The sequence below is a fragment of the Mycobacteroides sp. LB1 genome (assembly GCF_013449725.1).
Classification (GTDB): Bacteria; Actinomycetota; Actinomycetes; order Mycobacteriales; family Mycobacteriaceae; genus Mycobacterium.
In genome coordinates this window covers 287,622-344,848 of sequence record NZ_JACCFF010000005.1, presented here as the reverse complement: position 1 = coordinate 344,848, position 57,227 = coordinate 287,622, and the positions used below count along the sequence as shown (strand labels likewise).

55 protein-coding genes and 1 pseudogene (1 of these 56 only partly in view) are annotated in these 57,227 nt (G+C 61.8%); 30 read left to right on the top strand and 26 right to left on the bottom strand.

Translation table 11 applies throughout. The annotated features are described in order from the left end of the window. From MLB1_RS19905 to MLB1_RS19895, 3 genes are all read right to left on the bottom strand, one after another. Window positions 1-673 carry the 5' portion of an SDR family oxidoreductase gene (locus MLB1_RS19905; protein ID WP_180751550.1) on the bottom strand. Its footprint begins 137 nt before the window's first position, so only the first 673 of its 810 coding nucleotides appear in the window; its start codon is at window positions 671-673; the stop codon falls past the left edge of the window. Between the two features lie 35 nt (window positions 674-708). After that, window positions 709-1,572, bottom strand: a complete 864-nt coding sequence (locus MLB1_RS19900; protein ID WP_180751621.1) for an LLM class F420-dependent oxidoreductase — start codon at window positions 1,570-1,572, stop codon at window positions 709-711. Window positions 1,573-1,683: 111 nt separating this feature from the next. After that, window positions 1,684-2,610, bottom strand: coding sequence for an alpha/beta hydrolase (locus tag MLB1_RS19895; protein ID WP_180751549.1), 927 nt, complete (start codon window positions 2,608-2,610; stop codon window positions 1,684-1,686). A 134-nt stretch (window positions 2,611-2,744) separates the two neighbouring features. Here MLB1_RS19895 and MLB1_RS19890 point away from each other — a divergent pair, with 134 nt between their 5' ends. Beyond that, window positions 2,745-3,641 carry a LysR family transcriptional regulator gene (locus MLB1_RS19890; protein WP_180751548.1) on the top strand — a complete coding sequence of 299 codons (897 nt, stop codon included), beginning with the start codon at window positions 2,745-2,747 and terminating at the stop codon, window positions 3,639-3,641. A gap of 56 nt (window positions 3,642-3,697) precedes the next feature. Here the strand turns inward: MLB1_RS19890 and MLB1_RS19885 are convergent, their stop codons facing one another. From MLB1_RS19885 to MLB1_RS19855, 6 genes and pseudogenes are all read right to left on the bottom strand, one after another. Further along, complete coding sequence (locus MLB1_RS19885; protein WP_371750664.1) at window positions 3,698-4,645, bottom strand: helix-turn-helix transcriptional regulator; 948 nt, start codon at window positions 4,643-4,645, stop codon at window positions 3,698-3,700. Window positions 4,646-4,770: 125 nt separating this feature from the next. Further along, a pseudogene (locus MLB1_RS23945) lies at window positions 4,771-5,008 on the bottom strand (histone-like nucleoid-structuring protein Lsr2); the annotation flags it as partial. Between the two features lie 236 nt (window positions 5,009-5,244). Then, the gene (locus MLB1_RS19870; RefSeq protein ID WP_358147568.1) at window positions 5,245-6,024 is read right to left on the bottom strand and encodes an AraC family transcriptional regulator; all 780 of its coding nucleotides are present in this window, start codon (window positions 6,022-6,024) and stop codon (window positions 5,245-5,247) included. A 35-nt stretch (window positions 6,025-6,059) separates the two neighbouring features. Further along, window positions 6,060-7,649 carry an amidohydrolase gene (locus MLB1_RS19865; protein WP_180751546.1) on the bottom strand — a complete coding sequence of 530 codons (1,590 nt, stop codon included), beginning with the start codon at window positions 7,647-7,649 and terminating at the stop codon, window positions 6,060-6,062. A 63-nt stretch (window positions 7,650-7,712) separates the two neighbouring features. Beyond that, on the bottom strand, window positions 7,713-9,137 hold the full coding sequence (locus tag MLB1_RS19860; protein WP_180751545.1) for an FAD-dependent oxidoreductase: 1,425 nt from the start codon (window positions 9,135-9,137) through the stop codon (window positions 7,713-7,715). 9 nt (window positions 9,138-9,146) lie between these two features. Continuing rightward, window positions 9,147-10,688, bottom strand: coding sequence for an APC family permease (locus MLB1_RS19855; RefSeq protein WP_219603326.1), 1,542 nt, complete (start codon window positions 10,686-10,688; stop codon window positions 9,147-9,149). 153 nt (window positions 10,689-10,841) lie between these two features. Between MLB1_RS19855 and MLB1_RS19850 the strand changes: the two genes are divergently transcribed. Further along, window positions 10,842-11,072, top strand: coding sequence for a hypothetical protein (locus MLB1_RS19850; protein WP_134147418.1), 231 nt, complete (start codon window positions 10,842-10,844; stop codon window positions 11,070-11,072). Window positions 11,073-11,172: 100 nt separating this feature from the next. Here MLB1_RS19850 and MLB1_RS19845 read toward each other — a convergent pair whose 3' ends face one another. Next, window positions 11,173-12,786, bottom strand: a complete 1,614-nt coding sequence (locus MLB1_RS19845) for a PucR family transcriptional regulator (protein WP_180751544.1) — start codon at window positions 12,784-12,786, stop codon at window positions 11,173-11,175. Between the two features lie 105 nt (window positions 12,787-12,891). On the opposite strand from MLB1_RS19845, the gene MLB1_RS19840 reads away from it, so the two are divergent. The 6 genes from MLB1_RS19840 (at window position 12,892) to MLB1_RS19815 (ending at window position 19,564) form a co-directional block, all read left to right on the top strand. Continuing rightward, the gene (locus MLB1_RS19840) at window positions 12,892-14,415 is read left to right on the top strand and encodes a CoA-acylating methylmalonate-semialdehyde dehydrogenase (protein ID WP_180751543.1); all 1,524 of its coding nucleotides are present in this window, start codon (window positions 12,892-12,894) and stop codon (window positions 14,413-14,415) included. Continuing rightward, window positions 14,412-15,737 carry an aspartate aminotransferase family protein gene (locus tag MLB1_RS19835; protein ID WP_180751542.1) on the top strand — a complete coding sequence of 442 codons (1,326 nt, stop codon included), beginning with the start codon at window positions 14,412-14,414 and terminating at the stop codon, window positions 15,735-15,737. Before MLB1_RS19840 ends, MLB1_RS19835 begins: the two co-directional genes overlap by 4 nt. Further along, complete coding sequence (locus MLB1_RS19830; RefSeq protein ID WP_180751541.1) at window positions 15,737-16,141, top strand: cupin domain-containing protein; 405 nt, start codon at window positions 15,737-15,739, stop codon at window positions 16,139-16,141. Before MLB1_RS19835 ends, MLB1_RS19830 begins: the two co-directional genes overlap by 1 nt. After that, window positions 16,138-17,562 (top strand): aminobutyraldehyde dehydrogenase, encoded by a 1,425-nt coding sequence (locus MLB1_RS19825; RefSeq protein ID WP_180751540.1) that lies wholly within the window; start codon window positions 16,138-16,140, stop codon window positions 17,560-17,562. Before MLB1_RS19830 ends, MLB1_RS19825 begins: the two co-directional genes overlap by 4 nt. 195 nt (window positions 17,563-17,757) lie before the next feature. After that, a complete protein-coding gene (locus MLB1_RS19820) occupies window positions 17,758-18,465 on the top strand; it encodes a TetR/AcrR family transcriptional regulator C-terminal domain-containing protein (RefSeq protein ID WP_180751539.1) in 708 nt (235 codons plus the stop codon). Between the two features lie 466 nt (window positions 18,466-18,931). Further along, the gene (locus MLB1_RS19815; protein ID WP_180751538.1) at window positions 18,932-19,564 is read left to right on the top strand and encodes an MspA family porin; all 633 of its coding nucleotides are present in this window, start codon (window positions 18,932-18,934) and stop codon (window positions 19,562-19,564) included. Between the two features lie 239 nt (window positions 19,565-19,803). Here MLB1_RS19815 and MLB1_RS19810 read toward each other — a convergent pair whose 3' ends face one another. Then, window positions 19,804-20,289 (bottom strand): MarR family winged helix-turn-helix transcriptional regulator, encoded by a 486-nt coding sequence (locus tag MLB1_RS19810; RefSeq protein ID WP_180751537.1) that lies wholly within the window; start codon window positions 20,287-20,289, stop codon window positions 19,804-19,806. 105 nt (window positions 20,290-20,394) lie between these two features. On the opposite strand from MLB1_RS19810, the gene MLB1_RS19805 reads away from it, so the two are divergent. Then, window positions 20,395-20,757: a nuclear transport factor 2 family protein gene (locus MLB1_RS19805; RefSeq protein ID WP_180751536.1), complete on the top strand. Its 363-nt coding sequence runs from the start codon at window positions 20,395-20,397 to the stop codon at window positions 20,755-20,757. Between the two features lie 131 nt (window positions 20,758-20,888). Here MLB1_RS19805 and MLB1_RS19800 read toward each other — a convergent pair whose 3' ends face one another. Further along, the gene (locus MLB1_RS19800) at window positions 20,889-21,227 is read right to left on the bottom strand and encodes an Lsr2 family protein (protein ID WP_180751535.1); all 339 of its coding nucleotides are present in this window, start codon (window positions 21,225-21,227) and stop codon (window positions 20,889-20,891) included. Between the two features lie 573 nt (window positions 21,228-21,800). On the opposite strand from MLB1_RS19800, the gene MLB1_RS19795 reads away from it, so the two are divergent. The 4 genes from MLB1_RS19795 (at window position 21,801) to MLB1_RS19780 (ending at window position 25,185) form a co-directional block, all read left to right on the top strand. After that, window positions 21,801-22,802, top strand: a complete 1,002-nt coding sequence (locus MLB1_RS19795; protein ID WP_371750663.1) for a hypothetical protein — start codon at window positions 21,801-21,803, stop codon at window positions 22,800-22,802. Between the two features lie 225 nt (window positions 22,803-23,027). Next, window positions 23,028-23,774, top strand: a complete 747-nt coding sequence (locus tag MLB1_RS19790) for an SDR family oxidoreductase (RefSeq protein WP_180751534.1) — start codon at window positions 23,028-23,030, stop codon at window positions 23,772-23,774. A 78-nt stretch (window positions 23,775-23,852) separates the two neighbouring features. Then, window positions 23,853-24,755 carry an SDR family NAD(P)-dependent oxidoreductase gene (locus MLB1_RS19785; protein WP_134147436.1) on the top strand — a complete coding sequence of 301 codons (903 nt, stop codon included), beginning with the start codon at window positions 23,853-23,855 and terminating at the stop codon, window positions 24,753-24,755. A gap of 100 nt (window positions 24,756-24,855) precedes the next feature. Beyond that, window positions 24,856-25,185 (top strand): hypothetical protein, encoded by a 330-nt coding sequence (locus tag MLB1_RS19780; RefSeq protein ID WP_180751533.1) that lies wholly within the window; start codon window positions 24,856-24,858, stop codon window positions 25,183-25,185. A 108-nt stretch (window positions 25,186-25,293) separates the two neighbouring features. Here the strand turns inward: MLB1_RS19780 and MLB1_RS19775 are convergent, their stop codons facing one another. From MLB1_RS19775 to MLB1_RS19755, 5 genes are all read right to left on the bottom strand, one after another. Continuing rightward, window positions 25,294-25,845: a peroxiredoxin-like family protein gene (locus MLB1_RS19775; RefSeq protein WP_134147438.1), complete on the bottom strand. Its 552-nt coding sequence runs from the start codon at window positions 25,843-25,845 to the stop codon at window positions 25,294-25,296. Window positions 25,846-25,848: 3 nt separating this feature from the next. Beyond that, entirely contained in the window at window positions 25,849-26,928 is a 1,080-nt protein-coding gene (locus MLB1_RS19770; protein ID WP_134147440.1) for an oxygenase MpaB family protein, read from the bottom strand. 198 nt (window positions 26,929-27,126) lie between these two features. Next, window positions 27,127-27,888, bottom strand: coding sequence for an SDR family oxidoreductase (locus MLB1_RS19765; protein WP_134147442.1), 762 nt, complete (start codon window positions 27,886-27,888; stop codon window positions 27,127-27,129). Window positions 27,889-28,843: 955 nt separating this feature from the next. Continuing rightward, window positions 28,844-29,908, bottom strand: coding sequence for a hypothetical protein (locus tag MLB1_RS19760; RefSeq protein WP_180751532.1), 1,065 nt, complete (start codon window positions 29,906-29,908; stop codon window positions 28,844-28,846). A gap of 1 nt (window position 29,909) precedes the next feature. After that, window positions 29,910-30,446: an ImmA/IrrE family metallo-endopeptidase gene (locus MLB1_RS19755; RefSeq protein WP_371750662.1), complete on the bottom strand. Its 537-nt coding sequence runs from the start codon at window positions 30,444-30,446 to the stop codon at window positions 29,910-29,912. Between the two features lie 394 nt (window positions 30,447-30,840). On the opposite strand from MLB1_RS19755, the gene MLB1_RS19750 reads away from it, so the two are divergent. Both MLB1_RS19750 and MLB1_RS19745 read left to right on the top strand, forming a co-directional pair. After that, complete coding sequence (locus MLB1_RS19750; RefSeq protein WP_358147952.1) at window positions 30,841-31,242, top strand: hypothetical protein; 402 nt, start codon at window positions 30,841-30,843, stop codon at window positions 31,240-31,242. Continuing rightward, the gene (locus MLB1_RS19745) at window positions 31,239-32,372 is read left to right on the top strand and encodes a hypothetical protein (RefSeq protein ID WP_180751531.1); all 1,134 of its coding nucleotides are present in this window, start codon (window positions 31,239-31,241) and stop codon (window positions 32,370-32,372) included. Before MLB1_RS19750 ends, MLB1_RS19745 begins: the two co-directional genes overlap by 4 nt. Here MLB1_RS19745 and MLB1_RS19740 read toward each other — a convergent pair. After that, window positions 32,321-32,734: a helix-turn-helix transcriptional regulator gene (locus MLB1_RS19740; RefSeq protein ID WP_180751530.1), complete on the bottom strand. Its 414-nt coding sequence runs from the start codon at window positions 32,732-32,734 to the stop codon at window positions 32,321-32,323. The two genes, MLB1_RS19745 and MLB1_RS19740, sit on opposite strands and share 52 nt — an antisense overlap. Before the next feature lie 216 nt (window positions 32,735-32,950). Here MLB1_RS19740 and MLB1_RS19735 point away from each other — a divergent pair, with 216 nt between their 5' ends. The 4 genes from MLB1_RS19735 (at window position 32,951) to MLB1_RS19720 (ending at window position 37,272) form a co-directional block, all read left to right on the top strand. Further along, complete coding sequence (locus MLB1_RS19735) at window positions 32,951-33,697, top strand: MspA family porin (protein ID WP_371750661.1); 747 nt, start codon at window positions 32,951-32,953, stop codon at window positions 33,695-33,697. Further along, window positions 33,697-34,986 (top strand): hypothetical protein, encoded by a 1,290-nt coding sequence (locus MLB1_RS19730; RefSeq protein ID WP_180751529.1) that lies wholly within the window; start codon window positions 33,697-33,699, stop codon window positions 34,984-34,986. The genes MLB1_RS19735 and MLB1_RS19730 overlap by 1 nt, the downstream gene beginning before the upstream one ends. Window positions 34,987-35,095: 109 nt before the next feature. Then, window positions 35,096-36,313 (top strand): phospholipase A2, encoded by a 1,218-nt coding sequence (locus MLB1_RS19725; protein ID WP_180751528.1) that lies wholly within the window; start codon window positions 35,096-35,098, stop codon window positions 36,311-36,313. Between the two features lie 14 nt (window positions 36,314-36,327). Next, window positions 36,328-37,272, top strand: coding sequence for a hypothetical protein (locus MLB1_RS19720; RefSeq protein ID WP_180751527.1), 945 nt, complete (start codon window positions 36,328-36,330; stop codon window positions 37,270-37,272). A 1,085-nt stretch (window positions 37,273-38,357) separates the two neighbouring features. Here the strand turns inward: MLB1_RS19720 and MLB1_RS19715 are convergent. After that, window positions 38,358-39,461: an FAD-dependent monooxygenase gene (locus tag MLB1_RS19715; RefSeq protein ID WP_180751526.1), complete on the bottom strand. Its 1,104-nt coding sequence runs from the start codon at window positions 39,459-39,461 to the stop codon at window positions 38,358-38,360. 71 nt (window positions 39,462-39,532) lie between these two features. Here MLB1_RS19715 and MLB1_RS19710 point away from each other — a divergent pair, with 71 nt between their 5' ends. From MLB1_RS19710 to MLB1_RS24165, 3 genes are all read left to right on the top strand, one after another. After that, entirely contained in the window at window positions 39,533-40,147 is a 615-nt protein-coding gene (locus MLB1_RS19710; RefSeq protein WP_180751525.1) for a TetR/AcrR family transcriptional regulator, read from the top strand. A 391-nt stretch (window positions 40,148-40,538) separates the two neighbouring features. After that, complete coding sequence (locus tag MLB1_RS19705) at window positions 40,539-41,189, top strand: hypothetical protein (protein WP_180751524.1); 651 nt, start codon at window positions 40,539-40,541, stop codon at window positions 41,187-41,189. A 113-nt stretch (window positions 41,190-41,302) separates the two neighbouring features. Further along, entirely contained in the window at window positions 41,303-41,809 is a 507-nt protein-coding gene (locus MLB1_RS24165; RefSeq protein WP_371750660.1) for a DUF6636 domain-containing protein, read from the top strand. A 57-nt stretch (window positions 41,810-41,866) separates the two neighbouring features. Here MLB1_RS24165 and MLB1_RS19695 read toward each other — a convergent pair whose 3' ends face one another. Then, on the bottom strand, window positions 41,867-42,529 hold the full coding sequence (locus MLB1_RS19695) for a sensor domain-containing protein (protein ID WP_371750659.1): 663 nt from the start codon (window positions 42,527-42,529) through the stop codon (window positions 41,867-41,869). 263 nt (window positions 42,530-42,792) lie between these two features. Here MLB1_RS19695 and MLB1_RS19690 point away from each other — a divergent pair, with 263 nt between their 5' ends. Then, complete coding sequence (locus tag MLB1_RS19690) at window positions 42,793-43,689, top strand: DUF1963 domain-containing protein (protein WP_180751522.1); 897 nt, start codon at window positions 42,793-42,795, stop codon at window positions 43,687-43,689. Window positions 43,690-44,263: 574 nt separating this feature from the next. Here the strand turns inward: MLB1_RS19690 and MLB1_RS19685 are convergent. After that, a complete protein-coding gene (locus MLB1_RS19685; RefSeq protein ID WP_371750658.1) occupies window positions 44,264-44,914 on the bottom strand; it encodes a hypothetical protein in 651 nt (216 codons plus the stop codon). 100 nt (window positions 44,915-45,014) lie between these two features. On the opposite strand from MLB1_RS19685, the gene MLB1_RS19680 reads away from it, so the two are divergent. The 3 genes from MLB1_RS19680 (at window position 45,015) to MLB1_RS19670 (ending at window position 47,059) form a co-directional block, all read left to right on the top strand. Further along, window positions 45,015-45,614 carry a hypothetical protein gene (locus MLB1_RS19680; RefSeq protein ID WP_180751521.1) on the top strand — a complete coding sequence of 200 codons (600 nt, stop codon included), beginning with the start codon at window positions 45,015-45,017 and terminating at the stop codon, window positions 45,612-45,614. 121 nt (window positions 45,615-45,735) lie between these two features. Continuing rightward, window positions 45,736-46,683 (top strand): hypothetical protein, encoded by a 948-nt coding sequence (locus MLB1_RS19675; RefSeq protein ID WP_219603324.1) that lies wholly within the window; start codon window positions 45,736-45,738, stop codon window positions 46,681-46,683. 130 nt (window positions 46,684-46,813) lie between these two features. Then, window positions 46,814-47,059: a hypothetical protein gene (locus tag MLB1_RS19670; protein ID WP_219603323.1), complete on the top strand. Its 246-nt coding sequence runs from the start codon at window positions 46,814-46,816 to the stop codon at window positions 47,057-47,059. 191 nt (window positions 47,060-47,250) lie between these two features. Here MLB1_RS19670 and MLB1_RS19665 read toward each other — a convergent pair whose 3' ends face one another. Continuing rightward, complete coding sequence (locus MLB1_RS19665) at window positions 47,251-48,051, bottom strand: hypothetical protein (protein ID WP_180751610.1); 801 nt, start codon at window positions 48,049-48,051, stop codon at window positions 47,251-47,253. A gap of 127 nt (window positions 48,052-48,178) precedes the next feature. On the opposite strand from MLB1_RS19665, the gene MLB1_RS19660 reads away from it, so the two are divergent. Then, on the top strand, window positions 48,179-48,415 hold the full coding sequence (locus tag MLB1_RS19660) for a hypothetical protein (RefSeq protein WP_180751519.1): 237 nt from the start codon (window positions 48,179-48,181) through the stop codon (window positions 48,413-48,415). A 596-nt stretch (window positions 48,416-49,011) separates the two neighbouring features. Here the strand turns inward: MLB1_RS19660 and MLB1_RS19655 are convergent. The 4 genes from MLB1_RS19655 to MLB1_RS24160 all read right to left on the bottom strand — a co-directional run bounded on the left by MLB1_RS19655 (window position 49,012) and on the right by MLB1_RS24160 (window position 53,136). Next, window positions 49,012-49,416, bottom strand: coding sequence for a hypothetical protein (locus MLB1_RS19655; RefSeq protein ID WP_180751518.1), 405 nt, complete (start codon window positions 49,414-49,416; stop codon window positions 49,012-49,014). Further along, entirely contained in the window at window positions 49,413-51,869 is a 2,457-nt protein-coding gene (locus MLB1_RS19650) for an AAA family ATPase (protein ID WP_180751517.1), read from the bottom strand. Before MLB1_RS19650 ends, MLB1_RS19655 begins: the two co-directional genes overlap by 4 nt. Window positions 51,870-52,068: 199 nt before the next feature. Beyond that, a complete protein-coding gene (locus tag MLB1_RS19645; protein WP_371750657.1) occupies window positions 52,069-52,821 on the bottom strand; it encodes a restriction endonuclease in 753 nt (250 codons plus the stop codon). Between the two features lie 186 nt (window positions 52,822-53,007). Beyond that, complete coding sequence (locus MLB1_RS24160) at window positions 53,008-53,136, bottom strand: hypothetical protein (protein WP_255486027.1); 129 nt, start codon at window positions 53,134-53,136, stop codon at window positions 53,008-53,010. A gap of 40 nt (window positions 53,137-53,176) precedes the next feature. On the opposite strand from MLB1_RS24160, the gene MLB1_RS19640 reads away from it, so the two are divergent. The 3 genes from MLB1_RS19640 (at window position 53,177) to MLB1_RS19630 (ending at window position 57,077) form a co-directional block, all read left to right on the top strand. Further along, window positions 53,177-56,281: an N-6 DNA methylase gene (locus MLB1_RS19640; protein ID WP_180751516.1), complete on the top strand. Its 3,105-nt coding sequence runs from the start codon at window positions 53,177-53,179 to the stop codon at window positions 56,279-56,281. 33 nt (window positions 56,282-56,314) lie between these two features. Further along, window positions 56,315-56,641 (top strand): hypothetical protein, encoded by a 327-nt coding sequence (locus tag MLB1_RS19635; RefSeq protein ID WP_180751515.1) that lies wholly within the window; start codon window positions 56,315-56,317, stop codon window positions 56,639-56,641. Window positions 56,642-56,735: 94 nt separating this feature from the next. Beyond that, entirely contained in the window at window positions 56,736-57,077 is a 342-nt protein-coding gene (locus tag MLB1_RS19630) for a hypothetical protein (protein ID WP_371750656.1), read from the top strand. Window positions 57,078-57,227 lie beyond the last annotated feature (150 nt).

Below are 57,227 nucleotides of genomic sequence, written 5' to 3'. Positions count from 1 at the left end.
ACTGCAGCCAGTCGATGTTCGCATCGGATTCCGCCGGGTAGAAGAAGCTCGTCTGCAAGGGTCCGGGTGCGATGCAGTTGACGGTGATCCCACGGCCGCCAACTTCTTTGGCCAACGCTTTGGTGAAATGTTCGACGGGGGCCTTGGATCCGGCGTAGGCACTGTAGGTGGGGGCCAGTGCGCCGACCATGGCGGTGATAAAGCTCAGGATGCGGCCGTCATCGGCCATTCGGCGCGAAGCCTCGCGCATCATGAAGAACACCGTCTTGGCGTTGGTGTTGAAGACGGCGTCATACTCGTCTTCGGTGATGTCGGCCAGGGGTTTGCGCACGATCATCCCGGCGGTATTGATGAGGATGTCCCATTGTCCGAACGCCTCGAAAGTGAAGTCGATCAGTTTGGTGCAGTTTGCAGGCACCGCCAGGTCGGCCTGGAAGCTCACCGCCTCGCCCCCGGACTCCTGGATCTGACTGACCACCTCGGCCGCCTTGTCCTTCTTGTTGTCGCTGCGATAGTGCACCACAACCCGGGCCCCATCGTGGGCGAGCGTCCGGGCGAGCGCGGCACCCATATTCGCTGAGGCACCGGTTACCACGGCCACTTTCCCGGCCAAGGGCCGCTCCGTGGGGCGGTACGGCTGCACTGTCTGGATCGAATCCGGAATCTCTACCATGATTAGTCCTTTCGTATGTAGTGCTTGGTGACGGGTTAGGCGATGCCGGATAGTGCCTCAGCCAGAGGGGTGAGCACCGACGGGTCCAGCGGGAGTGGCAAGTAGATGACGGCGGCATCCAGGCCGGCGGCACCGAATGCGGCGATTTCATCTGTCAGGCGCGAAATGTCGTCACGAGAACCCGATGTGAGCCACACGTGGGCTGAGGTCAGGATCTCCGAGGGGTCGCGCCCCAGCTCCATGCAATATGTATGCAGCACATCGCGTTTGCGAGCGAATTCGAGGGGTGTGCCGGTGGGGAAGTTCCAATGCTGCGCGTACCGCGCGACGAGAGGCAGCGTCCGCTTTTCTCCGTTGCCGCCGATGAGAATCGGTGGATGGGGACGCTGTGGCCCCTTGGGTTCGCAGTAGGCGTCGGTGACGGTGTAGTACTGGCCGCGGAAGCTGGTGGTCTGCTGGGAGAGCAGGTCAATGATGATGTGGCAGGCCTCGTCGAAACGGTCGAATCGTTCTGTCAGCGAGCCAAGTTCGATCCCGTAGGCGTTTGATTCGTCCTCATTCCAGCCTGCACCTAGGCCCAGCTCGAGCCTCCCGCCCGAGACGATATCGGCGGTGGCGGCCATGTTCGCGAGCACTGCGGGATGGCGGTAGTGAACGCCGGTGACCAGGGTTCCCAGACGCAGCCGGGTGGTCTCCCGCGCAAGTGCGGCCAGCATCATCCAGCCCTCTAGACAGGGCCCACTGAGGTTCGGCACCGATTGCGTGGGGGATGTGATCGGGTAGAAGTGGTCGAACAGCCAACCGGTATGGAACCTCTCGATGCCGTCGGCTTCCTTCCACACCGCCAGGATCTCGGACCAGGTGGTGTTGTGGTTGGCGGTCTTGATATCGAAACGCATTGCTGTGCACTGCCTCTCCGCCACCTGGATAGCGTCCGCTGTCGAGCGTAAAAGTTTGGAAGGTGTGGGGACCACCCGGCCGTGAGGCGGCAGGCGGTCCCCACACCTGGCTCACGAGGTGTGAGTGTCGAACCAGTCGATGAGTTGTTCTGGGTTGTTGGGGAAGTAGTTGTAGCCGTCCCAGCGTCTGGTCGAGTCTTCGATCCAGAACAGCTTCTTATCGGTTACAGGCATGCTGTCGAAGATTGTCTGAACGTCGCTTTCCCGGGTGAGCGCGTCGTTGCGGACCTGCACCAAGAAGGTTGGGATGGTCATGCTCTTGGCATAGGGAATCGGTGACATGTCGTCGAGTTTGAAGCTGGTGATCAGCTGGATCTCTCGCTCGATGTCATCGAGGCGATCAGTGATACCGAGGATCTCGGTGATGCGCTCGTAGAACGGGCGCAGCGAAACCGGTTGGGGGGAAACGATAGCCGGGATGCCTTCGAAAACCTCGGGGCGACGGTCGTGGGCGATGAAAGTGGCGTTCATCCCGCAGCAGCGGCTGAACAACACGAGCGTCATGTCCTTGGTGTCCGGGCGCGAACGCACGTACTGGATCGAGCCGATCACGTCGCGGGACTCGAAGATGCCGTTGCTGCCGACACCTCCGTTGCCGGTCCCGCTATGCCCGAAGTTGCGCATGTCGTACGTGAGCACGTTGTACCCGGCATCATGCAGGTTCTTGTAGTCGGCCATGAAGTTGACTTCGAAGTCATTGCCTCCGGCAGCACCGATCTGCTTCCACGGTTCCAGGTGCGCGGGCAGACCGTAACGGTTGTGCCAGATCGGGTGGTTGGCGATCGCGATCTTCTTGGAGCCCTTACACGGGATGAACCAGGCATCCAGCGGAACCCCATCCTCAGACGGGAAGGACACCGACTCGTACTCCAGACCGTACTCGTCCGGCCAATGCAGGATCGGCGACCGGATCGGGCGCCCAAACGTCTCGGCGAGCTGCTTGACAAGCTGGTCTACCTCATCGACCTTCTCAGGCATGCATACCCTTTCACTTTTCTCGACTGGAATGTCAGTAAAGCACTGACCACTCCACCCTAGATCCCCTTCCCACAACCGAGAAACAAAAAATAGTTCAAGATCCACAACTTCTACTTGGGCATATAGTCCTATTTATGGCTGATCAGTCAACCGAAATCTGGGATAACCCCATCGACTTCCGGCGTCTCCAGCAATTCCTGTCCGTGGCGGAACATTCCGGGTTCACGCGGGCCGCGCAGCAGCTTCGTCTGACGCAGCAGGCCATCAGTCAGTCGATGACGAACCTCGAGAAGCAAGTCGGCGCCAAGCTGTTCGACCGCAGCGGGCGCCATATCGAGTTGACCCCAGCAGGGGAAGCCCTGCGGGACGGATCTGTCGTACTGCTCGCCGCTGCGCAGACCTTAGTGCGACAGGTCCAGAACACGGCAGCCGATGAGCCACGGCCGTTCGTGGTCGCACATACTCCCGCGATCACCGCCGAGGAAGTCCACCAGCTCCTCGTGCCCGTTCGCTCGGTACTGCCCAACGTGTCGATCACCGCACTGCAGGTATTCCCGAGCGCCCTTGAGCCCGCGGTGGTTAATGGTTCAGCCGATATTGCGCTGCGGCGAGGGATAGCAATACCCAAGAATCTCGCCTCGCGGGTGATCGGTTATCACTCCCTGCGTGTCGCCGTCCCCCGGGACCACCATCTGGCAGAACGTGACTCAGTCTTTCTGAGGGATCTGCAGAACGAGCGGATCATCGTCTGGGCACCGCCGGGAGTCTCCAACTACACTGACTTCATCCTCGGCACATGCCGTTCGGCAGGTTTCGAGCCCGCATTCACCATCAACCACGTCCAAGGCACACCGCCGGTGACCGCGGTCCTCGACAACGACGGCGTCGCATTCGTCACCGCGCCCACCGGCCCCTGCCTTGCGGGCCAGGTTGTCGTCATCGACATCATGGACCCGCCGCAGGCGCCCATCCAGGCGATCTGGTTGCCGCATACCCATTCCGCGATCCGCGACGCGTTGACCAGCGGTTGAGCACGTCCACGAGGAATCGATCGCCACTGGCGAGTATGTCTATGTCCGAGGGGATTTCAGTCGCATGCCCGAGATAGCCGGATCTGTCGGTAGACGCTCGGGGTTACGCCTACACGCCGCACGAAGGCTGTCTCGAAAAGCTCGGGGCTGAAGAATCCGAGTTGGGCGCTGATCTGCGTGATCGAATCCGTGGAGTCCATCAGGAGCCATTTAGCCCGCGTGATTCTTCTGTCCAGGAGAAGCTGGTGCGGTGTGGCGTGAAATGCGGCCGCGAACGCCTTAGTGAACTCCCGTACGGTCATGTCGACGTAGGCGGCAAGCTGGGGCAGTCCGATCATCGAGTCAGGGCACTCGTCCAGGTACTCGATCAGTGCGGCACGGGCAATCTCGTCGAGGTCACGGTACAAAAAGGGCGTCCCGCCGTCTCCGCTGGCGAGCCTGCTGGATAGATGCTGCAACAAGATCTCAGTCAGCCATTCGATGGACAGCCGGGCGAAGATGTCGTCACGCCCAGCTATGGCGCCAATTTGCTCGACAATCTGATGGGCGAGCGGATCACGTTGTCGGATAGTGGGTTTGAGATCGACCTTTTCAAGAAATCTGGATGGAAGGGTTAGTTGGCAGTACTCGACAGTGCTTCCTTGAGCGAGTGCGGAGTAGCGGTGGTTAGCCGGGATGATCCAGACATCGCCCACGCGTGGATCAGCACGTCCAGACGGTCCGTTCTCGAATTCGAGCTCCATGGTCCGTAATCGGCCACGACGATGCACGACGATGACGTGGCGCGGTTCAAGGAAGAACCAGTCAGTGGGTGTCACAACCCGCTCGGTGGCGAACACGTACTCAGCACCGACCGCGGTGAGGCTTTCCCGGGACTGGAATGCGCGAGGGGTAAGCGCCCGGGTTCCATCCCAGACCGTCAACTGACGGGTACCTACTCTTGCGGCTGCGTTGGGGTTCTGCCACCAGCTGGGGGAGTGCGAGAAATCGTTGATGCTCTTCACGGCGCTCCTCATCGCGGGTGAGCCACTCTGCCGGCTTGCCCAAGCATGTGGGTGCAATCGTGTTCGGGTGCAACTCGTTTAACGATTGGGACGGACTCAACACAGCCTGCCGAATACCTGCGTGGTTAGTTGGCGGCGTTGAATGCGTCCACGATGTTGGCTGAGATGCGTCCACGTGAGGATATGTCGTGGCCGTTCTTGCGTGCCCATTCACGGATTGCCGTGCCGCGTCCGGCGGTCGATAACGGCACGATCCCGGCCTGTCGCAGATCTGCTGCGGATACTGACTGTCCGGGCGTGTTGGATCCAGGTGGCAAGTTGGTCGCGTAGCTTTGCCGCGTTCCTGGCAGCGCCCTCCAGTTGGGTGGCGGCCTGGCTTTGGCGATGTGTACACGCGAAGCAGTCCTGGAGGTGTCGAACTGATTTGCATAACCGCTAAGGCCAGGCCGCCTGCTGCGGTCCCACAACACGTCCCCACGTTTAGTGGCCGCGCCAGCTCAATGTACAAAAGCTATGTTGCACCTCGCCTTCACTATTCGGAGTCGTACTTGCGTAAAGCAATAGGGATGGGTGGCTTGTCTGCATGCGGGGGTGCGGTCTCAATGGCTCTTGCGGTAGGTGCTTGGAGTCGTGCCGACTCGATGCTTGAAGGTTGTTGCGAAATGGCTTGGTGTGTTGAAGCCAACAGCGATGGCGATCTCGGTGATGGGCGTCGAGGTGGTGGCGAGCAGGGACTTGGCTCTATGCATGCGGCGTTCGAGCAGGAATTGGTAGGGCGTTGCGTGGAACGCGGATACGAAGGCCTTGCTGAAGTCGGGAACGGGCATTTCGGCTATCGCGGCTAGCTGCGCCAGCGTGATCTCGGAGTCCAGGCTGTCTTCGAGGTATTCGACAAGCAGAGCTTGGGTTCGGTAATCCAGGGTCCGGCCCGTGGAACGGTGGGGGAGCGAGGCGTAGTGGTCGCCCAGATGTAGCCGCAGCGATTCGATCAACGATTCGGTGAACAGCCGGGCCGCTACATCGTCGCGGTCTGCCAGCTGGCTGACACGCTCGATCAGCTGGTGCATGAATGGATCTGGATATGCGATCCGCGGCGGGACTGATCGATCGGCTAGAACGGCGGTCGGCACCGTCACCAAGCACAGTGCGATCTCGCGTCCCCGTGCGATGGCTGTTGCCCGACGGTCGGCGGGGATCACCAGCACATCCCCGGCCTTAGGAAGAGCGCGGGTTGACGGGCCACCGTGGATGAGAAGCTCTTTGGTCTGCACATAACCACCCCGGTACACCACTACCAAGTGATGGGGATGGTCGAGATGCCACTCGCTTGATGCCCCGATCTGCTCGGTGACAAAGGTCAGTTCGAGCGTGTCTGCCACGGGTACTCCTTTCCTGGCACGCGCCGCGCAAGGGGTTAGCGGGATGTTTCGTGAACGCAATTCCCGTTGATGAAGGTCATGTCGACGGCTGTGTGCCCGATCGCGTCTTGAGGGAGGCGAAAGGGATCGCAATTGAGGACGATGAGGTCGGCAGTGTGGCCGATACGGATTGCTCCGGTGCCGTCGCGATGGTTCAGATAGGCCGAGCCAGCGGTGTAGGCGGTGATGGCGGTGCCCAGCCCGATCCGTTGCTCAGGCAGGAATGGTTTGTCTGATGTGCCGACGGCTCGGCGGGTGACGGCGACGTGGATCGCTTCCCACGGATTGGGGCTGCTCACCGGCCAGTCGCTGCCCGCGGCGACGACCGCTCCCGAGCGGGCCAGCGCGGCGAAGGGATATTGCTGGGCAGCCCGGTCGGTGCCCAGGAACGGGATGGTGAGGTCGTCCATCTGCGGTTCGTGGGTGGCCCACAGCGGCTGAATAGTGGCCGCGGCACCCCACTGCTGGAACCGGGGAATATCGACTGGCGCAACGACTTGCAAGTGCGCGAGGTGATGACGGTTATCGGTCCATCCGTTGGTTCGGCGGGCCGCTTCAACGGCGTCGAGAGCCTCACGCACCGCCCGGTCGCCTAGGGCGTGGAAGTGCACCTGAAAGCCCAGCTGGTCCAGTTCGGTCACACAGCGGCACAGTAGGTTCGGGTTCACGAAACTGAGCCCGCGGTTTTGTGTGTGATGGCCGCAGCAGTCAAAGTACGGTTCGATCATTGCGGCGGTAAAGTTCTCAGCGATGCCGTCCTGCATGATCTTGACGGTGCTGGTGTCAAATCCACTCTGGCGATGAATTTCCCGCCGCTCGCACAGTTCCTCGATCTGTTCGGTGTCGCGAGTACGGTCCCACCACAGGGCGCCAACCACTTTGGCTGTCAGCTGTCCAGTAGCGATCGCGTCAAGGTAGGCACCGGTGACATCAGGCATGAGAGGGGAGTTTCCGAGCAGGGCGTCCTGCCAGCCGGTGATCCCGTAGCTGTGCAGGAGTCGCTGGGCGGCAAGCAGGCCAGATAGCCGCTCTCGCGCGCTCAGGGGCGGGATATGCTGCGCGACAAGGCCCATGGCCCCTTCTTGAAATACGCCGGTGGGAGCGCCGGTGTGGTCGCGTTCGATGCGGCCGTCGGTAGGATCGATGGTGGTGCTGTCGAGCGATGCCCGTTGCAGCGCGCATGTATTGGTCCAGGCCCCATGGTGATCCCGGTTGACCAGATAGACAGGACGGTCCGGCACGACGGCATCGAGTAGTTGGCGCGAAGGCATTCCTCCGTCGAATAGTTCCATTGACCATCCGCCCCCGGTGATCCACTCCCGGTCCGGGTTTGTGCGGGCGTAGATCGATATCGCCTCTAGGCATTCGTTGACCGTGGTGGCGGAGGTGAGATCGGCCTGCTGGCTTTCGATTCCGGCCACTACGGGGTGGACGTGTGCGTCAATGAATCCCGGCAGAACTGCTCGGCCCGCTAAGTTGATTACTTCCGTGGTTCGCCCGCGCGCCGAGCGCGCGGTCTCGCCGAGTGCGGTGACACGGCCAGACCTCACCGCTACCGCATTGTGCCGCGTGAACGGACTGTCCATGGTGTACACGGGACCGTTGATGAACAGAAGATCCGCTGGCGGTGTCAAAGGTGTTGCCTGCCTTTAGGAGTCAAAGCCCAGGCCCATCGTGTCGAGGGCCCTGAGGAGCAGATTTCGTTTGCCTTGGTGATGGTCGGCACGGTCCAGCGACCATCGGGTGGCGCCGATCCCCAGCGCCGCCAGTGGCTCGGGTGGAAACGGTAATGGCATGGTTGAGACCATTTGCAGTTCAGTGCGCTCGGTGCGGGTCCCCTCGAGGCGATCGAGCATGACGTCGGCGGCAAATCGGGCGGCGGCTACTCCCAGACCGGTGAAGCCGGCGGCGTAGGCGACCTTGCCGCGGTGTGCGGAGCCGAAGAAGGCGCAGAACCGGGTGGAGGTGTCGATCGCGCCCGCCCATCGATGCGAGAAGTGAACGTCCTCGAGTTGAGGGAACGTGGTGAAAAAATGCGAAGCCAAACGCCGGTAGGTTTCGGTGCGATTCTCGTAACGCGCTTTGAGTCCGCCGGCGAAGTGATAGACGGCGTCGTAGCCGCCCCACAAGATCCGGTTATCCGGGGTCAGCCGGTAGTAGTGGAACTGGTTGGCCATATCGGAGATGCCCTGTCGATGCCGCCAGCCCACCTGGTGCAGTTGGCTGTTGGTCAGCGGTTCGGTCACTAGCACGTAGTCGTAGACCGGTACGGTATGCAGCCGGTATCGGCGCAACAGTGACGGAAACACATTGGTGGCCAGGATGACTCGGTCACCGGTGACCGATCCGTGTTCCGTGCGTATCTCCAGGCCAGCACCGTTGCGCCGCTTGATCGCCATGGCTCGGGTGTTTTCGAAGATCTCGGTTCCGCCATCTGTTGCCGCGCGGGCCAATTCGGCTGCGAGCTTGGCTGGGTGCACCAGCGCTGTGGTGTCCGTCGACCACGTTCCGGCAAGATAGGTCGGCGAGTGAATTTCGCTCTGCATGGTCTGCCGGTCCAAGAACCGGTTGCCCGGAGCGTTGACGGTCTGGGTCAGTTCGTTGGCCTGGTAGGGCTCTACCGCGACCGTGATCGACCCGGCCCGGTCGAAATTGCAATCTAATCCCAGGGTTTCGACGGCGTGCTCGATGCCATCGAGGTTCTCCATCCCGAGCCGCTCGAGCCGTTCCATCTCTGTGGGCCAGCGGCGACGGCCGTTGGCACTGCCGTGGGTGAGGCTGGCTTCAACGAATCCGCCGTTACGCCCTGATGCGGCCCATCCCACCGTGTGGGCCTCGATGACCGCGACGGTGATTCCCGGGTTGCGTTGCAGTGCCCTCAGCGCCGACCAGAGCCCTGTGTAGCCGGCCCCGATGATCACCAGATCGAAATGGCGTCGTGGCGCGACCGACAGTGGCGGATAGCTTGCGGTCTCGGGCAGGTCATCGAGCCAGAACGGAGCGAGTGCCGAGCCTGCCAGGGCCCGAGCGACCAGACCCGGCGCCGGGGGCTGGCGTTCAAATACGGTCTGCATGCCCTGACCTCAAAGACTTGCCGCGGTCGACGTGCCGTCTGCCAGTGGGCTAGGGGCAAGCACGATGGCGTCACTGTCGGTTCCGGCGGCTCCGCGGAAATACGGTGCGCGGCGAACCCATTTCGACCACGCCGATATCACCAGGCCGATAGCGATGATTCCGGCTGGCACCGCGACGAGGAACTTGCCGTTGGCTGGATCGAAGGCGAAGTCGGCGTCCTGCACCCAGTATTGCTGGGCGAGGTAGCCGCCGAGTCCCAGGAGCGTCAGCGCCGACACCGCGGGGACGAGGACCGACCGAAGTGCCGCCGCGGGGCTGGTTTTCAGGTCGCCGCGGAAACGGATGGCGCAGGCGAGACCGCCGAGGCCGTAGTACAGCGACACCAGCAGGCCCACGGATGTGACGGCCGCATTCACGATGGTGCTGAGGGTTCCTATGGTGACCGATAGTGCGGCGATCAGTGCGGCGGCCGCCATGATCAAAAGGGTTCCGGCTGCCGGTGTTGCGTAGCGGGGGTGCAGGCGGGCCCATACCTTGCCTAGTGTTTGGTCGCGCCCCATCGCGAGGGTCGCCCGGGCGGTGGGCAGGACTCCGGCTTGCAGCGAGGCGACGGTGGAGAACAGCAGCGCAAGTAGCGCTAGGCCGGCGATCGGCTGTTCGGCCAGTTTGCCGGCGTAGAAGGTGAGGCCTTGTGGTCCTTGCTCGACGATTTCGGCGGGGGTCAGTACTCGCTGAAACGCGATGGCTGCGAGCGTGAACATCGCGGCTATCAGGCCCAGCGCCAAGTACCCGCCCCTGCTGGCGTCGCGCGGGTTCCGGGTTTCCTCGGTGACGCAGAACGCCGCGTCCCAGCCCCAGTAGAAGTAGACGGCCACAACCATGCCTGCCGCGAGTACCTTCGGCGATTCGATGCTTGCCGGGGACAGCCATGCCCACTCGAACGGATGCGTGCCAGCGGCGATGCCGTAGATACAGAACCCTGTGAGCACTAAGTATTCGAAGATGATCAGGTAGCGCTGCAGAGCAGCGGCGATGTCGGCTCCGCGGATCGCGGCCAGGGTCACTGAGAGCAGGACCGCCAGCCCAACAGCGGTGGTCACGGGGGTGGAGGTGGGGTCCAGGGCCAGAGCACCCACCGACGTCCAGCCGAGTTCGTTGAGGAACTGCAGGATCACCGCGCCGCACACCTGGCTCCCGTACGCCAGGAAGATTGTGGTACCGGCAACAGCGACCCAGCCCGCTTGAAATCCCAGCCACGGGCCGAGCGAACGGCCGACCCACACGTAGCCGTTGCCGCAATTGCGCTCGACCTGGTTGAGCCGGGAGTAAGCCAACGCTATGCCCAGGATCGGCAGTAGCGCCAGCAGAAGGATGATCGGGATCGCGGGTCCGACCACGGTACCGATTACACCGAGCCCGATGCCGATGCTCATGGCCGGTGCGGTGCTCGACATCGCGATTACGGCGCTGTCGACCGGGCCGAGGACTTTGGGCATCCTGCTGGGTCGGCTGGCGCCGGGGTCGCGGACGGGGCTGATCTCTGGATCCATCGGTGCTCCTTGGTGTCGGGACCTGACACGTCATCGAGATCTGAGACATCCAATGCGACGCAGCGCGATAGCGTCAATGGTGTTGACGTAAGGGAGTGTGGTGCTGGCTTCGGGGGTCTTCGACATCACGACCGTTGCTCTAGCATCCGTTGCATGGATGCCGTATTCGAAGCCGAGGCGATCTGGCGTGTATTGCCCGCTGATCTGAGATCGGCTCTGCACGCACAATCAACCGAACCGCTCGCCGACGAACTTCTTGGGAAATGCAGCGCGGTTGTCGAAAAGCACGGTGTTCCAGTGTTCTGGCGACCGGATCCCGACACATTCAGCCAGTACCGGCTACATCCCGCCCTGGTCGAATATCTCAAGACCGCGAAATCGTGATACGTGGTCGGAGGGACGTTCAGCGCGGTATCGATACGGGGCTTCAGCGCCGCGTCCAGCCGTTCTGAGCCACCGGCCCGGAAGCCTCTAGTTGCTCGCTTTATTGGTTCAGGGCGTCGCGGGCTTGGTCGTGAGCTAGCAGGGCCACACTCAGGGAAAGCCGCGAGGCCGGGTCATCGAGGCTATGGCCCAGTATGGCCTCCAACTTCGCCAGCCGGGGGTATAGCGCGGTTCGGTTCCGGTGCGAGCGCCGGGCCAGCTTACTTTTGCTGCCGCCGACGGCCAGGAAGGTGCGCAGCAGGTCGACCAGACCCGGGGCATGCTGCGCTTCGTAATTAAGCAGCGGCCCTAGTTCGGACTCTGCGAACTCTTGGAGACGGACATCGTGACGCAGTGCCAGGAGCAGGCCTTCTAGCCGGATGTCGGCCTGGGTGAAACAGTGCCCAGGCCGGCTGGCCTGATTCACTGCGGCATCAACCACCATCCGGGCGGTCCGCACTGAGCCAGCGACTCCCAGCACGGTGGGTGTCTGGGCCCCGGTGGCGCACAGGGCCTCTGACCGAACCCCGCTGAGCCGTTGCGTGAAGTCAGCGACGGCACGGCGCAGACGCTGCTCGGATGCCGCCCCGATGAGGGCCACTACATGGCTGGACCCCAGGAGCCCGGTCACGGCGTCGGCACCCGACTCGTCCAGACACTGGCGGACTTCGCCGCCGAGGTTGAGCAGCGCCCGGTCGCTGGGGGTGAGCGATCCGGAGTCCGCGAAGCGCACCGCCAGACCCACGAGTACCCGTGGTGAGGAGATGCCCATGGCGGTCAGCCGGTCACGGGCCTGTGCTTCGCTGTCGAGTTGCCCGTCAAGGATTTCCGAAAGGAGCCCGGCTTGGACCTGCAGCCCGATCATCATGTCGTCGCGCCGCATCATGCGGGCCAATTCGAGGGACCGGGCGGCCCGCTCCAGCACAATGCGTGCGCGTTCTTCCCGGTCGCTAGCCAAGATGACCAGCTGGCCCCAGCGTTGGTGACCGGATCCGACCGCCCTGCTCATCCACCGCTCGGCCACGCTTGCGCCGGGTTCTCGTTCGCGCCGGCCAGTTTCCTCAGCGGTCCGCGAGCGCTGTTCCCAGTTGATGAGCAGCACCTGCGCGGGGATGGCCGACGACGCCGAGGCCAGTACGCCGCGTGACAGGTCCTCTAGTACGACTGGGCTTCCGGCCAGTTGTTCTGCGGTGGTCACGATCCTTTCGAAGCCGGCCCGCGAAAGGTTGAGCTCGGTGAAGACTTCGTTGACCTGGTCGGCGAACCGGTGTATCTCTGACTGTTCGGTCACGATGCGGCGGTGGACGCGTTCGGTCACCTCCACGAATCGCACCGGCCGGTGCAACACAATCACGGGCAGTTCCGACTCCCGGGCCGCCTTCAATGCGGTAGCTGGGATACGCGGAAAGCTGGGGCTCAGCTCGACCATCAGGCCAGTTGCTCCGGCTTGGACGAGCTGGTGAACAAACTTCGTGGAGGCGCCGGGTGCCCGGCTCATACCGATACCCGTAGTAAGCACCAGCTCGTTGCCGACCAAGATCGCGGCGACGTCATCGATATCGGCGACATGTACCCAGCGGACAGGTCGGCCCATGTTCAGTTCACCACTAAGAACTTCCGGATCGCCAGCTGCTACGACATCCAAATCGACGATGTCCTGGACGGTGACTTGCATGCCTTCAGGCTAGCGAAGTGATGCGACACTATGTCGTCTGTATCGATAAGCGAGCGACTACTTGTTGCTGTTCAGGGGTGAGTCAGGCGGGGGAGGATGTGCCTTATGGCCGTATCTGTCACCCACCCGCCGACCGAAATCAGCCACTGGATCGGCGGTCGCCGCGATCATGGCGTTGGCGCCCGTCGCGGTGACGTGCGCAACCCTGCCACCGGACGGGTCACCGGCCAGGTGGTGTTTGCCGATCCCGGCGATGTGGATGCTGTGGTTGCCAGTGCCCGCGGCGCGCTGACAACCTGGTCGAAGACCTCCCTGAGTACGCGCACCCGAGTCATGTTTGCTTTCCGTGAGCTGCTCAACGAGCGCAAACATCAGCTGGCCGCCCTCATCACCGCCGAGCACGGAAAGGTGCTCTCCGATGCGCTCGGTGAGGTGGCTCGGGGCCAGGATGTCGTCGAATTCGCCTGTGGGATCGCGCACCTGCTCAAGGGCGGTAACTCACCCTCGGTGTCAACCGGAGTGGACGTGAAGAGCCTGCGCGAACCGCTGGGCGTGGTGGGCATCATCAGCCCGTTCAACTTCCCGGCGATGGTCCCGATGTGGTTCTTCCCGATAGCGATTGCGGCCGGTAACACGGTGGTACTCAAACCCAGCGAGAAGGATCCGTCCGCGGCGATCTGGATGGCTGAGTTGCTGCGCGAGGCAGGATTGCCGGACGGTGTCTTCAACGTGTTGCACGGCGACAAGATGGCCGTCGACGGTCTCATCGAACATCCCGAGGTGGCGGCCATCAGCTTCGTCGGCTCAACACCCATCGCCCGCTACGTGTACGAGAGCGCGACCCGCAGGGGTAAACGCGTGCAGGCCCTCGGCGGTGCCAAAAACCACATGGTGGTGCTGCCAGATGCGGATCTGGATTTGGCCGCCGACGCGGCGGTCAACGCCGGATACGGTTCGGCCGGAGAGCGCTGCATGGCCATCAGCGTCGTTGTCGCTGTCGGTGACATCGGCGACGACCTGGTCGCCAGGATCGCTGAACGCACAGCGACCATCAAGGTGGGCGAGGGAACCGGCGACGCCGACATGGGCCCATTAGTGACCGGCGAGCATCGCGACAAGGTCGCGACCTACGTCGCCGCCGGCGAACTCGACGGGGCCAAGGTTGTGCTGGACGGTCGGACAGTGGACGCGGCGGGGGAAGGCTGCGGATTCTGGCTGGGCCCCACCCTCATCGACCATGTGCAACCAAACATGAGCGTCTACACCGACGAAATCTTCGGTCCGGTACTCAGCGTGGTCCGGGTGCAGACCTACGAGCAGGCGCTTGCCCTGATAAACGACAACCCATACGGCAACGGCACTGCCATCTTCACCGAGAACGGCGGCGCGGCAAGGGCATTCCAGAGCGACGTACATGTGGGCATGATCGGGATCAACGTCCCGATCCCGGTGCCGGTCGCGTTCTACTCCTTCGGCGGTTGGAAGGCATCGCTGTTCGGCGACACGCACGCCTACGGCACCGAAGGAGTCCACTTCTTCACCCGCGGCAAGGTGATTACCAGCCGATGGCCCAATCCCGCCAGCGTCCGCCCCGCAGGCCTCGAGCTTGCGTTCCCCACGACCCGATGAGCAGCCGCGTCTACGAACTTGACCGGGCCCATGTCTTTCACTCCTGGTCTGCTCAAGCAGAACTCACGCCAATGGTCATCGCCGGAGCCCAAGGATCCTGGGTGTGGGACGAGCACGACAACAGGTTTCTGGACTTCTCCTCCCAACTCGTCTACACCAACGCAGGACATCAGCACCCCAAGGTCCTGGCCGCTATCAAGGCGCAGGTGGACCAGCTGTGCACCGTGGCCCCGCAACACGCAAATGCGGCGCGTTCGCAAGCGGCACGGCTTATCGCCGAGATCGCACCGGCCGGCATGAACCGGATCTTTTTCACCAACGGCGGCGCCGACGCCAACGAGCACGCCGTGCGGATGGCCCGTCTGCACACCGGACGGCCCAAGATTCTCACTGCCTACCGCTCCTATCACGGCGGCACTCAGACGGCCATCAACCTGACGGGGGACCCGCGCCGGTTCCCCAATGACTCCGGCAGCAGCGGCGTCGCCCGCTTTTTCGGACCGTTCACCTACCGCTCGGAATTCGGGGCACGGACCGACGAGCAGGAGTGTGCTCTGGCGTTGCGGCACTTGGGCCGTGTCATCGAGGCGGAGGGTCCCGAGACAATTGCGGCGATTCTGCTGGAGACGATTCCGGGCACCGCGGGCATCATGGTGCCACCAGATGGCTACCTCGAGGGAGTGCGGGAACTGTGCAATCGTCACGGCATCTTGCTCATTCTGGATGAGGTCATGGCTGGGTTCGGGCGTGCCGGACGCTGGCTTGCACTGGACCACTGGGGTATCAGCCCGGACCTCATCACCTTCGCCAAGGGGGTCAACTCCGGGTATGTGCCGATGGGTGGCGTGGTGGTCGGCGACGCCGTCTACGACACCTTTGCTCACCGCCCCTATCCGGGCGGTCTCACCTACTCCGGGCATCCGCTGGCCGCAGCCGCCGCAGTCGCCACGTTGCAGACCATGGCCGCTGAAGACATAGTCGGCAACGCCGAGCGCATCGGTGCCGGGATACTGGGTACGGGGCTGCGCGAGCTGGCTGGCAGCCATCCTTGCGTGGGCGAGGTGCGCGGTACGGGGGTGTTCTGGGCCATCGAGTTGGTGGTCGATCGCGACACCAGGGAGCCGCTGCATGCGGGCGGCTCGGTGGCAGAAGCCACCGCGCGCATCGTGGGCGAATGCAAGTCACGCGGCCTGCTTCCATTCGCCACCGCCAACCGCATCCATGTGGTCCCGCCGTGCACCATCACCGAGGCAGAGGTCCAGCTGGGTTTGGAAATCCTCGACAAGGCGCTGACCGCCGGCGACGATCTGACTGTCCGGTGATGGCCGACGCCAGCCGGGCACCCGGCGTCGGTACCGAGCACATCAATGCCGCCGCGTGGGAGCTCGACCTTGAAGCATTGACCGAAGGCGTCATCACCGGTGAGCCCCGTGCGGGCGCCCAGGCGATCTATTCGATATTGGGCGTCGAGATCGGAATCTGGGAAATGACACCCGGCGCGGCCTCTGATGTCGAGGAGGATGAGATCTTTGTCGTCCTCTCCGGGCTCGGTTCCATCAAGCATGAGGACGGCTCCATCACCCCGCTGCACCCGGGCAGGCTGGTCCGGCTGCATGCCGGGCACCGCAACACCTGGCATGTAACTCACACGATTCGCAAGGTCTACCTGACACCAACAACCAGCCCCGCCGTTTCACCGGAGCAGAGCACGAAGGGGCCCCTATGAGCCCGGTACAGAACTATGTCAACGGCCACTCCCGGGCCTCGGCGACAAGTGAATTCATCACACTGATCGACCCGGCCACCGGTCAGCCTGACGGTCTGTCACCGATCTCGACCACACAGGAGGTCGATGAGGCCATGACGGTAGCCGCGGCTGCTTTCCAGCAGTGGCGCCGTACCGCACCGTCGCAGCGCCAGCTCCTATTGCTGCAGTTGGCCGACGCCATCGCGGCTCACCGCGACGAACTCGCCAGGCTGCAGAGCCGTGATACCGGGCAGCCGCTGCGCTATGTACTTAGCGAGGAAATCGACCAGGGGGTGGACCAATTGAGGTTCTTCGCCGGCGCCGCCCGCTTACTAGAAGGCAAGTCGAGCGGGGAGTACCTGACCGGGTATACCTCGAGTGTTCGCCGCGAACCCATCGGTGTGGTCGCGCAGGTAACCCCCTGGAATTACCCGTTCGCGATGGCGATATGGAAGATCGCACCTGCGCTGGCCGCCGGAAACACCATCGTGCTCAAGCCCAGCGACACCACACCCCGCTCCACCGTGCGGCTCGCGCAGATCGCCGGGCAGATCCTGCCCGCGGGGGTACTGAATGTCATCAACGGCGATGCCAGCACCGGGCGCGTCATGGTCGAACACGATGTTCCCGCGTTGGTGGCAATCACCGGTTCAGTGCGGGCCGGCATCGAGGTGGCGACTGCCGCGGCTGCCAGGCTCAAGCGAACGCACCTGGAATTGGGTGGCAAGGCACCGGCGATCGTGATGGCCGACTGCGATATCGCCGCGGCGGCAGCAGGAATCGCGGCCGCAGCGTTCTTCAACGCCGGTCAGGATTGCACAGCGGCCACCCGGGCACTGGTCGATGAGCGGGTCTACGAGCAATTCGTGGACGCGTTGGTCAAAGTAACTCGGCAGATCCGCCCCGGCCCGCCAGAGGACGAAGACGCCGACTACGGCCCACTGAACAACGCAGCACACCTGGACAAGGTCAGCGCGGCCCTTGGCGAGTTGCCCGACCATGCTCATGTCTTGACGGGCGGCCACCGGGTGGACACCGAAGGATTCTTCTTCGCGCCTACCGTCATCGCCGGAGTGGACCAAAACGATGCCATCGTGCAGAACGAAACCTTCGGCCCGGTCCTTACGGTGCAGCCGTTCACCACCGCGGAACATGCGATCAGCATGGCCAACGATGTGGCGTATGGGCTGGCCGCCAGTATCTGGACCAAGGACCACGGTATGGCCGAAAGGCTCACCCGTGAACTGGATTTCGGATGCGTATGGATCAACACGCACCTCCCGTTCGTTTCCGAGATGCCACACGGCGGTTTCGGCGCTTCCGGCTACGGCAAGGACCTGTCCGGATACTCTCTGGAGGACTACACGCGCATCAAACACGTCATGAGTGCGCACTACTGAGGCCGCCATACTGTGGTGCGCGGCGGGCTAGCGGTGTTACGTGGCGCCCGCCGCGAGCACGAGTTGCGACCACCGCCGGGCGGTCGGGCCTGAATCAGTTGGCGCACTGATGTTTCCGCCAAGGCTGGCACAAATTGACAGGCTCAGCACGGCGGGCCACTATAACGTCAACAGTGTAGATATAAGGGGTGACGGGTGCAGCGTGAATACGGTCGCAGTCCCCGTGTCACACGGGGACTGCGACGACGCTCAACTGCGGGCGGCTATCAGCTCACGGCCGAGCGAATCATTGATGCCGCGACGAATCTCCTTGAGCGTCGCGGCCCAGAAGGGCTGAGTGCCCGTAAGCTCGGCATGGCCCTTGGCGCCGATCCAACGGCGATCTACCGTTATTTCACCGGCATGGACGACATCGTGCTGGCGGTCGCTGACCGCCTCCTGGGCAGGGCGATCGCAGGTTTTGTTCCCGACAGCGACTGGCGTCTTGCGTTGCGTGAGCTCGCCTGCCGGGTACACCGCGTATACGTGGCCCACCCCCACGTGGCGCAGGTAGCGTTCTGTCGCGTGACACGACGGCCTAACGAGTTGGCATTCGTGGAAACCGTGCTCAGAATTCTGCGCGAGGCGGGATTCAGTACTGATGAAGCGGTGCTTCGTTATCGGGCCTTGGCCGACACCATGCTCAGTTTCGCGGGACAGGACGCCGGTGCCGAAGTATTGCCAGCCGAAGTCCTTGAAGGTGACGATTCGGCGTGGCGCGCCGCTTACAGCGAGGTGAGTTCCGATACCCACCCCTACATCAAGGAAGCGCGCGGGCTGCTGGCCGAGCAGATGCCGATAAGTTCCTTTGTCACCGCATTGGACTTCCTACTGGCCGGATTCGGTAACCCGCGCAACAACTGATACGCCACGGCGCACTGCGGTTACGTCTGCCGCCACGCGTCGGCTTTCAGGGGCCGGCTAGGCGAAGGGGCGCGGGCCCCGGCTGCCCACTGAATTCGGACAGACTCCGAGTATTAAATATATTGATGCCCTTGATGTTTCACCTAGACTCCAAGAATCGTCGGTCTGATGTCCTTTGTAGGCCGGCCATGAAGCCTGCGATCCGGGGGCGTGACGCAGCTGAACAGTCTGGGCTGCACGGTCAAGAGCAAACTGGATTTCCGGCGGGTTAAAAATACGAACCTGCTCACGGAAAGCACCTTTCGGCGTTTTCGGAGCTTATGTCAACGGGGTAGACGCTAACGCCGGTCTGGTCTTCTATTTGTCCTTATCTCGTTAGGAATCGAATAGCGGCTCAGCGCTGGCCTTCCCGAAAGGAACTCAAATGAAATCAGTTGGTCTCCGGCGGTTTAGGCACGGAGCCTTCATGCGATGTGTCTGGATCGTTGCGAGCGTGACCGGCTTACTTATCGCTGGAACCGGAACGGCGGCAGCGGGTCTGGACGATGAACTCAGCTTGGTGGACGGCAAGGGCCGGACTTTGACGATCCAGCAGTGGGATACGTTCCTCAACGGTGTATTTCCGCTGGACCGCAACCGGCTTACCCGTGAGTGGTTCCACTCCGGCCGTGCGGTGTTCGCAGTCACGGGACCGGATTCTGAAGCGTTCGAGGGCACACTGGAACTTGGCTACCAGGTGGGCTACCCGTGGTCGTTGGGCGTGGGTCTGAACTTCAACTACACGACCCCGAATACGTCGATCCTCTATGGCATTCCGAGCGTATTTCCCAATGGCGGTCCAGAGGCCTCTTACGTACAGACCACGAATCTGCTACCTAGTGCGGGTATCAACGTCGATCTGGGCAACGGTCCCGGAATCCAGGAAGTGGCCACGTTCTCCGTTGCGGTCACTGGAGCGAAAGGCGCTGTTGCAGTGAGCAATGCGCATGGCACCGTTACCGGGGCTGCAGGCGGCGTGTTGCTGCGTCCTTACGCCCGGCTCATCAGTGGGGCGGGGGACAGTGTGACCACCTACGGTGAAACCTGGGACATGAAGTAGCCCGGGAGTACCGAGCATAAGTGCCACCCTCACATCGCGCTCCAGCTGTCGTTTGCGCCCAGTATCACCATGAGCGGTGTGGGCCATCATGTCGGGAAAGTTACTTGGGGTCGTCGGGAGTCGCCCACGCACTGACGCCAGTTGTTATGGGGCGCAGATCGGTTAGGTACGCAGGTCGATCGCTTCCAGATCCAGACTGCCCGGTCTGGCTCGTCGCCTGAATAGGATCCGCTGGTACGTTAGGAGGCTGCTGTGGGGTGCGCGTTGTGTTCGTTAGCGAGATGGGTGGCGACGATATCGGTGATGTCGCCGAGTGTTTCGAGTTGCTCGGGGGTTAAGAGGTCGATGAAGCAGTGCCGGACGGCGCGAACGTGCAGGGGTGCGGCAGCGGCGATTACGGCTCGCCCGGCCTCGGTGATGCTGGCATTGAAGCCGCGTGCATCGTCATCGCACGACTGGCGCTCGACGGTGCGCCGTGTTTCCATGCGGTTGATCTGATGAGAGATGCGACTGCGTTCCCATCCAAGTATTTGACCGAGGTCGCGAAAACGCATGCGCCCAGTGGGCGTCTCGGATAACGCAACCAAGACTGCGTAGTCGGCCGCCGACACTCCGGAGTCGCGGGCAAGCTGGCGGCCCAGCTCCGCGGTGAGTTCATTGCTGACCAAGTGAAACCCACGCCATGCTCGCTGCTCGCGCGCGTTGAGCCAGGTCTTGTTCGCCACGGATGCAACACTACCAAGTTGTTGACATGTCACCTAACATCCTTCTAGGTTGTTGATGTAACAACAAAATCCGCTGCATAAGTCGCCAACAAAAGGAAGTCCGGCATGTCTGACTCGATCGAAACCACAGTGGCTGCGCACCTCGACGCATGGAACGCGCCCGCAGGATCCGAGCGTGACCGTGCGGTTGCGTCGATCTACACCGACGACGTGTTTGTTGGTGAACCTCAGGCAGCTTTGACCGGCCATGCCGGCGTGGCGCAGGCGATCGATGGTTTACAGACAGGCGTCCCCGGCGCCGCCCTCACGCGAACCGGTTCCATACAGGTGGTCCAGGATCTCGCTACATATACGTGGGCGTTGGGGCCGGTCGGTGGTACTGCGGTCGCAGCCGGGCGCGACGTACTGGTCCTTCGCGGTGGGAAGATCTCGAGTTTGTACGTAATCATCGACGGCCCTGACGCCTAAGGGAACGACACGACTGCCGTGCATTTGGGGGATGCCCGAGCCGCCGTCCTAACGAAACACCGCGTTGCGGGGCAACGGCAGATCAACAGGACGTGAGGTCAGGAACGTCCTTAAAGGGGTCCGGGAGAAGGCTAGTTCGCGGCGTTGAATGCGTCCACGATTTCAGCGGGGATGCGTCCGCGTGAGGAGATGTCGTGTCCGTTCTTGCGGGCCCATTCTCGGATCGCGGGGCTCTGCCCGCGATCCTCGGTGCTGCGCCCTCGGCTCGATTTTGAACCACCTCGGTTACGGCGGCCCTCGCGGCGCGCATGCTCGATCCAGGTCAAAAGCTGGCTGCGAAGCTTCTCGGCATTCTTGGAAGAAAGGTCGATCTTGTAAGTGGTGCCGTCAATACCGAATTCGACGGTTTCGTCGGCGAGAGCTTTGCCGTCGATGTCGTCGACTAGTGTGACCGTGACCCTTTTCGCCATGAGTCTTTCCTTCCGGTTAAAGACAGAAGTTGCGGCGCCTGCACCGGGGTGTGAGGCCGCCCCGGATTGGTGCGCCACGCCGCCTGCGTCGTCAATTGTAGCTAAGTAACTTGCCCAACAGGGTTGTTGACATACGCACGACTCTTTACCGCGGCACCAGAGCCTGTGTTAAACAGCACTTTCTGTGTCGGCGGCCAAGTGTCTGGCCAACCATAGAGATGGAAGCGCCTTGCCCTGCAGCTCAATTCAGTGCTGGCCGGCGTGATCGGCGGTGCCGCAGCGCACATGTAACTAGATTAGTGTGCCTGCCCGGCGTGCTTCCCGGGAGGCGCAGGGATGCCCGAACTTTCGTATTTACACGCAGGTTTCGAATTCTGGTGTGCCAATTTCGGTGTCCTGATTAGGGTCCGTTCCGGGTGAGTTTTCCGAGGTGAGTCACCTGGAAGTTGCCGACTTGGGCATCTGGACTTGCTGCGAGCGGCCTCGGGCACTGTGTGCGGTAGTGACACGGTGCCCGGCGGCGTCTAGCCTGACGGGCAAACAATAAGCGGTTCGAAGGGATTGGTTGTCACTGTGTCTGATGGAAGCAGCAAGCGCCGTGCGTTGATCATCTTGTCCTCTGCCCGTAGATTGCCGCTGAGCTCACCGAAGTCAGTGCCCTCGATCCCGATTGGCTTCTTCCACGTCGAGCTGGGGCAGGTGCTTGCCGAGTTCGAAGACGATTACGAGTTCACGCTCGCTACGCCCGATGGGGAGTTGCCGCAGATCGACACGAACGGCTGGTCTATCCCCTGGCATGCGACCGATCAGATGACTTGGGTTTACGGGAACTCCGTTGCGGAGTTCACCGACCCGAGTTTCACAGTTGAGGGCTTCCGGGCGAAGTACCCGGAGCTCGTGGATCGGCGGGCCCGGGAGCTCGACCTACTCAAGAGGCACCTGGGGAGGCTGCCGGTCACCGAGCCGTTGGCCCACACCGACGCCGAAAACCTCGCCTATCGGCAGGAAGTGCTCCCGCAGATCCAGACATGGCCAGTGAAAAAGTACTTCTCGCTCCCGGAGCTGGTACGCAAGCACCGCGATCCCGACGACGAGTTCAGTTTCGCCGACTTCGATTTCATTCATGCGCCGGGTGGTCACGCCCCGATGGTCGATTTCCACAAGAACCCCTGGATGGGCGAGGTGCTGCACATAGCCAGGGAGAACAAGGTGTACATCTCCCTGATCTGCCATGCGCCGATTGCCTTGACCTCCACCAATTTTCGGGTCGACGAGAACGAGCAGCCTTATGCGGTGCGCGAGAACCCGTTCTGGGCCGCCGAGGTCACCACAGTGAGTACCACAGGCGAAACCGGCATGCTCGACTACGGCTATGTCAATATCCCCGGCGAACTCACTCGCCTGGAGTACTTCGTGGACGAGGGATTACGCGAGGCCGGCTTCAACGTCATCGCCGCGACGGTGCCGACCTCACTGTTCCTGCTGCCGAGCCCCGAGCTCGGGCTGGTCACGGGCAACGGCCCGCAGACAGTCGACATCCAGGCGTCCGACATCCGCGGCAGAGTCACCAGATAACCGCGTGTTCGTGAAGTGCAGATTGCAGAAAGTTGCGGCGACGCCGCCCGAGATCTACCAGCGCAAGTTGTGAATCTTGAACTTTCTTTTGTTTTCCCGTCATGAACGCCAGGGCTAGCGTGGAGGCGTTCTCGGGCGTAACTGACATATGAAACCTCGAAAATGGAAGGGCCACCAAGCCGATGGAATGGATCAGCTGGTTGAGCAGCCCGCGGAGACGATCAAATGACTGATACAGACGCAGCAGCCGGGCGGGTGGCGATCGTAACCGGGGGTTCGCGCGGTATTGGGCGTGAATGCGCTGAACGGCTCGCCGCTGACGGATACGCCGTCGCAGTGGTATTTGCGGGCAATCAGGCCGAGGCCGACAGCGTTGTGCAGGCCATCGGTGATCATGGTGGCCAGGCATTGGCGATCAAGGCTGATGTCGCGGACGAGGCAGATATGGCCGAGGCATTCACCACCGTCGAGCGGGAATTCGGGGGTGTTGATGTAGTGGTGCACGCCGCCGGTGTTATGACGCTGGCGCCCTTGGCGGATATGAGCCTTGAGGACTTCGACCGCATGCACCGGGTCAATGTACGGGGAACGTTCATCGTTGATCAGCAGGCTGTGCGCCGGATACGGGCGGGAGGGGCCATCATCAACTTCGCCAGTTCCGTGGTTGACCTGGCGCTGCCCACCTATTCGGCGTACGCGGCGAGCAAGGGGGCAGTCGAAGCTATGACGCTGATCCTGGCCCGTGAGGTCCGCGGGCGCCGGATAACCGTCAATGCGGTATCGCCTGGCCCGACGGCAACGGCGCTGTTTCTTGATGGCAAGGACGAAGCCACTATCGAACATATGGCGGCCCAGCCACCGCTGGAGCGCCTCGGCACACCCGCTGACATCGCTCAGGTGGTCACGTTTCTGGCCAGCCCCGGCTGCTGGATCAACGGTCAGGTGATCCGTGTCAACGGCGGAATCATCTAAGGCGCAACCAACTTCGCAGCGGCGCTGCCCGTGAAGTCCCGTCGGCCCAACTGCTCGCCATAAAATTTTAGGAGACCTATGTCCAAGATCATTATCATCAGCGGGGCCTCGAGCGGATTCGGCGCTCTGAGCGCCCGCGCGCTCGCAGATGCCGGCCACACCGTCTACGCCGGGATGCGTGATACCGGCGGCCACAACACTGCCCAAGTTACTGCCGCCGCCCAGTACGCCCAGGACCACCGCGTTGACCTGCGCACCGTTGAGCTAGACGTTTCGTCACAGGAATCTGCCGATGGTGCCGTTGCTTCGGTGCTTGCCGACAGTGGGCGCCTGGACGTTGTGATCCACAACGCCGGGCACATGGTCACCGGCCCCGCTGAAGCGTTCAGCCCAGAGGAATTCGATGCCATCTATGACACGAATGTCCTTGGAACACAAAGGCTTAACCGCGCCGCGCTGCCTGTGCTGCGCTCGCAGGGGCAGGGCCTGTTGCTCTGGGTTGGCAGCACTAGCACCCGCGGCGGCACCCCGCCCTACCTTGCCCCGTACTTCGCGGCCAAAGCAGCCATGGACGCCTTGGCCGTAAGCTACGCCGCCGAGATATCCCGATTCGGTGTGGAGTCCACCATCATTGTTCCGGGCTCATTCACCCACGGCACCAACCACTTCGCCAACAGTGGCCGCCCCGCTGATACGGCAACTGTCGCCGCATACGAACAGCGCTACCCCAACTTGATGCAGCAAGTCAGTGAACGTCTAGCCGAGCTTGCGCCACCAGATGCCGATGTCGCCGACGTCGCCGCCGCGATCGTCGACGTCGTCGCAATACCTCACGGCAAGAGACCATTCCGTGTTCATATCGACCCAGCCGACGACGGTGCCGCTGTCGTCAATGCAGTCGCCGACCGGATCCGCACCGAATTCCTCACCCGGATCGGGCTGGCTGATGTACTACACCCAACAGGCACCGCCAGCGCCTAGAAGCCAAGCTCGATCGTTGCAGGCCAGGTGTCGCGACGGGTAGTTTCGTCGTTGCGGCACAACTTGATCCGGAAAATATATGGAAGTTAGGGAGGCTATTTTGGTTTCGCCCACAAAAGATCTGGAGTTGGTGTCCGACGATGCTGTGCGGGCTGCGTTGGCTGCCTGGCAGGCACGTGATAGCGCCGGTTGGCTGGCAGCCTTTGTAGACCAGCCCTCTTTGACCGATGACGGCCAGCCTCGCGACTTCAGTGCGTTCAGCGCTGAAATCGGCAACGAGTACTTCACCGACATTGAGCAGGTCGACGCTGAGGGACGCACCGTGACCGGACACTTCCACAGCGAAACCTGGGGAGACTTCCGGACCTTTTTCCGCTTCGTTCTCGGCAGTGAAGGTAAATTCGAACGGTTGGAGATCGGACAGGCCTGACTGACCCCGACCGGCAAGCGGTAGCGGCCCGAAGGCAGGCGCCACCAGGTGCTGTGAAGGCTATTCTGATGCCCCGATCAACCCCTGCCGGTATCGCCAAGAACCCACTCACATTTTCGGCAATAGGTTGGCCGCGTGTGTGAGGGAGTCGATGATCTCGCCTACAGGAGCGATATCGCGGGCGCGGTGAGCGCGGAAATCCCAGGAAACGCTGCCTCCGCCAGCCGGGATGACAAAGGCGCCCCCAAGTTGTGCGATGTCGCCGGTCGATTGGATGGGGTATGTCCCTTCCCTAGCCAGCCGCAGCAGATGCGGCAGATTGGCCGGTCCAAGCGTGCCGATCCGGCTTCGCCACAACCCCATCGTCCGGTATAGCGTCTGGTCTGCGGTCGTGAGAATAGGGAACTGGGCGCCGGTGTTTTTACGGAAGGCAAACCCCTGGATGGGGGTGCCCAGGCCGATCAGCACCACAGCGCCGACTGCGTCGATCTCTGCCTGCCGGGCGGTCAGGCTTTTGGCCTGTTTCTGGGCGGTTGCGCTGCCGAACTGCTGCAGGAACACCAGCGCAACCGGCCTTTCCGTCCAGTACTCCTGTAGCTCATGCCAATGGTGGCGATCATCGAGAAGTCGCTCGTTCGCGATGACGTCAACGCGAGTCATGGTCTATAGACCTGCTTTCGCTGGAGTGCCTTGTTCTTCTCTTGCAGACAGGGTTCCACCCTTGCCTTGCTGCAGCGCGAGTCCCGGGTTGTGGGTGAATGGCGCTCGTCCTGTACCTAAAGTCCGGCGTGCTGCGTTGTGGTAGTAGCCCCAAGTATCGAAACCGAAGAAGAATGAGAAGACGCGATCCACCACCGGGGTTTTGACCAGCCTGGCGGCCAGACGTATCAGTAGGGTGCCGATCTTCGGGCGGATCGTCATCCTCGACAGATCCGAGATTTCCCGCACATACGGGGACATCAGCGGGATCGCCGCCCAGGTCAAAACCCGGGCTCCCACGCTGATCGGAAGCATCGGCCACAACGGGAATAGTGGCGGGTGCAGCAGGAAGTCGATCATCTCTTGGGCTGGCCGTGTGAATGCCACGATCTGCTCCTCGGCGTCTTGCACCCATTTCCGGACCTCCTCCGGAGTGAGTGGAAGCTCCCCCGAGGGGATCCCCAGAAGTTCCGCAACGATGTGCTGCTCAGCATAGAAGTCGCGTTCGTCCTGCTCTGTGGCATCGGGATCGCCGAATGCCTTGTATGCACGCCACAGGTGAGGCCAGCCCATCACATAGGTGAACTTCAGCGCTTCGACGTGGTTGGCGCGGTATGACTCGCCGGTCGACGGCAACTCGCCGTTGACACGGGAATGGCGGCGGAACAGATCCCGGCCCAGCCGATCGGCCATCGCGGTATCCCCAAACACCGCGCCCGAGAAGAACTGCAGACTGCGCCGAACCCGACCGAGGGTGTCTGTGTAGTAGACGGAGTGTTGCCCCACTCCGTATCCGCCGACCGGGTCCAGCGTGGCGATAAACAGCCCCGACATCGCGCCCATGCCGGACACAACCAGGTTGTTGTAGATCTTCCAGCTGATCGAGTCCGGGCCAAAGTACCCATCGTCGATACGCTCGGCGCGCGCCATCTTCAACGCCCTGCCACCATCGTCGCCATGCAGCCGAAGTAGCCAGTCCCACTTTGGATCATCTCCGGAATCCGTATCACCCATCCGGTGCAGAGCGTTCGTCTTAGGACTCATCCAATATCTCCTTCACACGTCCATCCGGCGCGAAGTAACACCGCTGAATAAATACGGGTACTGACAGTATCAGTAACAATACTTCCGGATATATGCAGACCACGGCAAGAGTTGGGACGGTTGACGCCCCTGGGGGCGGCTCGATGATTGGCGCGGGCGTTCAGGAAGCAGGAAAAGAATTCCCTGAAAGGCTTGCGTCTAATTGATTGGGGAGATCATTCCACCATTGACATAGATGGTCTGCGCAGTAACCCACCGCGTTTCCGGTGCGGCCAAAAACCTCATGACGGGCACAACATCCTCAGGGTCGCCGAGTTCGCCCGTGACCGTTTGTCCTTTGAGCCATGTCAGCGTGTCCTCGGTTTCGGCGCCGTACAGAAAGCTGGTCTTCTGGGGTCCTGGGGCAATACAGTTTACCGTGATTCCCCGTGATCCAACCTCTTTCGCGAAAGCCTTTGTGAAGTGTTCAACGGGTGATTTACTTCCAGCGTAGGCAGAGTAAGTAGCTGCCGTCACCGCGACTTGGGTGGTAACCATGTTGATAATTCTGCCGTTGTCGGACATCTTCGAGTATGCTTCTTGCATAAGAAAAAAAGGAATCTTTGCGTTCACTGCGAATGAGTTGTCAAACTCCGCCTCGGTTGTTTCCACGAGCGGCTTCCGCACGATTACACCTGAGGTATTAACCAGGATGTCCCACCTGCCAAAATTCTCAATAGCCACATCAACTAACTCAGTTATTTGGCTGTTGTCAGTCAGATCTGCCTGATGCGAAATGGCCTTGACGCCTAGTTTTTCAAGCTCTTGAACAACCCCGTCAGCTTCTTCGCTGCGCCGTGGGCTGTTGTAGTGCACCAGGATATCGGCGCCGTCTGAAGCCAAGGAGTGCGCAAAGAGACTGCCAAGATTTGCTGATCCTCCAGTAACTAGGGCGAGCTTACCTGCTAGTGGACCTGACATGTGAGACCTTTCGTATTCAATAGATAGATCAATACACTTAATCAAGATATCGGAACAACTCGCCCGGAAAATTGTCGTAAAATCTCATAACGGATGGCAATGTGAATAATTTCGAGAGCAACGCATGTGAGCGATTGGTCAAGATAAGGCATAGCGACCAGGGAGTCGGGCTAAGCCGCAAATCCACATACAATCAGCGTTCGAATCGCCGTGCCCGGAATGTTTTCCGCCGCCCGCCAGGAAGGTCATTTCTCTGCTTCAGGCGTTTCTGCGGATTGGACCTCCCTCAGTTTTGTCGACTGGGATGTCAGTAAGGTACACCGCCATGGCGCGGTCTGCCTTGGGAGTTCAGCAGAACAAATAGAAGTTTGAATACCACAAGCACAACTTGTGAGTGTCTCAGCCGAACATTCGGTACGTGACGCGCCCAGCACCTTCACAAGTTCCACCTAGCGAACGGACGCTCACGGTGAGCGGCCTGCAGCCTCGGACGGTCACGCCCTGTCCGTCGACCGGCGAAGGAACTGGCCTGCCCCAACGGGAGGCGGCGGCCGGCTGGCCTGCAAGCGGACGGTGCATATGTATGTAAAGCAGTCCCCAGTTCCGGTTGCTGCTAGCAACGACTCGAACGCCCGACCTTCTGATCAAGAACTGTTACCGCCGATAAGCGCTTTGCCACAGACGATTCCGCAAGACGGAATATCGGTAGATTCGGGTGACTCGTAAAAACGTCGTGCCGTACCTATTCCGATATCAGGCGGCGGATCGCGGCTGTGACCAGGGCGTGGTCGGGGTCAGTGACGGCCGCTCGCTGGCTGATCTCACGGTAAGAGGGTGCGCGCTCGGCGTATGGCCCATGACACCTACTGCCTTCTGAAACACCTGATACGCCGCAGCGCGAATCGCCAGCGCGCATGATCACCGCAGATCGCAGTGGTGTGGCCTTCGTAGGCCACTAATGCATGGCAGTGGTTGCGTGTAGGTGGGCTTTGGCGAGTGCGAGTACCCATTGCGCGCCGGTCATTGTTGGTGGCGGGTTGAGCCAAGCCTCGCTGATGGCGGGTGCGGATTCCTCACGTAGCCAATTGATTACGGCGCAGGCGTGTTCAGTGTCATCGGCTGGTGGTTGGGTTGTGTCCAGGGGGATGTTTCTGTGTTGGGCTGTGAGGCTGAGCCCGTCTTGTATCTGGGCGGTCCATTCGTAGACGAGGTCGGATGCTCTAGTGCCGCGTGGCGTGGGCGGACCCAGATCGGGAAACTGGGCTTCGAGTGCTCGATGTAGTGGGGCCAGGAGTTGTAGCTCGCGGCGAGCCTTGCGTCGTGTTTCCCAGGGTGGCCAGATGATTGCGGCAAGGAAAAGCGGGGGCGCGGCCAGGCCGGGTGCTATCTGAAATAGTAGGTAGTGACTTGGCGGGACCGGTTTGGCTAGATGTAGGGCCAGGGGGGTCCATATTCCGCCGTGAATCACTGGGAATAGTTGGAATACTGATGCGGCCGTGAGGAATCGCATGCCTTTGCCTGCGGGGGACTGGTCTGCTGCGCGCAGTCCTAGCAGTATGAGATGGGCGAATATCGCCGCGGCGTAGGCGTGCGTGATGATGGTCGCTGCTATCAGTGGGGTCTGGTTACTGATGGTACCGATCGCATAGGGGCTGCCGTCGGGGATGGTCGCGGTTGCGCTGATGAGCAGGACGACAGTAAGCGTTAGTAACGCAGATCCGGTGATTACGCGAATGACTTTGCGCAGGAAGGACTCTCGCGCAGTCGTGAGGCTTAGTACGAATGCGTGCAGGCTCGCTGCCGGAACGATGATCGTGCCGGCAGCGAGCTGGAATGCCTGCAGCGTGTCCGGGAGTGCGGCCCAGATGTATTCGATATCCGATAGCACCCAGAACCACAGCGACGTGACGAATGCTGTGATGGCGGCGCCGGGGATTGACGGGTGCAGCCACAGGCGCCATATCCGGTAGATCACCAACGGGAAGGTCGCCACGAGCACGACGAAATGAAGAATCTGCACGTCAGTTCAGGGCGTCATCGATGCGGTGCCGTGACAGCCTTTCTCCCTCGGCGGCAGCACGTTCCAGGCGGCGTAGCAGCAGGCTGGCGAACCTTTCGGCGGCGACTTCTTCGCGTGGCCAGGCATGGGTTTCATCGCAGGAGCGTTGCAGCATGTAGGCCACCAAATCAGTGGAGGCAGCCTGCATCTGGCTGTTGAGGTAATCGGCGACGGGTTGTCCGTGATGTCCAAGAGCGATGTGTCCGAGTTCGTGGGCAATCGTTCGCTCGCGTGAGAGCTCGCCGGGCCGGATCCGCAGCACGTCCCGATCGGGGAACGACAACCACTGACCGAACACCCCCGCTGGCAGGACTTCATCCTCAATGGTGATCGACTTGCCGCGGTGCAGCCCCCAGGCTTGGATCAAATCCTGTACCGATGAGGTTTCAGTTGGGGCACTCGCGAGCACCTCGTTCACTGCAGACCGGATCTGGGAAGCCGCCAACCATCCGGTGCGCGCCAGTATTTGGCCCAGAACAGGATCTTGCCGACCGCGCACCTGCTCAAGCTAGCAAATCAGCCGCGCGTTCGGCAAAGGCTGCGCGAATCGTCCACAAGAGAAAGTTGTGGATAGCCCAGTGTCGTCCTCCGAGAGTTGTGCTCCCGCAAGTGTTCAAAGGTGGATGATCGGAGCCAGACGACAGTCGGCTTGGCCGACTTCCAGTAACTGCGGACGCACGGGGACCCAGGTTCGCTGCCCTTCTGGGCTGTTCTTGCCGCAATGGCCTCTCGATGGCTAACTTGTGGGGATGTCGGGTTGGCGGAGTCATTGGCGTCGGGCGGGCCGGTCCTCGGCTGACGGCGAACAGTTGGCGGTTGTTGCTGCGGTAGACGCGGTATTGGCCGGGCTACCGGTCTCGAACTGTTCGGTGTCTTCGGTGGCCCAGGCGTGGATGAACGCGGCCGGTCGGTCGTTGACGATCCAGGATGTGGTGTTGCCAGCGGGGGTGTTCGGGCGGTGGTTGTCGTTGCCGGATCGCGACGTTGTGCAGGTGGGAATTGGTGTGGTGGGCCGAGATCGCACGATCGCGCATGAACTGGGGCACATGGTGCTGGGACATCGGGGCCGCCCGGTGACCGAGTATGTGGAGGGGCTGGTGCAGGCGGCGTCTTCGGACTTGATTGCGCATATGTTGCAGCGGGCGTGCTGTGATGACAATCAGGCCATCTCGGGAGTGTGGCGGCAGGACGAGGTGGCTGCCGAGTGGTTCGCGGGGCTGTTGACGCGCCGGGTGGAGGCCGGCTATCGGCGCAGGCCCGGGTGGGGCCATGGCCTTGACGACGCCATCGGATGACGCTGTCGTCGGTCGTCGCGGCCTGGGATCAGTTGCCTCCGGGATTGGGGTTTCTACCGGTCGCCAACGCGGTGATATTGGTAGGCCTACTGCCTGTGATGGCCTATCGGGTGTGGCGGTGGCGGCAGCACCGCTCACCTGCGACGGCGATGACAGCGGTCGCGGCCGGCGGGTTGTGGCTGTGGGTTCTGCTGAGCTGGTGCTGGGAGTTTCTGCCGCCGGTCATACAAGCTATGGAGATATGCGGTGGCCCGGGTGTGATCATGGTGTCTGTTTTGCAAGTGTTCGTCGTCAGCCTTCGCCGTAAGATCCAGTCGCGACAAATGTGGCTTGTCGCGGCGGCCGGATCGAGTGTGCTTGCCGTGATGGCTGCTGCGATGATGGTCGGCAACGCCACATCGCTGGATCTGCTTTCCTATCGGTTCGATGTGGCCGGCCACCCAAACAATGCGGGTCTGATAGTGGCACTTGTTGCCGCGAACCTGTACATCGCGGCGGTGCTTGTGCAGGTGGTCTGGCTCGGCCTGCGTAGCGCCGACAACACCCCTACAGGGTGGGGAGTGGGACTATTGGCGGTCGGCTCAGCATCATGCCTGGTATCGGTGGCCCATGACGGTATCGCCATGCGCAGCACCGCCGCCGGCGATCCTGGGTTTGTGTGGTTCAAGGCCGTACCGGCAGTTGTCGCTGTGCTCTGCATCGTGGCCGGGTTCACAGCTCCGCCGCTAGTGCTGTACTTACAGGCGCGCCGAAAACAGCGCCAGCTCAACCCGATCCGCCAACACCTGATCGATGCTTTGCCGAACCTGGATGCACCACTTGCCCCAGGCATCAGCCACACAGATGTGGTTCACGAGTGGTGCAGCCAAATCCAGGACGGGCTCACCCTCACCGCACAGCAGCGCTACACGCCATTGTCGGGCGCCGTGCCGCCGACGATGTTGAATGAGCGGGCCGACGCAGTGGCCGGCTGGCTGGCGGGCATTCCGGAACCAAACCTGAACTGCCAGTGGCTGACCACGCCAGAAGCGGTGACCGGACAGGCCTGGATGTTGGCGATCGCCGCGGCGTACCAGCGCTACGTCTCGGAGGTGGGTTTGTCGGGCAGTCCTTCGGCGGTGCGTAGGTGATTGACCATGTCGGCAACGACTTGGCGCGCCCCTTCTGAGAGGCCGTAGCTGCGTTCGGCGATCTCGCGGACTTTCGAATCACGCAGCTGCACAATCAAATCTAGGTCTTCATCAATCTTCTTGGCGTAAGTGGCGTCGTAGAAGTAGGCGGGGCTGACCTTGAAAAATGCCGCTAACGCGGTGACAATTTCGGGTTTGGGGTTGGTGCGGGTGCCGTTGCGCAGGTGCGATAGGTAGGGCACCGAGATCTTGACATCGTGTTCGGCGATCCCGGCTACAACCTCGGCGAGGTTGTAGGGACCGCGCCCCGCCGGGTGCACGGTCTCCATCAGATGAGCTATCCGCTCCGAAAACTGCACCACAACTCTTGCCTCTGCGTATCTGCTTGCGTACCGGTCTTGTCCCCACAGTATCTGCCCTTGCGGAATCTACTGTAGCCACCTTCGCTTGATGTCTCAAGGACATCACTTGACAGTCACGTTTTACTAACCGTACAGTTCTGTTAGCTGTAGGGGTTCCCGCAGTCGTATATCGCACACCCGCTTCGGCGGTATAGGTCACGGGAAGGCCTGTCACACATGTCAATAACACGATCACCACTGCAGCGCGCGACCGGCGTCGCGGCAGCCCTGAGTGTTGCGATCGCAGCGGCGTCTGCCTCGACTCTGGCGGGTCTGGCTAGCGCTGATCCGCAGGTGATGCCCGATCAGCAGCAGCAGTTTGTGACCGATGACGGCTGGACTGTTGGGTTGACGATGACCAATGAGGTGATCGATCACATCGACAACATCGCCGGGGCGAGCAACTCGTGGCAAGCCCGGGTGTCCTATCGAGCCGAGGCCACCATCAGCGGTGCTGGTGCGGCGGTCATTCAGGACGCACAGCTGGAGACCGGGTACTTCGTGGGCTGCCGCACCGATTCGTCCTCGGGTGTGGAACTCGGCGGCGACCTGGGTTTGACGCTTAGCCAGCAGCTGTCCGGGCAGGCTTACGGCGGGGCTTATGGCGGTGGCCAAGGCGGCTCGGGAGGTGGCGGTGGCCAGGGTGGCGGTTTTGGTGGTGTCTCCGGTGGTGCCTCGGTGGGAGCGCAGGAGCACATCGGCGGATACATGCGTGTCGTGCTCAAACCTGGCGGTTTGGCGCAGCTGCCGATGGACCGAATCAACTTCCGAAACATGCACGCCGTATCCCAAGTACGTAACCAAAACGTGGAAGCCGACGGCTGCGGCGGCCAGGTGAAGATCCAGTCCTTCGCGACATTCCGGATCCGCACCGAGAACGGCAACGACACCCAAACCGTCTACGGCGAGCCGAAAGACCTGTGATGACAAAAACTTCCACAACAACGCCACTGCTGCGACGCGTGATATTGGTGGGCCTTGCGCTGCTGGCGGCCACATTCGTGGTCCTGCCCACCGCCGGGTTGAAAATGACCGCCGGCGTAGCGGCAGCTGACCCGAATATCCCGACTCCGCCGCCGTTGCCGGCGCCGCGGGAGATGCCTGCTGATGCGCCGCGCATCAACAACATTGGCGGCGCCAAGGTTTCGTCGTCAGCCCCACAAGGGGAGGGTAACGGCATGGGCCAGCCGTTGGCTGCCGCACGTGAGCTGTCGAGTTTCACGGTGCCGATGTTCGCCAAGGACGGCATCTTCTTCCCGACCACCTGGGCCGGCAAGAACATCGCGATCCATCTGCCGGGGGAGATGACGCTGCAGGCCGCTGCGTGGTCCGGTGATGGGGGAGCGACCTACGCATCGAATGATGTTGATTACCAGGTGGTCCCGTTCTCCGGTGGTGGTGGCGACATCGTCATCCGCCGCAAAACCATCTTTTCGCCCTCGGATATGGCCGTCGGGGTGAAGATTCCCGAAGGCACCCATCTACGTCAAGGCACCAACGTGGTCTTGGTCGAATCTGACGCACACCCCGGCGCCCCGTCGCGAACCATTGGCACGTTCTCGATCCCGGTGGCCCGTGACACCAATCGCGCCGCGATCGACGTGACTCCGGGTATCGGGCCGGGCTTTCCGAAACAGACCAACATCCTGATCAACCTGGGCCAGGCCAACATCTTCGCCTTCCCCATCGAGATCACCCTGTCCTACCGCGCCTCCAACACCCCCACCTCCGGAGCCCTGACCGCGGACTGGGACGGTATGCCCGGAGGAGTCAACGCACCGCAGGTGATCGCCAAACCGGCCGACTATGTCACCGACCCCTCGGGCCAGTACCGGCCGTCCGCGGTGGACCCCGTGCTGTATGCGCAGCGCCATAGCGGCGGCTGCCAGGGCGGACCCAACGAGTTCCGGTCCGCGGACGGGCGCGCTGCTGACTTCACGGTGGCCTGCCAGCGCCAGCAGATGTGCCTGGACGCCGTGCCGTCGAACACCTCGCCTGATGTCTGCAACAACACCTTGTTCGCGAACATGTCGACTAACTGCACCTCCGCATTCGGGCAGCAAGGCGACGAGTACGACACCTGCCAGCGCGTGGCCAGCGATGAGGTGGCCTGGGTCAAAGCCAACATGCTCACCGGGCCCCTGTGTCAACCCATCACGCCGGCGGCCGATACCCGCAGGCTGCCCTCAAATAACAACCGGTACTGCCGATGACGCCGCCAACGGGTTGGAAGTCCATGTCATACAACGAGTTCGATGAGCCTGACGACCGTTTTCCGTTAGTCAGTCCGGCGACAGTGCACGCGATAGGAAGGGCCGTCTCATGGTTATGAGTGATAAGTGGCGCATGCCGATTGGGTTACGTAGAGCATCTGCGGTCGTCGCGATCGCTGCGCTGGCCTTCGGCGGGGCCAAAGTAGTGGGTGATCACACTGAACCGGGTAGCGGGTTTTCCACAGTCGCCACCGTGGGCGCCGACCCTACAGGGCCAACAGGGCCCGGTGGCGGCGGCGGGATGACTGGGCCTCCCGGAGGAGGTAGCCAGTTCCAGCCGCCGTCGATGCCATCGCAGCCGGACTACCAGGGCGGCAATCAGCCGCCGTTGGACCAGACCGGCGGCGTCAACATCTACAACACGCCAGCTCAGGGCGCTCCCCAGCAGCCAGGGCAGGCTAATAGCCCGCAGCAGGGCCTGCAGCCGGGCCAAAACGCAGACGGCACATGGCAGCGGGCGGCGAATGGAGAACAGCAGCCGATCGATCATGGACCGGCGGAATACACCCAGGGGCCGGGTGAACCGAACCCCGACTATCAAGCACCCCAGCAGGGTTCACCGCAGCAAGGCCAGCAGTCGTCCCAGCAGGGGCAGCAGCCAAGTCAGGCTCCAACGCAAACCCAACAGCCTCAAACACCGAAGCCATCGGCAACGCAAGAGCCGGAACCATCGGATGGTAATCAAGATACGGATCGGATGCTGGATTGTGTGATGAGCGCTTCAAGTTCTGCCTTTGTTCCTTCGGGGTTTGACGGCATGATTAGAGGTGGTATTCGATTAGCGGGCTTTCAGCAAGATATACCCAGTGCTGATGGCACCTGTAGAAAATGCGACCCTGAGAGGGTCAAGCAATTTGATCGAAACTGCGACACAAGTTACCGCCCTGGAATATCGGTCAGTCGAGATAAAGTCTTCATGATGCCCTGCGGGTATATTTATGATCCTGATAGCAAGGTGACAGACCCGAACAAAAAGTCTCTCCACGACTACTGCACGAAGTCAGAAGACGCCCCTACGGGAGCAGATTTCGCCTATTCCTGTGCACGACATGACATGTGCTATGAATCTGAAGACAACACCTTCCGTGATAGTACCTACCATTTGTGCAACGTTGCGTTTCACGCTGATATGTCCGAGGCCTGCGATGTTGCGTTTCCGGTGGAAAAATGGTCACCTTCGACCTGGTCGAATGGTCCAGATCTAGCGATATGCCAGGCATTCTCGGATTCGTACTACACAGTCGTAGAATTAGCCCACCAATGGTAAATAAGAGGAAATCTATGAAATGGGCCGGTCTTGTTGTTTTGGCACTGTCCTACTGGACCACGGTCCTACTGCTGTCTCGTCACGGCCTCAGCTGGCCGCGCTGGCTCTTCGTCGTGGCTGCCATTACGGGGATTCTGTTGCTGCATAGATGGCCGCGTTCGGCTAATGTGCGATGGACCTCGGTGGCCTCTGTTTCGCTGTTGGTGCTTTCGCTGTGCCTTGATGTTTGGAGTACCTGGTACCTTGCGTCGAAGGGTCAATACGCCGGAACTTATATTGGTATTGGCATGGTGCGACTGTTGTCGTTCGCGATGGCCTTCGCGGGATTGATCGTCTTTCCAACACACGTCGTGGATGATCCGACTGCGCCGAAAGATCTATCGAGACTGACTAGACGTGGGTTCGCCGTATTTGGTGTAGTTGTTCTGGTATGTGTATCGTGGATAACTATTCGCAGTTGTACGACAGATACCCAGCCGGCGGCTCCGCGCAACAAGGTGATAGGGGATTTCGATAAGATTCCCGGCGAATTTGTTGGAACGGGTGAAGGAGTAGGCGGCTGCGTCAATCTCTCAGGTAAATCGCCCGATGATCCGTTCGCTCAGATCTTACCCTGCGTATCGCGTGAAGCGAACTACAGAATAGTGCAAGTCGCTACTACGCCCAATCAGTGTGTGTCGGACGCTGATCAGCGTTACTATTCGCGAGCAGGAAAAGTTGAATTTACCTACTGTCTCGATTACAACTGGAGCAGGAGCGATTGTGTAAAGATGGCTAGTGGGCAAATCTGGTTTGCAACAAAAGTAAGTTGCGATGATGTTCAATCTTATCCAGTTGAGAAGCCGTTCTCTGTGATTCTCGAAACGGCATCCTTGGCGCAATGCCCGAATGGCGGTTGGGCTCATCCGAAAAGAAAGTTCACTGTCTGCACAACGACGTTGACTATCAGATCAAGATAAAAGGATGAACCGAATCCCCTTCCGCGTTTGGAACTGGAGAAATTCTGCCGCCGTTATGGTCGATCCCATTGGATCGACTTTACTCCTAACCAAAACACGTTGTCGAGCGAGAATAGTGGACCGCGTCGGCCGACATCCCGTACACAGCGTTTTCGCACACCAGCATGTCCACCGCTGCGCCGCTGTATTCATTTAGCAAGGCGAACAGCGCTGAAGTCGAGTTGGGCGTCGAGCAGCTGCCGGAAGTCGCGGCGCCCTGAGATTCATGGCAGCAATTGTGCTGTTCTCATGGTTCTGATCCGCAGGACTCCTAAACGCCAGCTGAGCAGTTTTCGATGGCACGGCGTGTCGCATTCTCCGAGTAGGCGAGGGGCGGTCCCGATGATTTGCTCATCGAAGAACACCGTACGCCACCGGCCCTGAGGGCACGGAACTCATGGGGCGCCAGCGTTCGATGCCGAATAGGGGAGGTACACCTGTGGGGACTCGACGAGGAAACCGTGAGGGAACTTTCTACCAGCGCGCCAACGGCCGGTGGGAAGGAAGGTGCGCTACACCATGTGCGAGGACAGGCGCACCGCATGTCCGCGTACGGCGCGACTGCAAGCTCGCCAAGGCTGCGCTCGAGGCGAAGATCGGGCGTATTCACGGCAGTCTTGCTGTCATCGATTCGGCGTCACCTCTATCATCCGTCGCATTCAATTGGCGGACAAGGGTACTTGCGGTCAGCGACAAGGGCCAGTCCACGAAAGACGTCGACGCAAGCCCCTTCAGATTGCACATCGAGACCAGTACCCTCGCAGACATATCTCTGTCCGAGCTGACGACACTTGACGTGGAGGAGTGGATCCTGCATTGCAACGAGATCGGGGCATCACCATCGAGCATGCACATCGACTACACGGTGCTGCGTGCAATTCTCGACTCTGCGGTGTAGGACGGCCTGGTGGCAACAACGTTGCGGCACAGGTCAGTCGCCCGGGAGTCCCTCGAGTGAAAGCATCCCATTTGGCGCTTCCACAGATCTAAGGCTTTGTCGACAAAGTGCCGAGGATGTCGGTGTGGCCGGGCCTGTCCGGTAGGACTCAGGTGGCTTGAGCTAGTTCGTGATTGCGTGTGTCGATAGCTTCCTGGGTGGCGGGAACCAACAGGTCCCCGCCGGTACCGGCTGTGCTCTGGGCGTAAGCGACGTGCGGGCGCTGATCATGCTCATATTGGGCGAATGCTGTATCTAGATTGTCGGCGTTGTCGGTCAATGCCTTTGCCAGCAGCCATGTTCCGGTGATCGCCAGGCTGGTTCCCCGCCCCGATGGTGGGGATGCGCAGTGGGCGGCGTCGCCGACGAGGACGACCCGTCCTCGATGCCACGACGGCATGTGGATCTGGCTCATGGAGTCGAAGTACAGCTCGGGGTCGCGGCATGCCGCGTCGAGCAGTTCGGGCACTCGCCATCGGCCGTGTCCGTCAAATTCTTCTGTGAGGATGCGCTTTTGCGTATCGAGGTCCTGGTATTCGTAGTCGATCCAGGGTGAGCGGAAGGTCAGCACCGCCAGCGCCACGTCGCGGTAGGTGACGATCCCGGCCATGTGCCCGGGGAAGTTGTAGATCGGGTTTGGCGCACCGTCCACCTGGTAGCCCGTCAAGTTCACTAAGGCGGTGTAGAAGCCGAGGTGACGCAGGTACTGGCGCTCGGGCCCGAAAATGAGCCGGCGAGTGCCAGAATGCAGACCATCGGCGCCCACCACGAGGTCGTAGCGGGCCCACTCGCCGGAGGCAAATAGCACGTCGACACCGTGGCCGTCATCGTGCAGTTCTGTGGTGGACTCGCCGAACCTCAACGCCACGGACGGCCCGAGAGCATTGCGCAGCACGTGCGCCAGGTCTTCTCGGGGGATTTCGGTGTCGTCTGCCGAATCGTTGATCTCCGCGAGCGGCAGATCCGCCACGCGGTTACCGTCGCCGTCGACGAAGCACGTGCGCTCCGACATGTCGACTCGTCGGGCTCGGATTTCATCGAGGACGCCCATCTGTTGGGCAACGGCCAGCGACTCGCCGCGAATATCGATCGGTGATCCGTTGACCCGAAGATGTTGTGCGCGTTCGACGATCGTGACGTCGTGACCGGCGGCACCCAAGTTGACGCCTGCGGACAGCCCGGCCATGCCCGCACCAGAAACCAGAATGCGCATAGTTAAGCCCCCTCAGGGATAGGATCCATTGTGTATCTAATGAACGGTAGTGATCAGCATTAGGAAACGCAATGTCTCTTAATCATGACGAGGCTCCGCAGCGTCGCCGCGGCCTGGCGCTGGAGAACGCGCTTCTGGCCGCGGCCTGGGAGGAACTCAATGAGCGCGGCTACGACGACTTCACCGTCGATGGCGTCGCCGCCCGGGCCTGCACCAGTCGCGCAGTGCTGTACCGGCGCTGGCCGGGAAAGCCGGAACTGGTACACGCCGCACTGATCGCGGTGATCAACAAGGATCCAGTCACTGTGCCGGACACCGGCAGTCTGCGCGGCGACGTGATCAATCTGCTCCAACAAGCCAACAGCCAGCGTGGACATCTGGCCGTCACCGCCATCACCCGGCTCGGTGGCTTCTACCGCGACACCGGCACCAATATCGCCGATCTGCGCGACGCGCTCGAGGGCGGGCGAGGCGCCACTATGGACGAACTCATCGCCCGCGCCGTTGCTCGTGGGGAGATCCGGCCCGGCCAGATCGATGGCCGAGTCGCACAGCTACCCACCGACCTGCTTCGCCACGACGTGTTGTTCACGCTGGCGCCCCTGGCCGATGAAGCCATCGAGGAGATCGTGGACGCGGTGTTCTTACCTCTCGTCCGGCTCGGCGCCGACTACAACAACATCTAGGTCAGGGCCCGTTAGTGGTTCTTCTGTGATTTCTGTTTCCTCTTGGTGTCGGTGGAAAGGGCCTTTGGGGCGCAGTGAGACACGCAAGCGGGCAGGGGATTCGACCGCGAACCCAAACTCCAGCTTCCTCGTGAACTTGGTCTAGATCGGCGGGTCTCGTATGGACAGCCAGTGCCAAGCGGCAAATACCTTTGGCCGTACGATCATCGCTATGGCTGATGGGTCCAGCTGCCAGCGCCGCTGGTTGGGTGTTGTGGTGGGTGCAATGATCATGATCGCAGCGGCGACTGTAAGTGGATGTCGGACAGAGAGCCCGCCTGCGGCAGCCGACCCGTTGCCCTCATGCGATCGGATTAGCACTTGGGATGAGGGCGATCAGAAGGATTGCCAGTTGACATCCAATGACTATGCGGGGCTGCTCTTTCAAGGCTGGACGATCAAGAAAAATACTGGGGCGCAACGTTTTGGCTATCCGATGGCGTACGAGGTCGACGTTCATGTGATATCGCCGGGCGGGCAAGAGCAGCAGGTGATTGCCGAACCAGCGTCTAGGGCTTGCGGCAATGGGTTCTTCTTGCGCGATCTTGATCGTGATGGTCGCGACGAGGTGCTGATCATGACCGGCTGCGGCGGCACTGGTGGCGAAAACTTGGCGATCTGGCGAGCGGCGGGAGACTCGACCCGGTTCGTGCGTGCCGGCGAGATGTTCGGATTCTTGAACTTCTGGCGGACCTCAGACGGGTTTATCGCCCAGTACGCACATTCGAGCGCCGCGTCTGGCGTGGTGTCACTCTACGAGTTTGTCGGTGATCGGTTGGTGGAGGCCGCCGCTCTTGAGGTCGCAGTGGCAAGTCTCGATGACCCGTGGATTACTCATTCGTGGATAGTGACCGGTAACACCAAATGTGCGTTGAGTCGTGAGGGTCGCCCGCCCGAGACGTTGGCCATCGGTGATGAGCGGCTGAAGTCTCATGGGATCGATCGGGCTACAGCGGAACAGCATCTGTGCGTCGCGCTGGGTGACTATTACGCGAAGAAGTAGGCGCCTGCCTCAAAGTGGATCGGGTTATCACGGTTACACGAGTTCCGTTACTGCACAGTTTGATTGATGCCTTTCGCCTGGCTTTCCGCGTCCGGGAGGTCCAGCACCTTCTGGTGACGACCAGACCCCGGCGTTGGGCACTCGGACCGGCGGGAGTGTTTCCGGCGCTGCTATCGCTCGTCTGCACTCTTGTCGCAGTCATCGCAACAGTGTTGGCGTGCTTTGGATTTACTGTGCCGGTGGCGCTGGCCGATACCTACGGGGTCAGGCATTTCACCACACCTTCGGGCAACATCTCCTGCATCATCGCCAACGAGTGGCCGCGGCCGTATGTGCGGTGCGATCTCAACGACGCCACGTTTACTCCGCCGCCGCGGCCCACTAAGGAGTGCTACGGCAGCTGGGGGCGCAGTGTGACGATGACGATCGGCGAGAGCCCGGCGTTTCACTGCATTTCTGACTGGGCAGGTGGCGAGAACCTGTTCGTGTTGAAGTACGACGACGACACGAAGGTGGGCCCATTTCAATGCTCAAGCCGAGAAGACGGTCTTACCTGCGTCGACACCACCACCAGCAGAGGGTTCCGCCTCGCACAGCAATCCTACGAATTCCTCCCGTGAGAATGCCAAATCCGTCCACTGCTTGAGCGGGTTACGAGTGTTGGGGAGTGGAGGGGTCTATGCCGTGTTATTGAGTTTCTGGGCAATAAGGTCTGCGATCGCCTCGGCGACTTGGGTGTTCGGAGCTGCGCGGCGAGGATCGTTGGCGATGTCAATGACTTCGGTGTCGATGAGGTACCGGTCTTCCTGGGCGAGAACGCGTTGCACGACAGCCGGTCTAGGGCTGCTGGGCCCCGAGAGCAGCAGCACAGATGTGACTCTGTTGCCGGTATCGGAAACAGAGATGATCTCGTGGGCGATCATGTACTTGCTGGTGGCATGCACGGTGACTGTGCGGCCCTGGCATTGGCGCCATTGGGTGGAGAACTGTGAATACCAGGTGTGGGCGCTGGCCCGAGTGTCCAGTTCGATGATTCCGGTGGTGGTGCGGAAATTGGGTGTAGGAAAGTAGTTGGTGTCGGTGTTGGTGGCCCACGTGAGCCTGATCGCTGCGCGCACGGGAGCATCCTCGTAGGTGTACCGCATTGCCGGTGCCTGTACCTTGAGGCACTCGAGAGGGCCAGCGTCTGCCTTCCCGTTGGGAAGTACCTCGACCCCGCCGGATCTGCCCCCGTACCTGTTTCGCATCGGTGAGCCCAAGGCAGTGGACAGTTCAGCATCATTGGGCAGCAGCTCGGCGACCGGGCGGTGTGGCGGTTCGGGCAGCGGGCTGATAGTCACAGCACGCCCGCTCACCGCGACCGAGCAACCAGTCAGCAGCACCGCGGCACATGCCGCAGCGCAAGGTTGCCACAGGTTCATCACAGTTGGTGATCTTAGGTGCCCTGTCGTCGGCGCTTGGTGTCCGCCGTATTGAGTGCGCCGCCATGAGTGCGTGGACTCACGGAATCAACTGCGGTTGGCCTCGTCCGGGGTTGGCACAAACGCGGGCATGGATACGCCCTGCCGCGATAGGTTGCTGATATTCGCTATAGTTCGTGGTTATGGGGATTCTTGCGGGGTTCGATGAGTTGCTTTCTGAATTGGGTGCCGACGCTGTCAGTCTGAGACCTGAGTCGGGGGACCCTGATATTCGGTCCTCGTATCTGGGTGGGCATCCGTATTGGCCAGAAGGCAGCCAGTGGCCGAACTACCGCGGTGAGCCGATGTCATTTGTCTGCCAGATCAACTTCGCAGAGGTCCCGCAGCTGCCCGGTTTCCCAGGTGAGGGATTGCTGCAGTGGTTTGTCGGCAGCGATGACGTGGCGGGTATGACGTTCGATGACACCCAAGGCACTCGAGGGTTCGAAGTCAGGTGGATCACTGATCTGAGCGCCCCGTCGACGCGCTACGTCTCCTATCCGACGCCGTCGTACGGCGACTGCGGTCAGACTCTCTTTGGTGTGGTCGGTCGCTGCCCTGGATATGACGCGCCGTACAGCTTTCAGGAACTAAATCCACTGCCGTATCGCATCGTGTTCGAACTGGTGAAGACGCTGCCCGACAGCGCGCTGCATTTCACCGACGCCCAGCGCGAAACCTTCAGGACCGCACTCAAAAACGCCGGAGTCGCCGTCAAGGACGACCCGCCCGCAATACTGCGCGCGCACTTCGATGATTTGTCGTATGTCTGGCGTGAAAAGGTCTTCTACAAACTCAGTGACACCGGCTCAATATGGTGGGGAGCGCATATAGGTGGCCATCCCAAGTTTATCCAGGACGATGTCCGTGGACTACACAACTACGCCCCTGCCGGTTCGCCAGCTTCGACTGTGCTGTTGAGCATCGGCTGCAGCGACCTGTGCGACTGGTGGTCTGGCGGCACAGCCAGCCTGTTCGGTGACCCTCGCGCGCTTGCCGCCGGGGACCTCAGTTCGATCCGCTATCACACCGACCGCTAGCGCCGGCACGATTAGTCGAAGTCAATGCCGCAGGACGGAAAGGTGCACGATGATCCCAAGAATCACCGTATGGATTGCGGTCGCTGCCATGGCGGCGACCGTATCGATAGCGGTTCCGGCATCCGCCGACACCGATGACCCAGCGGTGTATGAGGTTGTCTCCGATACGGTTTCAGTTGTCGATGTCACATATTTCGATGGCAAGGATTATCGGCGCGCTGACCAGTGCCGCCAAGGTCACGAATCGCGCGGAAATTCACGCGAACTGGCCAGCCCAGCAGGGAAATTCAGGCTCCGTGACAGCGCGGATCCCCTACCAGGGGAAGGTGCTGATCGAGAACACACGTGATCGCGGTGAAGTCGGCTGCTCGACAAGCACATTCAGTTTTCACTGGGGGATAAAGCTGGACCACCATTGTCTTCGACTCAAAGAGGTATCGTGATCAAGAAGATCCTCACAACGACCATGCTACTCGTCGGGGTTGCCGCGGGTATCTACTTGACCGGCATCGGAATCCTCTTGCAGGCCTGGGATGAATCCATGCTCAGGTTCGACCAGCAGCCGACTACATCGTCATACCTGTGGTGGGGAGTAAGTGCCTTCGGGCTGGCTCTGATAGTGGCCTGCGCCCGGGTAGGTATCCGATCGCTGCGTGGACGGTCCAAGGGCGCCGATGTTCGGTGGGTGCACGGGTCCTGCGAGTAGTTGGGCTCGGGCTTCGAGCAGTGGGGGATAGAGCCACCAGAACACGCTCAGCCCTGCAAGCATGACCGCAGTGGAGAGGTTGGAAAAAGTTATAGTCCGGCCGAAAGCTGAGATGCTCAGCTGGAACAGAACATCGACGGCCGCTATCCCGATCAGAACCTTGCGTACTCTAGGCGTCATTGAGGTGCGCTGGCGTTGGGCCATGCGAGCGGCTGCACGCCGGATCGCGGGGTCGGCTGGTACAGGCCCCGATAGGACGGCCCTGGCCGCCTGCCGATACTGGCGCGGTGTCAGACCGTCGAGCAGCCGGCGCATCTGCGGTGCTCTGGATCGCGCCGCCACAGACAGCACCAGCCCACCAATGACCGCCACGACGGTTATGCCGATCCACCAGCCGAGCCATTGGCCCGGCTCGTTGCGGTTAGTGACCGCCACCGGGATACCCGCAGCGGTGAAAATCAGGGCCGAATACACGAGCCACTGTATCCACCACGGGGCAAGCGCAAGTCTTATCCACACCAGCACAGTGTAAGCAGACAGCAAATTTGCGGTATGAGACGATGGCCGGAGGGTTGGGGACACGCCGTGGACCTCAGCGAAGAGGACGAGGGGAGTGGGCATGAGAAGAGCGAGTAGTGCCGTTCGTTCGGTTGCCAGAGCATTCACAACGGGATTGGTTGGTGTGGTTGCATTCTCGCTGCTGCCCGTCGGCTCGCCTTCGAATGCCGCTGCGGCACCGTCTATTCCAGACATCGACGCGTTGATCGACGACAGCGGCCCAGTGCCCTCCAGCCCCGCGGACCTCAACGCGGTACCCACCCTGTGGTTCAGCACGGTGACCGGGCTGTCGTGCAAGGAGCAGACCGTCAAGGTGACGCACCAAGTGGCATGCGCTGGCGACCTGCCGGGACAGCCCACGGGAACGCACATCGTGGATCTGCAGGGGGTTTATGACCAGGGCCTCGGGCCGGCCCAGTTCATTGCCAAGACCTCTGACGAGTTCTTCGGAGACACCGCGAACGAGGTGCCTGTCCTGCTTGCCCCGGGCCACAAGATCGTTTTCTGGAACTTCCCGCCCTCGCGGTCTCTTGTGTGTGGGGTGCCGGCGTCAACGGACCTGGTCTGTGTCCTCAAAGCTCCGCACGAAATCAGCTCTGACGCAGGTCCGCCGGTCACCCACGGTTTCGTGGTCGCGGCGTCTAAGAGCTGGGTGTTCTAGTTTCGTGTACCGCATCAGGGAGTTTGCACAGTGATTGTTTAGTCCTGCAATACTGTTTGCTGTGCAGATGCGGATGATTGGGTTGCCCTGGTGGGCACGATGGATTTGCACATCCTTGCTCATGGCACTGGTTATGGGTCCGCTGCTGTCGATCGTCCCGGACTGGGATTTCAGCCCGGTATGGGCCTGGTCAATACTCGGAGTGTGCGTGGTGATCGCGGCGGTATCGGTCGCCTACCAGGAGAAGGCGCATCGCGCCTATTCGGTCGTGCTGGACAGCGTTGGTGACTCGCACCGCTCCGATGTCGTGAAGGCGTTGTGGCGCCGACAGATCCCGGCAGATCCTGTTGTGCTGAATGCCGGAATCCAGCTAGGCGATACCCTGAGCAAGCTCCGCAAGGACTCGTCGTCTTCTCTGGCGTCGCCGGTGATGTGGATCGGGATAGCGCTCCTTCAGATTTACGTCACGCACAACGTCAGGAGTGCTGTCGGATGGACCTTGTGGGCTTTTCTGTTGGTGCCGTATTTCTTGTCAGAGTGGTACGTCGGACACCGCCAGGAGCGGCATATTGCGTTACTTCGAGCTGCAGCAACCGGGCAGACCACAGATATCGGCCCCGTCCTGGGGAAGCGAGATCGGCTGTGGCTGGCGGTGATGGCACTGGGTCTCGTGGCGTGCGCTGTCGGATTGGCTGTGACTTATGAGCGGGAATGGCCCAGGCGGGACTGCGACAAGACACTCGATGCCATTGTGGCCGTGCACGAGCGAAATCAGCTGACTAACGGGCGGCTGATGGTGCAGGGCGGCCCTAGCCTTGCTGATTACCAAGAGTGGTCCGATCAACTTCAGCGCGAAGCTGCCAAGATGACGACGTCGGATGTGGCCCCGCGCATACGTCATATCGCGGATCTGTCGGTGCAGGTGACGAACGTGGTGCGTAGTGCGTACGCGGCTGCACCGACCAGTAGTGCTGCACAGGCCGCCGACCGGGACGCTTCGTACCAGAAGCTCATCGGGCAAATGCTCGACGAAGTAAAGGCCACCAACACCTTCTGCCGGGGTGGATGAGCATCAGATTCTGATGCACCCCTGATCGTGCGACTGGACCGTACTCAAACCTCATGAGAGTTGGACGTTTTGAGGGGCACGAACCGCTTTCCTCGCAGTCATCGCGTTTGCAGCTGGCATCGGGCTCGGCATGCTGCTGTGTTTCATACTGGCGGTGGTCCTGTTCCCGTTCTTCTGGTCTGCGGGCTTGTACTTGGGATTCTGGATCACCTTTGGTATCAGCGTGATACTTGCGATTGCCGCCGTGGCCCGCATGATTCGGTTCAAGGAAAAACTCTGCTATCGGCATGCCGTGTTGGCCGGCTTGTGTTTCCTCACATGGTTTGTGGCAGTCGAGGTGGCCGTGGAGTACGGCTTGCAGACCCTGCACCGTTGAGCATCGACAGAATTATGTTGCCTGACAACCGGGTTACCGAAACGCCCTGCGACGACGCCTCGTGAACCGACGATCTGCCGCAGATTTCCCGCTGTCGCGGTGATGATCCCGCAATCCATGCAGGACTAGTCAATCCCCAACATTCACAACTCGATGCGATGCTATCGACCTGCTAGGTCGGTGGTCATTCGTTACTGTTCGACGCCAAAGAGCCCGGCGCGCTTGCACTTAACCGCATCCCAGGTGCCGATCGCCCCCAGCGTCAGTGGAAACAGGGAAAGCCAGAACATTTCTGGATCGCGGTAGTGAAAGTAAGTCCAGAGTCCGATGCTGCCAATGGTGAGCACAAGAATGGCGCATGCCACCCTGCCGCGAAACGAAAAGAGCCCAGTGCTCGGGCCAGAGATACCGACTACCTCCGCATCTCGTTGCATGTGGTGGTTTTCTAGCGGATATGACGACGGGTTCTGCTGAACAGAGATGGAGGGCTGCGCGGTGCCGCCGAGGCGAGTCGGTAGGGGATTCTGGTGTGCGGCGTGCGCCAGGACCACCGAACGGGCCTGCAGTAGAAGCGGATTGATCCAGCCGCGGGCGCCGAGGGCTCCAAACAACACGGCCACCACATACCCGCCGAGACGAAATGAATGGCCCTCGGCCATCGCGATCAATACAACGACACCCACGACCATGAGGATCATCGAGACCTTACGCTCTCGCATGCCTTGGGCGCCGCGCAAGCGGGCCAGCCGGGCCGCTGCGAGCAGAATGGCGGGATCGCTCGGGGGCGGACCGATTCGCAGTGCCTTGGATACGTGCCGGTAGTCGCGCGGTGCCACACCAGCCATCAGCGGCGCGATTTCACGGCGATTCCGTTGCGCTGATATCGGCCCCATAATCAGTCCGAAGACGACGGCGATGATGACGCACTGCACCCAATCGGGCCGGGAATCGGTCGCCGCCGCGTAGAGGGTCCACAGGATGAAAAACAACACCGAGTGCACCGAGGCTTGCACCCACCACGGAGCAAGTGCTAAACGTAGTCGCACAGAGCGAGTATAGCGATACAGCAAATTGTTGACGTGACGGGATCGGCATGTGGTTCACATAGGGTGTTAGGTGATGAGAGCACCGGAACCGGACTTCTACATCGCCTTGATGGCCGCGGTGAGCGGAGGCATCGGCCTACTGGCAGAGCCGCGCGAAAGCACTGTCCAGAAGTGGCTTTACTGGGTAGTCGCTCCCGCGGTAGCCATCGTATGCATCTCGTTGGCCCTCAAAAGCGTGCTTGCCGGATTGGGACTTGGCGCCTTCGTGCTCCTCTTCCTGGCCATGACGTATCTCCGCTACAAGCTCTAGTACCGCCGAGCGGTGACGGTCGAGCGCGCGTCACCAGATGTTGATTCGCCTTCTAGCGCATACTTGTCCGTGAGCAAGGTACGGGTTCTGCGGCTTAGGCCCCACGATCCGTCTGACCCCGGTTGACGGCTACGGCGCGCCGGGGTTGCTCCATCGGCTCACGCCTGGTCCGTGCCGCTGCACCATTCCTTCGAGTCACTGTCTACCAACGGGATTCGCTGTGTGGATGTGCACACGCTCGGGCCAGCTGCCGTGCTCGGCGAGCCACAGCACCACTGGCCGCGTGGTGTCTTCGCAGCCGCTCGCTGCCAAACGTCCTCCAAGTATCAAGGAAAACATTTGATTTCGCGAAGTAGAATGTTGACATCTGTGCGGTGCTTGATGGGCCTCAGCGTCAACGGGATTTGAACTCAATCCTGCTAGGGCCGCTGCTGGAGAGAGGCGCAACGCCAGACTCGGGGGTGTTTGCGCCGCCGCGGCGTGTTTGGCGGCGGACACCACGTACCCACTGCGGCGGTGTATCTCGGCAGCGACGAAGTATGCCCTGGCGGCGCTGACCTGTGTGGTCGTGAGCTTAGGGTGCTTGAACGCGGCCGTCATGCGCCGACCGTACCGCCGGTCGGGGCAGCTCCCGATGACTCGGACGCACCGGCGAGGCAGTCCCGCTCCACCGCGGCGCACTGCGCCCGCACCTCCGCCACCGTCGGCGACAACTGGTACGCGTGGTGGTGACAGAAGCCGGTCAGCTGATGCCAGGCGTCGATGAGCGCCGGACCTGCCGGTGTCTTGTCGAGCGACTTGAGTACGGCCAGTTTCGCTTTCGCGGTCCCGATAACCGTCTGGACTCCCGTCAGCTCTGCGCAACGAGTGTCGATCAGGTCCTCCACGGCCTGCCGCGCGAGGAATGCGGCCAACCGTGCGGAGTTGCCCAACGTAGTCCCGTGAGGGGAGTCGAGGAGTCTGCCGGCGCGTGCGAGGAGCACCTCAGCGTGGCTGGTCACCGGCCCTCCGCGATGTCGCGGACTGTCTCGCGGAGATCACGAACGGTGCCGCGGTCGAGGATGGCGCCTTTGTGGACTCCGGTCGCGCAGATCGCCAGCGTGGGGAACCTGTGTGCCCGGTAGTTCTTCCACGCACCGATGTCTGATGATGGATCGCCCGTCAGCGCCAGCGCGACACAGTGTTGGGTGTTCTTCGCGCCTTCCCAGACCGCGTCAGTCTCGTGGTATGCCGCGCCTGCCCGCGCGCGGTCGGTGAAGAACCGTTGGTGTGCGGCGGCCTCGACCGCCATCCGGAACAGACCCGGGGCCGCTTTCAGCTTCACGACTTCGTCCAAGTCTTCGTCCAGGATCAAGGCCACAGCGTCGGAGATATACCGGTCCGCTGGCAGGTCGTTCTCCTTCACCACGACCAGCGAACCCTGCTCCCGGGTGACATCGAGGAGTTGGGCCGGCACTGAGCGGGCGCGGATCGCTGCCGGGAGCCGGTCGTCGTGGGAGAACACGATCACCTGGCGCGTCTTCGCAAGCTCGATCAGCACGTCGAGGAAGCCGGCGATCTTGGCCGGGTCCATTGCCTGGATCGGATCGTCGAGCACCAGGAACCGGAACGGGCTCGCCGGGTTCGTGGCACGCGGGATGAACAGCGCCAGGGCCAGTGCGTGCAGCTCGCCTTGACTCATCACCGACAGCGCTCCGGCTGGCACGCCGTCGACAGCGCCGTCGACGACGACATGGCGGCGGTTGGACGCCCCTTGGAGCGTGATGTTGCCGATGTCGACGTTGCTCTCGTGTCGCATCTGCCCCCAGATCTCACTCGCCTGCTCAACCATGGGCGCCATGCGCCGCTCCCGCAGCGTGTCTGCGCACCTGCGCAGGCACTTCACTGCGGCTTTCACCTTGTCGAGGCGGTCGTCATCGACGCGTGCGGCGTTCTCCAGCTCGACCCAGGAGAGGATCGCGCCCGCTGTGGGTGCCCATGCGTCTTCCAGCTCGTCAGCGCGCTTTGCCGCCTCCAGCCGCAACGCGCCCGCGGCCGCCGTGAGGTTCGCCGTGGCCGTTTCCACGTGCGCCGGCAAGTCGGCCAGGTTCCCGGGTACGGCTCGGGCGTTCGTGAGCGCCGTGTCGAAGTCCGGGAGGGAGCAGAGCTGCACCCCTTCGATGCTGGCGACGGCTGTCACGTCGGCTGCGAAGCACTCCGCCGCAGTCCGCGTCTGCTTCAGCCGCACTGCTACCTTCCGGTGTGCGGCGGCATCCGCGTCAGCCTTTGCGAGACGCTCCTCGGCAGTGGCGCGCCACGTGACGTTGAGAGTCCCGGTCTCGCAAACCGGACAGGCTCCGTCTCCGGTGTGTGCGTGTACGTCCAGGGCTTCGCGCAGCAGGTTGGCGCGCGCCACTAGCGCCTCTTCCGCAGTCCCGGATGAGGCGGTGTACTCGTCGATGGCAGCCCGCAGTTCATTCGCGATTCCGGAGGTGGTGGAGGCCCGCGGGACTTCGAGCGCGGCGATGGTCCGCAGCCACGCGATCGTGGCGGCCTGGCCGGTCGCGGTCCCCGTTGTCGTCGCGGTGATCGCGGCGAGGTCGTAGGGCGCTTTCGTGGTGAGCCTTTTGACTTGCTCCGCTCGCGGGTCCGCTGTTCCGTCGAGGGACTGCCGCAGCTTGGTGCGGGCCTCGGTGGCCGCTTTGCGCGGCTCGCCGAGCCGCTTCTCGGTCTGCTTGAGCAGAGCGTCAGCGGCGCTGACCTCGTCGAGTCCGAGCAGCATGTTCAGCGCGTCGTAGAGCGCGGACTGCCCTTCCTCAAAGAGCCCGCCGAGTTCGTCGTAGGACATGAGCGGCCGGTGGGTTTCGAGGGCTTGGTTCCAGCCGAGCGCGCTGACCGGCGCCTGTTTCTGCCCCCTGATCTGTGACCAGCGCTTGGCCTCGTCCAGCTTGCAGTCCGGTGACCAGTTCGCTCCGACGGAGGCGGTGGTGCCTATGCGCTCGTCGTCTGGCTCCATCGCGAAGTCGATCGCGATCGACGCCGGTTCACCCGCGTGCAAGTTCCGCCAGTGAGCTTCCCACTGCTGGGTCTTCTTGTTGGCCCAGCGGTAGCTGGTACCGGTCAGCGCGTACTCGAGTGCCTCGGCGAAGCTGGACTTCCCGGATCCGTTGCGCCCGCTGATCACCGTGATACCGCGACACGGCGTCAGCTCCAGCGTCGCGCGTCGGCCGATACCCCGGAACCCCTCCACTGTGATCGATCGGAGGAACGCCCGCAGCGGTGCCGGCTCGCTGGTCGCCGCGGCTTCGGGCCGCTGCGGTGCGGGGGCGTCACCACCCAGCTGATCGGTGAGCTCGTCGTCACCTTGAAGCGCCGCAGCGACGAGGTAGATGGTGTCTTCCGTCATCGTCTCGTCTGCATCGAGCAGTTCCCAGATCTCTGCTTCGACCGAATCGCCGAGTCCCGAACCATCCACTGTTATGTTCCCTTCCCCGAAGTGCACGCAGCTTTGCACACAACCCCGACGCGTTCGGGCGAAATTGTCGGGCACGCAAATCGACTTAGTCGGCTTCCGGGTCTCTCACCGGAAGCAGGTTGGAGAAATGCTCACGCGCTGTTGCTCCGCGGTGCGCACATGCGAAGTGGAAACTTGGCGCAGTGAGAACAGGACCGAGCTAGATGCCCTCAAAGAACGAGCCGTCGACCGACACGTCTTCGACCTGCCTGATCCGCGTGGCGACGCCCATCTCGAACTCCTTTAGCAACTCGCAGAGTCTGGCCCCGTCGATGAGGTCGAGCGGCGGCACACCGTCCCGGTCGTCTTCGGCTTTTGCATCCGCCGTGAAGGTACCGGTCGTGATGATCAGGCCTTTGTCGCCGCGGCCCATCATCGCGCCGCGGAAGTCGCGGACGGCTCCTGGTCCGACCGAACCGCGATACCGCTTGCACTGAAAGTGGACAGGGAAGCTCACGAGGGAGAGTCGATACACACCGACTCCGTCGATCCCGCCGTCGCCGGACTTCCCCGTGACGCGGGTGTTGGTCAATCCGGCCTCGCGCAGAAACCGCTGCGCGAGCCGCTCGAACGCTGCGGGTTCCATCTGCATCAAGGCGTCGAGAAGTTCATCCTGCCACGACTCCTCGGTCCCAGGACCGGTCAGGTTCGGACCTGGGGCATCGTCCGCTGCCTTGTGCTTCCGAGGCTTGCGGCCTGCGGCGATGTACTTTTGCCGCAGCGGTTCGATCTCCGGCTCAGTGACGGACCGGCCCCCTGCGGTGAGGCTCCAGACACCCCGTCGGGAGTTCTCGGCCAGGCCCATGCCTTTGAGGTACGACCTCGCCCACGCGAGCCAGTAGGCAAGCTCGGTCCCGGGTCCGTCGCCATGCAGCTCCACCTGTTGCGCCTCGGAGAAAGTTCTTCCGCTCAAGGACGCGCTCGTTGATCTCGTCGATGGAACCCGAGTCGCCGAGATTGCGCATCGCTTGGACAGCGGGCCAAAGCAATTCCTGGTACGGGGGCACATCGATCACAGCTCTGAACCTAGATGCCCGGTGCCGAGCCCAGTTGTTCGACATGCGCTGTCACCCCCCCCCCCCGCGGAGTCGCCTCTCCGTCATCGCATCAGCGACTTCGGTCGGCGGAATTCGGAACCCGACGGCACCGATTGGTGGAAGGCCACCCCGTGCTGATCGTCCGCGGCCCCGCTGATCTGAATCCTCGGTACCGCGTGTCCGGGGGACACGACACCACTGTTGTCGCCCCGGGACCGTAGATTGCCCAATATGTCCGAATTGTCCGAAGCCGTTGTGGTTCGCTTGCTGTCCAAGGATCACACGCGCACCGAGGCGGACGTGCAGTCGGACATCAAGGAGCTGCTGCTGCAGCCGCGCTTCGGTCTTGAGGATCAGCACAGCCCGAAGCTCGAGGTGCACACCGAGGACGGCCGCCGGATCGACATCCTCGCCGGTGCCACCGTCATTGAGGTCAAGAAGGACCTCACCCCCGTCGTGCGTCGCGCTGCCGAACCTCAGCTTTCCGGCTACATCGAAAACCGGATCACGCTCACTGGCGGCCGTTATAACGGCATCCTCACCGACGGCCGCATTTGGGCGCTGTACGAACTTGACCCCGCCACTGGTGAACTCGCAGTGCGATCGGAGCTGATTGTTAGCACCATCGACGACACGGAGCGCCTTGTGGCGTGGCTCGGTTCGGTGCTGGCGACCGATCACGGGCTTACCCCAACGCCGAGCACGATCGAAGACCGTCTCGGCGTGGACTCACCCGCGTACGCGCAGGATCATGCCTACCTTGCCAGCTTGTACGACTCGCTGGCAGGCGACGGCACCGTGTCCCTGAAGCGGGCGCTGTGGGCGCGGCTGCTCCGCAGTGCGCTGGGTACCGGTTTCGACAACACACAAGGGCGACTCTTCATCGACCACACCATGTTGGTGATCGAGGCGACGGTGATCGCCCACGCCATCATGGGCTTCACTGAGCAGGACATGATGGCCGACCCCGCAGCGATGTTGGCGGGTGACAAGTTCACCGAGCATGACATCCACAACGCTGTCGAGCCCGGGTTCTTCGACTGGCTCCTGCAGCACGCGGACGGCAGGAAGTTCATCCGCCAGCTCATTCGCCGTGTCGCGGTGTTCGATTGGGATAAGGCCGAGCACGACGTGCTCAAGCACCTGTACGAGTCGGTCGTAAACGCCGCCACGCGCAAGACTCTCGGCGAGTACTACACGCCGGACTGGCTCGCCGAAGCTGTCATCGAACGCACTATGGGTGACGATGTCCTGGACAAGAGGGTGCTCGACGCCGCTTGCGGCAGCGGGACGTTTCTGTTCCACGCGGTTCGGCGGTACCTCGCCGCGGCGGACGCGGCCGGCCATAGCCCGATCCAGGCGATCAACGGGGTGCAGTCCCATGTGTTCGGTCTCGACATCCATCCAGTGTCGGTCGCCTTGGCCCGCACTACCTACCTGATGGCGCTCGGGCCTCGCCTGGCCGGGCCGCGCGACCCGATCACCGTGCCGATCTACCTCGGCGACGCAGTGCAGTGGGCCTCCGATGCCTCGGCAGCCGCGGACACGATCAAGATCCCCGTGGACGCCCAAGACCTCGCGAACACTGCCACGGCCGCCGAACCGACGCTCATCGACATCGAGCAGACGCTGATATTCCCGCTCTCGAGCATCGACGACCCCGGCACGTTCGACCGGCTCACTACTGCGCTGACGGACCTCGCACAGACCGTGACCGACAAGAAGATGAAGCGACCGTCAGCGGTGTCGGTGCTGAACCAGTTCTCGATCAGTCCGACTTCTGAGGACGGCAAGATCCTCACCGAGACCTTTAAGTTGCTGTGCGATCTCAACGCCGAAGGGCGCAACCACATCTGGAGCTTCTTCATCCGCAACCAGGTGCGGCCCCTGTGGTTCTCCCTGCCCGGTCGCAAGGTCGACGTGCTGATCGGCAACCCGCCGTGGGTGTCCTACCGGCACATGACTGGACCGATGCAGGCCCAGTTCCAGTCCTTCTGCACTCGCCGCAACCTCTGGCACGGCAAGTCCCTCTCGACGCAGCAGGATCTGGTGGCGCTGTTCATCGTTCGCGCTTGCGAGTTGTACCTCAAGGACGGCAGCAAGTTCGGGTTCGTTACTCCACTTGCCGTGCTCGATCGCAAGCCTTACCAAGGCTTCCGCGCAGGCAACTGGGGAATGTACGAGCGCGGGCAGATCACAGAATGGTGGGACTTGGAGAATGTCCGGCCACAACCGTTCCCGGTCCCCGCGGGGTCGCTCTTCGGAGTGCATCGCAACTACGACGCGGTGCCTTTCGGCGGGAAGGAACCGCCGCATGGCAGCCCCGACACCAAGCACGTGGTGTCGGGTCGCACAGCCAGCACGTGGGAGGACACCGCCCCGGCTCTGACGAGAGCTATCGCCCCGTATTCTGCGCGCACCACTACCGAGAAAGCTGCGTCCCCCTACGACGCGTTGGCCCGCAACGGAGCAACAATCTTCCCGCGGTACATGTTCTTCGTGACCCGGACCGGAGGCAGCGGCAGGCTCGGGCACGCAGCTGGGAAGCAGCCGGTGGTATCGCGCCGCAGCGCCCTCGAGAACCCACCCTGGAAGAACCGCCCTGATCTGCACGGTTCGGTCGAGAAACAGTTCCTACACCCAACGCTGCTCGGCGAGTCCATCGGCCCGTTCCGAGTCCTTGAGGTCTTGGAGACGGTACTACCGGTGGCCGGCGGCAAGCTGCTCGACCAGTCAGAAATCGACAAGAGCCCCGGCCTGGCGCAATGGTGGAAGGCAGCAAACAGTGACTGGGATGCGCACAAGACCGGCCAAACCCGCACGAGCGGGATGACGCTGACCGAGCGTCTGGACATGATGAATGGACTCACCCGACAGCTTGGAGGAGCGAAGCACCGCATCCTGTATTCGAAGTCGGGCAACACCCTCGCCGCAGTACGAACTGACGACCCTGATCACATCGTCGAAAACGCCCTCTACTTCGTGCCGGCGAAGAACGAGTCCGAGGCCGTGTACTTAACCGCGGTGCTCAACGCGCCCGCGGTCACAGTGGCAGTCGCTCAGTACCAGTCTCGGGGTCTCTTCGGAGCACGGCACTTCGACAAATACGTGTGGCTGTTGCCGATACCCCGGTATGACGCCACAAACCCTGATCACGAGCACATCGTCAAGCTCGGCCGGCGAGCTGAGGCAGTTTCTGCGGAGGTCGACATCCCAGAGAACACCGGGTTCCAGAGGGCCCGCAAGCTCATCCGGAACGCGCTCTGCGATGACGGTGTGTCCGCTGAACTGGACGCCGCAGTGACTGCCTGGCTATCGGGCCCTTCCAACGCCTGACCACTGTCACACCCCGCGGGTACCGTCGCGAACATGACCGCACCTGATTCTAACGTCGATCAGCGCATGGAGCGGGCTGCCGACATCGCACGCCGCGCCACCCTCCACCGGGTGGCCCGTACCGCCGGGGTGATGCAGGGGTTGCTCAACGCCGCTATCATCCGCGAACACCTCCTGGGCCCGGAGTGGACCGAGGCGATCACCGCGATGGAGAGAGTCTCGTCGCTCTCACAGAGGCTCGCCGCTGAGGGCCTTGACGGCTCACCTGAGGCCGAAGCGGTTCGAGTGGCCGCCGCGAAGATGGCCGACGAGGGGTACGCCGAGATGTGGTGCATGCACGATGATTACGAGGATGAGTAGGGCGCGATGGCCAAGCGCGACCCCTGGGGTGGTCCATCCGAACCGGATGGAGATCGGCCCCGACAAGCCGGGCCGATACGGTCACTATCGTCCGGTGAGTCAGCCTCCGCCGAGTCCCTTGTCGGGCACCTGCTCAGTCCGAGTCGAGTTGCCGAGCAGCCTGTACGAGGTCGCCGACACCGATGGCTCGGCGACCTTCGGTGGCGCCGACGACTGGTGGTTCGCGGTGGGGGCCGCGCGCACCTTCGCCCGTGACTACACCGACGTCGAGCTGCCGAATCCATTCGGGTTCAAGGACCGTGGGCGCTGGTTCTGGTGGGACGGCGCCGTCACTGGGGAGTCGCGGCTCGATGAGCCCGACGGCGAGCGGTACGTGAAGGAGTTCTTCGAGCGGCTGTTTCCGGGGATGCCGGTCATGCTGATCGACCTGCGGTAGCTACGCCGTTCGGCGGGGCTGCACATCGCCTCCGGTATCAGCCACGCCCCGGGTGTCGGCGTATGCGCACAGGCGCGCACCGCGACCTGCTGCCCCTTACGGATTCTCACGTTCAATGCTTGTCGCGTTATGCCTAGATTCCGCTGCGGC

Coding starts and splice junctions, on each gene's coding strand:
- MLB1_RS19805 (WP_180751536.1), top strand. CDS start 20,395: ATGTCTGACTCGATCGAAACCACAGTGGCTGCGCACCTCGACGCATGG.
- MLB1_RS19735 (WP_371750661.1), top strand. CDS start 32,951: ATGTCAATAACACGATCACCACTGCAGCGCGCGACCGGCGTCGCGGCA.
- MLB1_RS19750 (WP_358147952.1), top strand. CDS start 30,841: ATGAACGCGGCCGGTCGGTCGTTGACGATCCAGGATGTGGTGTTGCCA.
- MLB1_RS19745 (WP_180751531.1), top strand. CDS start 31,239: ATGACGCTGTCGTCGGTCGTCGCGGCCTGGGATCAGTTGCCTCCGGGA.
- MLB1_RS19765 (WP_134147442.1), bottom strand. CDS start 27,888: ATGTCAGGTCCACTAGCAGGTAAGCTCGCCCTAGTTACTGGAGGATCA.
- MLB1_RS19800 (WP_180751535.1), bottom strand. CDS start 21,227: ATGGCGAAAAGGGTCACGGTCACACTAGTCGACGACATCGACGGCAAA.
- MLB1_RS19855 (WP_219603326.1), bottom strand. CDS start 10,688: ATGGATCCAGAGATCAGCCCCGTCCGCGACCCCGGCGCCAGCCGACCC.
- MLB1_RS19835 (WP_180751542.1), top strand. CDS start 14,412: ATGAGCAGCCGCGTCTACGAACTTGACCGGGCCCATGTCTTTCACTCC.
- MLB1_RS19775 (WP_134147438.1), bottom strand. CDS start 25,845: ATGACTCGCGTTGACGTCATCGCGAACGAGCGACTTCTCGATGATCGC.
- MLB1_RS19790 (WP_180751534.1), top strand. CDS start 23,028: ATGACTGATACAGACGCAGCAGCCGGGCGGGTGGCGATCGTAACCGGG.
- MLB1_RS19815 (WP_180751538.1), top strand. CDS start 18,932: ATGCGATGTGTCTGGATCGTTGCGAGCGTGACCGGCTTACTTATCGCT.
- MLB1_RS19860 (WP_180751545.1), bottom strand. CDS start 9,137: ATGCAGACCGTATTTGAACGCCAGCCCCCGGCGCCGGGTCTGGTCGCT.
- MLB1_RS19845 (WP_180751544.1), bottom strand. CDS start 12,786: ATGCAAGTCACCGTCCAGGACATCGTCGATTTGGATGTCGTAGCAGCT.
- MLB1_RS19720 (WP_180751527.1), top strand. CDS start 36,328: ATGAAATGGGCCGGTCTTGTTGTTTTGGCACTGTCCTACTGGACCACG.
- MLB1_RS19895 (WP_180751549.1), bottom strand. CDS start 2,610: ATGCCTGAGAAGGTCGATGAGGTAGACCAGCTTGTCAAGCAGCTCGCC.
- MLB1_RS19850 (WP_134147418.1), top strand. CDS start 10,842: ATGGATGCCGTATTCGAAGCCGAGGCGATCTGGCGTGTATTGCCCGCT.
- MLB1_RS19660 (WP_180751519.1), top strand. CDS start 48,179: ATGAGAGCACCGGAACCGGACTTCTACATCGCCTTGATGGCCGCGGTG.
- MLB1_RS19675 (WP_219603324.1), top strand. CDS start 45,736: ATGGCACTGGTTATGGGTCCGCTGCTGTCGATCGTCCCGGACTGGGAT.
- MLB1_RS19690 (WP_180751522.1), top strand. CDS start 42,793: ATGGGGATTCTTGCGGGGTTCGATGAGTTGCTTTCTGAATTGGGTGCC.
- MLB1_RS19680 (WP_180751521.1), top strand. CDS start 45,015: ATGAGAAGAGCGAGTAGTGCCGTTCGTTCGGTTGCCAGAGCATTCACA.
- MLB1_RS19670 (WP_219603323.1), top strand. CDS start 46,814: ATGCTGCTGTGTTTCATACTGGCGGTGGTCCTGTTCCCGTTCTTCTGG.
- MLB1_RS19865 (WP_180751546.1), bottom strand. CDS start 7,649: ATGGACAGTCCGTTCACGCGGCACAATGCGGTAGCGGTGAGGTCTGGC.
- MLB1_RS19640 (WP_180751516.1), top strand. CDS start 53,177: ATGTCCGAATTGTCCGAAGCCGTTGTGGTTCGCTTGCTGTCCAAGGAT.
- MLB1_RS19900 (WP_180751621.1), bottom strand. CDS start 1,572: ATGCGTTTCGATATCAAGACCGCCAACCACAACACCACCTGGTCCGAG.
- MLB1_RS19770 (WP_134147440.1), bottom strand. CDS start 26,928: ATGAGTCCTAAGACGAACGCTCTGCACCGGATGGGTGATACGGATTCC.
- MLB1_RS19785 (WP_134147436.1), top strand. CDS start 23,853: ATGTCCAAGATCATTATCATCAGCGGGGCCTCGAGCGGATTCGGCGCT.
- MLB1_RS19715 (WP_180751526.1), bottom strand. CDS start 39,461: ATGCGCATTCTGGTTTCTGGTGCGGGCATGGCCGGGCTGTCCGCAGGC.
- MLB1_RS19725 (WP_180751528.1), top strand. CDS start 35,096: ATGGTTATGAGTGATAAGTGGCGCATGCCGATTGGGTTACGTAGAGCA.
- MLB1_RS19635 (WP_180751515.1), top strand. CDS start 56,315: ATGACCGCACCTGATTCTAACGTCGATCAGCGCATGGAGCGGGCTGCC.
- MLB1_RS19710 (WP_180751525.1), top strand. CDS start 39,533: ATGTCTCTTAATCATGACGAGGCTCCGCAGCGTCGCCGCGGCCTGGCG.
- MLB1_RS19840 (WP_180751543.1), top strand. CDS start 12,892: ATGGCCGTATCTGTCACCCACCCGCCGACCGAAATCAGCCACTGGATC.
- MLB1_RS19730 (WP_180751529.1), top strand. CDS start 33,697: ATGACAAAAACTTCCACAACAACGCCACTGCTGCGACGCGTGATATTG.
- MLB1_RS19825 (WP_180751540.1), top strand. CDS start 16,138: ATGAGCCCGGTACAGAACTATGTCAACGGCCACTCCCGGGCCTCGGCG.
- MLB1_RS19830 (WP_180751541.1), top strand. CDS start 15,737: ATGGCCGACGCCAGCCGGGCACCCGGCGTCGGTACCGAGCACATCAAT.
- MLB1_RS19890 (WP_180751548.1), top strand. CDS start 2,745: ATGGCTGATCAGTCAACCGAAATCTGGGATAACCCCATCGACTTCCGG.